Source organism: Acanthopleuribacter pedis (genome assembly GCF_017377855.1).
Lineage (GTDB): Bacteria > Acidobacteriota > Holophagae > Acanthopleuribacterales > Acanthopleuribacteraceae > Acanthopleuribacter > Acanthopleuribacter pedis.
The window spans coordinates 1-57,671 of sequence record NZ_JAFREP010000009.1 but is presented as its reverse complement, the minus strand read 5'-3'; the positions used below and the strand labels follow the sequence as shown (position 1 = coordinate 57,671).

Annotated in this window: 33 protein-coding genes (1 of these 33 running past the window's edge); 17 read left to right on the top strand and 16 right to left on the bottom strand. The window is 58.2% G+C overall.

Annotated features, from left to right (window positions below):
* A protein-coding gene (locus J3U88_RS12335; protein WP_207859068.1) for a hypothetical protein crosses the window boundary here: on the top strand, positions 1-670 show its 3' portion. The gene continues 542 nt to the left of window position 1, outside the view; 670 of the gene's 1,212 nt are visible here — the last part of the coding sequence; its start codon lies off the left edge, out of view; it ends in the stop codon at positions 668-670.
* A 194-nt stretch (positions 671-864) separates the two neighbouring features.
* Here the strand turns inward: J3U88_RS12335 and J3U88_RS12330 are convergent, their stop codons facing one another.
* From J3U88_RS12330 to J3U88_RS34625, 10 genes are all read right to left on the bottom strand, one after another.
* Positions 865-2,031: an N-acetylmuramoyl-L-alanine amidase family protein gene (locus J3U88_RS12330; RefSeq protein ID WP_207859067.1), complete on the bottom strand. Its 1,167-nt coding sequence runs from the start codon at positions 2,029-2,031 to the stop codon at positions 865-867.
* On the bottom strand, positions 2,031-3,191 hold the full coding sequence (locus J3U88_RS12325) for a TolB family protein (RefSeq protein WP_207859066.1): 1,161 nt from the start codon (positions 3,189-3,191) through the stop codon (positions 2,031-2,033). The genes J3U88_RS12330 and J3U88_RS12325 overlap by 1 nt, the downstream gene beginning before the upstream one ends.
* Positions 3,192-3,289: 98 nt before the next feature.
* Positions 3,290-7,315, bottom strand: coding sequence for a D-alanyl-D-alanine carboxypeptidase/D-alanyl-D-alanine endopeptidase (gene dacB, locus J3U88_RS12320; RefSeq protein ID WP_207859065.1), 4,026 nt, complete (start codon positions 7,313-7,315; stop codon positions 3,290-3,292).
* Positions 7,316-8,267: 952 nt separating this feature from the next.
* Complete coding sequence (locus J3U88_RS12315) at positions 8,268-8,729, bottom strand: hypothetical protein (protein ID WP_207859064.1); 462 nt, start codon at positions 8,727-8,729, stop codon at positions 8,268-8,270.
* 70 nt (positions 8,730-8,799) lie between these two features.
* Positions 8,800-9,318: a MarR family winged helix-turn-helix transcriptional regulator gene (locus tag J3U88_RS12310; RefSeq protein WP_207859063.1), complete on the bottom strand. Its 519-nt coding sequence runs from the start codon at positions 9,316-9,318 to the stop codon at positions 8,800-8,802.
* Between the two features lie 7 nt (positions 9,319-9,325).
* A complete protein-coding gene (locus J3U88_RS12305) occupies positions 9,326-10,585 on the bottom strand; it encodes a TolC family protein (RefSeq protein WP_207859062.1) in 1,260 nt (419 codons plus the stop codon).
* Positions 10,582-13,602 (bottom strand): efflux RND transporter permease subunit, encoded by a 3,021-nt coding sequence (locus tag J3U88_RS12300; RefSeq protein ID WP_207859061.1) that lies wholly within the window; start codon positions 13,600-13,602, stop codon positions 10,582-10,584. Before J3U88_RS12300 ends, J3U88_RS12305 begins: the two co-directional genes overlap by 4 nt.
* Positions 13,599-14,687 carry an efflux RND transporter periplasmic adaptor subunit gene (locus tag J3U88_RS12295; RefSeq protein WP_207859060.1) on the bottom strand — a complete coding sequence of 363 codons (1,089 nt, stop codon included), beginning with the start codon at positions 14,685-14,687 and terminating at the stop codon, positions 13,599-13,601. Before J3U88_RS12295 ends, J3U88_RS12300 begins: the two co-directional genes overlap by 4 nt.
* 506 nt (positions 14,688-15,193) lie before the next feature.
* Positions 15,194-16,846 (bottom strand): methyl-accepting chemotaxis protein, encoded by a 1,653-nt coding sequence (locus J3U88_RS12290; protein ID WP_207859059.1) that lies wholly within the window; start codon positions 16,844-16,846, stop codon positions 15,194-15,196.
* 35 nt (positions 16,847-16,881) lie between these two features.
* On the bottom strand, positions 16,882-17,016 hold the full coding sequence (locus J3U88_RS34625; RefSeq protein ID WP_279382524.1) for a hypothetical protein: 135 nt from the start codon (positions 17,014-17,016) through the stop codon (positions 16,882-16,884).
* 519 nt (positions 17,017-17,535) lie between these two features.
* On the opposite strand from J3U88_RS34625, the gene J3U88_RS12285 reads away from it, so the two are divergent.
* Positions 17,536-18,306 (top strand): hypothetical protein, encoded by a 771-nt coding sequence (locus J3U88_RS12285; protein ID WP_207859058.1) that lies wholly within the window; start codon positions 17,536-17,538, stop codon positions 18,304-18,306.
* Between the two features lie 335 nt (positions 18,307-18,641).
* On the top strand, positions 18,642-19,415 hold the full coding sequence (locus tag J3U88_RS12280; RefSeq protein WP_207859057.1) for a hypothetical protein: 774 nt from the start codon (positions 18,642-18,644) through the stop codon (positions 19,413-19,415).
* Between the two features lie 79 nt (positions 19,416-19,494).
* Here J3U88_RS12280 and J3U88_RS12275 read toward each other — a convergent pair whose 3' ends face one another.
* The gene (locus tag J3U88_RS12275) at positions 19,495-21,894 is read right to left on the bottom strand and encodes a serine/threonine-protein kinase (RefSeq protein WP_207859056.1); all 2,400 of its coding nucleotides are present in this window, start codon (positions 21,892-21,894) and stop codon (positions 19,495-19,497) included.
* A 741-nt stretch (positions 21,895-22,635) separates the two neighbouring features.
* Here J3U88_RS12275 and htpX point away from each other — a divergent pair.
* On the top strand, positions 22,636-23,490 hold the full coding sequence (gene htpX / locus J3U88_RS12270) for a protease HtpX (RefSeq protein WP_207859055.1): 855 nt from the start codon (positions 22,636-22,638) through the stop codon (positions 23,488-23,490).
* 222 nt (positions 23,491-23,712) lie between these two features.
* On the opposite strand, the gene J3U88_RS12265 is transcribed toward htpX, so the two are convergent.
* Both J3U88_RS12265 and J3U88_RS12260 read right to left on the bottom strand, forming a co-directional pair.
* Complete coding sequence (locus J3U88_RS12265) at positions 23,713-24,531, bottom strand: menaquinone biosynthetic enzyme MqnA/MqnD family protein (RefSeq protein WP_207859054.1); 819 nt, start codon at positions 24,529-24,531, stop codon at positions 23,713-23,715.
* 331 nt (positions 24,532-24,862) lie between these two features.
* Positions 24,863-26,308: a sodium-dependent transporter gene (locus J3U88_RS12260; protein ID WP_207859053.1), complete on the bottom strand. Its 1,446-nt coding sequence runs from the start codon at positions 26,306-26,308 to the stop codon at positions 24,863-24,865.
* Between the two features lie 927 nt (positions 26,309-27,235).
* Here J3U88_RS12260 and J3U88_RS12255 point away from each other — a divergent pair.
* From J3U88_RS12255 to J3U88_RS12245, 3 genes are all read left to right on the top strand, one after another.
* Positions 27,236-29,092 carry a putative Na+/H+ antiporter gene (locus J3U88_RS12255; protein ID WP_207859052.1) on the top strand — a complete coding sequence of 619 codons (1,857 nt, stop codon included), beginning with the start codon at positions 27,236-27,238 and terminating at the stop codon, positions 29,090-29,092.
* Between the two features lie 169 nt (positions 29,093-29,261).
* Positions 29,262-32,081 carry a hypothetical protein gene (locus J3U88_RS12250; protein WP_207859051.1) on the top strand — a complete coding sequence of 940 codons (2,820 nt, stop codon included), beginning with the start codon at positions 29,262-29,264 and terminating at the stop codon, positions 32,079-32,081.
* Positions 32,082-32,389: 308 nt separating this feature from the next.
* The gene (locus J3U88_RS12245) at positions 32,390-33,646 is read left to right on the top strand and encodes a reverse transcriptase family protein (RefSeq protein WP_207859050.1); all 1,257 of its coding nucleotides are present in this window, start codon (positions 32,390-32,392) and stop codon (positions 33,644-33,646) included.
* An 18-nt stretch (positions 33,647-33,664) separates the two neighbouring features.
* On the opposite strand, the gene J3U88_RS12240 is transcribed toward J3U88_RS12245, so the two are convergent.
* Positions 33,665-34,585 carry a MerR family transcriptional regulator gene (locus J3U88_RS12240; RefSeq protein WP_207859049.1) on the bottom strand — a complete coding sequence of 307 codons (921 nt, stop codon included), beginning with the start codon at positions 34,583-34,585 and terminating at the stop codon, positions 33,665-33,667.
* A 589-nt stretch (positions 34,586-35,174) separates the two neighbouring features.
* Between J3U88_RS12240 and J3U88_RS12235 the strand changes: the two genes are divergently transcribed.
* From J3U88_RS12235 to J3U88_RS12220, 4 genes are all read left to right on the top strand, one after another.
* Positions 35,175-38,072: a hypothetical protein gene (locus tag J3U88_RS12235; RefSeq protein ID WP_207859048.1), complete on the top strand. Its 2,898-nt coding sequence runs from the start codon at positions 35,175-35,177 to the stop codon at positions 38,070-38,072.
* Positions 38,073-38,205: 133 nt separating this feature from the next.
* Positions 38,206-40,590, top strand: coding sequence for a zinc-dependent metalloprotease (locus tag J3U88_RS12230; RefSeq protein ID WP_207859047.1), 2,385 nt, complete (start codon positions 38,206-38,208; stop codon positions 40,588-40,590).
* A 134-nt stretch (positions 40,591-40,724) separates the two neighbouring features.
* A complete protein-coding gene (locus J3U88_RS12225; RefSeq protein ID WP_207859046.1) occupies positions 40,725-42,239 on the top strand; it encodes a hypothetical protein in 1,515 nt (504 codons plus the stop codon).
* A gap of 168 nt (positions 42,240-42,407) precedes the next feature.
* On the top strand, positions 42,408-43,856 hold the full coding sequence (locus J3U88_RS12220; RefSeq protein WP_207859045.1) for a hypothetical protein: 1,449 nt from the start codon (positions 42,408-42,410) through the stop codon (positions 43,854-43,856).
* Positions 43,857-43,921: 65 nt separating this feature from the next.
* On the opposite strand, the gene J3U88_RS12215 is transcribed toward J3U88_RS12220, so the two are convergent.
* Positions 43,922-44,194 (bottom strand): hypothetical protein, encoded by a 273-nt coding sequence (locus J3U88_RS12215; RefSeq protein ID WP_207859044.1) that lies wholly within the window; start codon positions 44,192-44,194, stop codon positions 43,922-43,924.
* 245 nt (positions 44,195-44,439) lie between these two features.
* On the opposite strand from J3U88_RS12215, the gene J3U88_RS12210 reads away from it, so the two are divergent.
* The 3 genes from J3U88_RS12210 to J3U88_RS12200 all read left to right on the top strand — a co-directional run bounded on the left by J3U88_RS12210 (position 44,440) and on the right by J3U88_RS12200 (position 49,979).
* Positions 44,440-45,495 (top strand): glycosyltransferase family 61 protein, encoded by a 1,056-nt coding sequence (locus tag J3U88_RS12210; protein ID WP_207859043.1) that lies wholly within the window; start codon positions 44,440-44,442, stop codon positions 45,493-45,495.
* 573 nt (positions 45,496-46,068) lie between these two features.
* The gene (locus J3U88_RS12205; RefSeq protein ID WP_207859042.1) at positions 46,069-49,575 is read left to right on the top strand and encodes a tetratricopeptide repeat protein; all 3,507 of its coding nucleotides are present in this window, start codon (positions 46,069-46,071) and stop codon (positions 49,573-49,575) included.
* A gap of 149 nt (positions 49,576-49,724) precedes the next feature.
* Positions 49,725-49,979 carry a hypothetical protein gene (locus J3U88_RS12200; RefSeq protein ID WP_207859041.1) on the top strand — a complete coding sequence of 85 codons (255 nt, stop codon included), beginning with the start codon at positions 49,725-49,727 and terminating at the stop codon, positions 49,977-49,979.
* On the opposite strand, the gene J3U88_RS12195 is transcribed toward J3U88_RS12200, so the two are convergent.
* A complete protein-coding gene (locus tag J3U88_RS12195; protein WP_207859040.1) occupies positions 49,976-51,952 on the bottom strand; it encodes a TonB-dependent receptor plug domain-containing protein in 1,977 nt (658 codons plus the stop codon). The two genes, J3U88_RS12200 and J3U88_RS12195, sit on opposite strands and share 4 nt — an antisense overlap.
* Before the next feature lie 525 nt (positions 51,953-52,477).
* On the opposite strand from J3U88_RS12195, the gene J3U88_RS12190 reads away from it, so the two are divergent.
* The 3 genes from J3U88_RS12190 to J3U88_RS12180 form a co-directional block, all read left to right on the top strand.
* Positions 52,478-55,048 carry a serine/threonine protein kinase gene (locus J3U88_RS12190; RefSeq protein WP_207859039.1) on the top strand — a complete coding sequence of 857 codons (2,571 nt, stop codon included), beginning with the start codon at positions 52,478-52,480 and terminating at the stop codon, positions 55,046-55,048.
* Positions 55,049-55,059: 11 nt separating this feature from the next.
* Complete coding sequence (locus J3U88_RS12185) at positions 55,060-56,457, top strand: SET domain-containing histone-lysine N-methyltransferase (RefSeq protein WP_207859038.1); 1,398 nt, start codon at positions 55,060-55,062, stop codon at positions 56,455-56,457.
* A 283-nt stretch (positions 56,458-56,740) separates the two neighbouring features.
* A partial coding sequence (locus J3U88_RS12180) for a hypothetical protein (protein WP_207859037.1) occupies positions 56,741-57,671 on the top strand: 931 nt, incomplete at its 3' end.

Sequence of the window (57,671 nt, the reverse complement as noted above, 5' to 3'; positions counted from 1 at the left end):
CTTTGAATTTAAGCGGATTCGAATGACTTTTGGTCCCGACGGGCATTTGAGCCTGATGCAAAACTTGGATGAAAACAACCAACTCTTGAACGCGCCTTCCGGGGCCGCCCAGTACCGCTACTTCTATGGTTCGCAAGGGTTGTTCATGCGTTGGGAAGTGTACGATGCGGCGGGTAAGCCGGCATTGGGGCCGACGGGCACCGCGGGGGAGTGGTACGAACTTTCGAAAAATCGCAAAGAGATTGTGTTTTTTGGCAAAAACGGCGCCGCCAAAGAACATTATTCCGGCGCGGAACGTTGGGATATGACTTATGACGCCAACGGCAACCAACTGACGCGTACCTTGCGGGGCGCCGACAAAAAGGCAAAGGTCGGCCGTTTTGGTTATGCAACCATGCGGTTTGATTGGGATCCCTCGGGCTTGTGGCTGATGGGCCGCACCTATTTGGATGCGACCGGCAAGGTTGCCGAGAACGGCGACGGGGTGGCGCGAGAGCTGTATACCCGCGATAAGCGTGGGTTGCGGCGGGAAACCCGTTATTACGACGCCGCGGGGAACTTGACCCTAAATACCTGGAAAAAAGCGGCGGTGGAACGGTTCAGCTACGATGGCGACGGAACCCTGATCGAAACCGAGAAACTGGACGCTGCAGAGGAACCGATTGACTAACCCGCGGTTTTCACAAGGATTCGCCGCGAGAAGCTGAAAGCCTTGTGAGAATCGCGGGTTAACCCGATTTCCAGTCGGAACAAAAAAAGGTGGGTCGCGGGGACCCACCTTTCTACATTATATATATACGTGTGGCGAGAAACGATATTGCGCGAAGCGCACCAAAAGCTTTGGCAAGCGACGCTGCATAGTTTCTAGTCGTTGATTTGGATTTGGTGATCCACGCGGTTGATTTCATTGCCGTTGCTGTCGAAGGCCACGGCGGAAAGGGAACGCGTGCCGGTGAAGTTAAAGCGGTAGCTGACCGGGAAATCGCTGTTGCGGTTGCTGCTGCTTCCCAGCAGGTAGGTATCGTTGGCGTAGTAACGCACGCTTGCCACGTTCGCATCACCTTGTGCCGTCAAGGCGACGGGGTTGTCGGTGACGGACGGGGTGGTGAACACAAAGGCACTGTTCTGAACGGTCACGGTGCGGCTGTCGCGTGCCAGCTCACGGCCGCTTGCGCCGTAACCGATAACGGTGATTTTGCGTTGGCCGACGGTGTAGAAACGGGTGTCGACGGCGTAACCGCCGGCGGCGTTGGCGGATTCACCCACGGGCCAGCGGTCGTCGGCGAGGTAGGCGACGCGAACCACGTCGCCGCTGCTGCGCGCGCGCAGGCGGACCGGGTTCAGCGCGGTGTCGCCCATGTTCAGGGTGACGGTACCGCGCTCGACGCTTTGGGTCGGATCGTAGGCGGCCACGCCGTAGTGGCGTTGCAAACCGTACATGTGGGCCTTGGCCATGTCCGTGCGCCAGGCGCCTTTGGCCATTTCGGCCGCATCGCCGCTGTTGGAAACGAAACCCTGTTCGGAGAGCATCGCGGGCATGGAGGTATAGCGCAACACGTAAAAACCGGCGGTTTTAATGCCGCGGTCGCGCAAACCGCCCGCGTCGATCAGCTCTTCATGAATCGCGGTTTGCAACAAACGCGAGTTGGTGCTGCCGTTGCGGTAACGAAAGGTTTCGGTGCCGTTGGCGCTTGCGACGCTAAAGGAATTGGCGTGGATGGAGATGAACCGGTTGGCGCCGTTGCTGTTGGCGTAGGCGGTGCGGCCGGCCAGACTGACGCTGGTATCACCGGTGCGCACCATCAACACGCGCCAGCTCGAACCACCCGAGGTATCGGCGGTGTCGGCGTTCAGCAAGGAGCGCAACTTAAGGGCGATGTCGAGGTTGATGTCGGATTCACGCAGGCCGTTGCCGACCGCGCCGGGATCAGAACCGCCGTGGCCGGCGTCGATGCAGATTTTGGGCTGGGCCGCCAACGGGGCGAGCACGATGAACAAGAAGACGGTTATCATGTGCAGCAAGGTTTTCATTACTCACCCCCTTGCGGAAGCACCGCGACGAACACGGCACCGTCGGCGTCATAGGCGATGTGGCGACCGTCGTTGGCGACGGCGGGTCGTTGCTCCCGTTGGTCCGGGGTGTTGGTCAGTTGGGTGGTGGTGTTGGTGTTCAGATCGTAAACGAACAAATCGCTGTTGATGATGTGGTAGTGGCCGTCTTCTGAGATGTCGAAGAAGATTCGGGTGCTGTCGGGACCCCAGGAGGGGTGGTTGCCTTGGCCGATGTGGATGCGTTGACCGCTTTCCAAATCCAACACGTGCAAACCACTGGTCAGGCCTTCGTAAAGCACCTTGGTGCCGTCCGGCGAGCCTTGCGGACCGAAGAATTTGTCGCCGCCGTTGGTTAAGGCGATGGGCCGTTTCAGGGTTTGGCCGTCGCGCACGGTCAAGAACAGTTCGTCGTTCACCATGTTGAAACGGGTGGGTTCGGCCGCGGCTTCGCGCTCTTGTTTGTCGCGGGCGAAGCTGTTACCGCCGAGGTCGATTTCGTTGGCGGGGGTTTCGCTGTCGGTTTGGCCTTGGTCACGGAACCACAAGCCCTGTTCGTGGGGATGCCATTGGGGTTTGTAGCCGGCCATGTCCTGCTCACTCAAGGTGGTGATGCTAAATCCTTTCTTGGCGCGGGTGTTCATGTTGACCAAGTACAAGCCGCGGTATTGTTCGCCGGAAAAAACCAAGTGCTCACCGGACGGCGACCACAGCGGCGCCATGAATCCCTTTTGGGGGGTAACGGGCAGCGCGGCTTCCAGGGGTTGGTTGGCCAAACGGCGTTCGGCGATGTGGAGGGTGGCGTAGGTTTTTGCGACCTGGTTGCCGTCGGCGTCGAACCCGAGGGCGGTCACTTCAAACAAACCCTCGTGCGGGAAGGCAACCACGGCCCCGAAATCGGCTGAAGGCGCTTCACTTTCACCGAGCAGGGTGCCGTCGAACAGTTGGTAGCGCACGCTTGCGACATCGGCCCGCGCGACCTGAACGTGCAGCGAGGTGTGACGCGGGTGAATGTCCTTGCGTTTGACCGGCATGGCGAACTGGTTTTCGCGATGGTGGAGGTAGCCGATTTCGTGGGCGGAAACAGTGCAGAACAAAGCCAAGCCTAATAAAGCCAGGCATGTTTTAAAGAGATGATGCATTGGAAATACTCCTGATTTAATCGAGACAGAGCGGTGGGACGGGGGTCCCGCCGCGTTTATTGACTGCCGAGGTTTTGCGCGCCGCGGCGCTGATCGGACTATGGCTCAAGGACGGTGAAGGCCGGAACGATTTGTTCCCATTCATCGGGGGCAAGCGCTCTTTGGGTTTCCTCAAGGAAAACCACGGGTGGTTCTTCATGCATGAAGTCGCCTTTGTTGCGCGGACCCTCGAAGTTGGAAGCGATCAGGCGCACGGCGCGGTCTACCGTGGCGCGCGCGTTGGTTTTGCTGACCACGTCGTTCATCAGGAACGAGAACAAATAGGAATTGCCGTTGTGGCGGTTGGTGACCACGCCGGAAAGCGAAACAACCGGGTTCAGGGTTCCGGTTTTGGCGAAAACGCGGCCGCGAACATCGTTCTCGGTCAGGCGGTTGCGCAAGGTGCCGTCGACACCGCCGACGGCCAGCGTCTGTTCCCAACTTGCCGTGGCCGGGTTGGTTTTCAGGGTGCGGATCATTTTGATCAGCGTGCGGGCGCTGAGGCGGTTGCTGTAGCTGAGACCGGAGCCGTCGGCGACACGGTTTTCGGGGTAGTCGGCGTCGATCTCGGCCAAGAAGTCCATCATGGCTTCGCCGCCCGCGGCCGAGGAGATGCGGCCTTTAACGACGTGGCCGAGGTGGGCGCGCAGGATGTCGGCGTAGGTGTTGTTGCTGGGTTTGTTGAGGTCCTTAAAGGCCTCGGCGATGGTGCGCGAGCGGTGGGTGTAGACGCGGTTGTCCGGCGCGTTGATGCCGCCGAGGGTGCCGCTGCTCCCGTTAACGGTGACGCCGCGATTCCGCAACACATTGCGGAAATGCGAAGCCGCCGAACTCAGACGCGCGCTGTAGCTGCGACTGTAGTAGTTGGTTTCGTACCAGTTACCCATCGCGAGCACGCGACCGGTGACGCGCTGCAACCCTTGGCTTTTGAGTTGGTCGACGATGCGGTTAAAGACCGGATCGCGACCACCGTAGGCCAGGGCCATCGTGTAGTCCTCGCGGCTGTAGATAATCAGGTCGCCGTTGAGGGTGCCGCCGGAGAAGGTGCCGTTGAAGTGGATGTCGGTTTCGAAACGGTGGTCCTCGCCGAGGAAGTGGTAGGCCGCGCCGGTAACCCACATTTTCTGGTTGGAGGCCGGAATTTTGCCGACGCCCGCGTTCCAGGTGAAGTAGGTGAACCCGCCGCTGAGGCTCTCAACCCGACCACTCAAGCTATGGGAAGAGGCCGCGTTAAAGATGTTGCGAATCGAGGTTTGCAGGCTGGTGCCTTGTTGCGGATCGGGTTCACCGGTACCGCCGCCGGAACCGATGGTGATGGGTACCTCGATGCGGCGCAGCTCGTGGCCCGCGCGGTCATAAGCCACCGCGCTGATGTTGCGACGGCCTTCTTGGTTGAACGGGTAGGTGACACTGAAGTCGTTCCAGCGCGCGCGTGAACTGCCCAACGGCCAGGTACCGTCCGCGAAGTAGTCGATACGGGCCGTGTCGCCCGAGGCGCGTACTTGGAGCTTGGCCGGGTTGGTCGTGTTCGAGGGGGTGATGAAGAACAAGGGTTCGTTGCGGATCGTGATCGTGCGGGTGTCGCGGCCGACCTCGTTTCCGGCGGCGTCGAAACCAACCACGGTAATCGATCGTTCGCCGGTGGTGCCGAATTGCGGGTAAACCGAAAAGGCCGCGTTGCGGTCCGTGCTCGTGCCCAGATCCCAGCGGTTATCGGCAAGGTACTGAATACGGGTGACGTTGCTCGCCGCATCCGCGCTGAGGTGCAGCGGGTTGGTCATGGGCGAAGGCGCCGACAGCACCACCGCTTGGTTGCGGATGGTGATCGAGCGATCTTCGCGGGCGATTTCGTTGCCGTCGGCGTCGTAAGCGACCGCGCTTAGGTTGCGGGGACCCACGCCGCTAAAGCGGTAGGTAACCGCGAAACGGTTTTCGGCGTTGCTGCTTTCGCCCAGGCTGAACGAACCGTCGGCTAGGTAGACGACCCGCGCGGTGGTTGCCCCGGTTTGTACGTAAAATACGGCCGGGTTCACGATCACACCGGGATTGGCAAAGGCAATCGTGGGTGCTTCATCTTCGCCCGGTGCGGTAAAGTCCCCCGTATCGGCGGCTACTTCCAGGCCGGCGCTGTTGTAGCCCCGTGCCGTGATCGTTGCGGCGGCGCCCGCGGAGAAGGTGCGTTCGATGCGGAACGCGTCGGCGCGTTCCTCGGATTCACCCAGCAGGGTTTCGCCTTGGTAGTAACGCACGCGGGTGACCGTTTCGTCGGCGTCGACGCTGAACACAATCGGGTTGGCGGCGTCGTCAATCAACAGGCTGAGCTGGGCTTGCGGGGGACCGCCGTCGCCGATCACCAGCGCTTGGCTCGATTCGGTGAGATGGAAACGGAAGTCACCGCTGTTGAGTTGCCCGTTACCGTCGGCGTCGAGGTACAAACCGACGACCACGCGGTAAGAACCGCTCGCCAAGCCGGCGGGGATGTTGAACGGACGTTGCAACAAACCCGCGCCCGGGGCGAGGGTAATCAGGTTGTCGTTGGCGGCGTCGCTGGTGTAGGCGCCGGAGGCGTCGCGAAGCGAAGCGCCGAACAAAATGCGGTGGGTGGCGCCGGCGTGGTTGGTGACGTTCAGGCCCAAGGTAATCGCGGTGCCGGGACGCGCTTGGCCGCTGGAAACCTGCAGCGCCCCCAACGCGAAGGGATGGCTGATCGCGCTGTTGCGTTTGCCGCTGCCGTTGCCGTTGGCGTTGTAGTAGTGGTTGGTGATCCAGGCCCAATTGCGGCCCTGTTGCGACCAGTAATGGGTGCCCCATTGGGACATGCCGCGACCGTGGCCGAAACAACCGCGGTTGCGACCCACGCTGTCGGCCAAACAAGGCCAACCGGTGGACGGCGAACCCACCGAACCGTTGCCGCAGCTCAAATCGCCGTTGTTGCAGGTGAGCCCGTCGTTGGGATCGTCCCAGGCGTTGTTTTGAGCCGAATATTCGGAGCGGAACGCGGTGCTTTCGCCGGCTTGGACCAGCATCAGACCCGCGGTGTCGCGCGCGGCTTGGGCGGTGCGGCTGTTGGTGGTATCCGTATACACCTGGCAACAGGTGGTGGAACAAATGTCGTAATGGGTCGCCTTGGGGTTGTCCACGTGCCATGCACCGTAGGAGCGGAAGGCGATGGCGCCCGAGCGCAGGGAATCCATGCCCCAAGAAGCGATCCATTCGCTTTTCAGCCCGTTGGCGACGTAGGTCTCCAGGCTTCGCACCACCACCCGGCTACAGGTTGAGCAGCTACAATCCATGCCGATACGAATGCTCGCCGGTGGTTTGATGAACCGCGATACGGCCGGGGCGCGTTTGAATTGGGGTTTGACTTGGGTTTGCGGGCTGAGCTCGGTTTGGGTTGGCACCCCGCGGTCTAGCCGGTGGCGCCGATCTTCCGAGATACCGCCGCTTTCCATATCGAGGTCCTCGCGCAAGATAGTGACACCCGGAAGCAAGGAAATATTTTGCAAGGTGGTGCGGCGATCCTCGCTTTCAATGATCAGGTTGTCGACGGTCACGTAGGGTTTGTTACCCGCGTCAATCGGTTGTTCCCATGCGTAAACGATTTCGAAACGCCCGTCTTCGTCGGTAACACCTTCGTATCCTTGGTTTTCCATCAGCACGCGGTGACCGACCAAGGGCAGTCCGGTGTCTTTGTCGTACAGGTAACCCTCGAGTTGGGCCTGGTCCTCGGGTAGGTCGGTGGTTTTGCGGCGCAACCCTTCGGGCATGGGCACCGGGTCCAGGTGGAACGCGACGGTTTCCACGGGGGTTTCGTCGTTGACGGTAATCGTTGTTTCCAGGGGAAGGTAACCTTCAGCCTCAGCGCGGATGGTGTAAATCCCTGGCTCCAATATAAGTTCTGCTTTGCCGCTGACGGCGGCGCGGGCAATGGCGCTTTCGCCGTCGTGGTGACGGGTCAGGTGCAGCATGCCTTCCAGCATGGCGCCGGTGCGACCATCGCGGATTTTGTGGTAGAGCGATGATGAAGCAAACAAGGGTAGAAACAAAAGAACGGCGGTGAGTGACCGCTGAATCCATCGATTCATGGGAAAAACTCCTTAAAGATGGGTACACCGCGTCCGTGTACCGCCACATCCCAAAAAGGAGCACCCTGCCAAAACCCAAATGTTCCCGCGGCGGTCGGGATATCCCCAAACGAGGGGCGGTCGTGTCGATCCGGGCGGTGCACGTGGGCACGGGCAGGTCGACCGGCGCTGGGTCGGTTAGGCACGAGGCGTTGCCCGGCAACTCAATGCGGGTTCAGGTGATCGGACGCGTCCATCTCTCAGGCCGGCGTAGAGAAGGGCGGACGCGCCAAAGGATCCCGACGCACACAAGGTGCGGGCGATGAAGGCTGTGGCGTACACCGAAAGGGTGTGATGTCTGTATGCTTTTCAGGTGAAACGGCCGATTGCGGCAACGAATCGAGAGAAGGGAAGACCCAATAGATTAGGTGTGTCCGCGCGGGTTGCCGCGGGGCATGGCCCCGGCGTCCAAAAAAGGGCAGGAAGAGGCCGCGAAGACGGGCGATCAACCCCGGTCCAGGGAAGGGAAGGATGTCGCCGAAGGGAGCCGGTCCGCATCATTCATACGGAATGCGGACTGGAGAAACAGGACGTGCGCTGATGGGCGCGATGAAGGAAGCGTGCGGGTTAAAAAATGGATGGATGCTAAAAAAAAGCGAAACCAAGAATCCCGCTATGGACCGAACTGTAACGGCAAAATTACCGGCCGGCAAGGTAATCTCAAGCCCGAAAGGTTGTCAACCCACGAAAGGGTGATCCAGCACATCCAAGCATGGATAAACCAAAATTAGCGGTTGCGTTTTTGCGCGAAATCGTTAAAGTTGACGGCTCCGTCATGAAAAAAAAGATGAGAATCTGTCACGTAGGCTTTACGTATTGATATGGGCCATAGCTAAATTAATGAATGGTTTAGGGGATTTATGGAGTTCTTAATGATGCGCCGGGTTTACCTTTTATTTACAGATGGATCGCGTTATTCGGCCGGTGTTTCTTTTGCCAAGCGGTAGTAGTTCAAAGCTTCTTTTATCGCGTTGCGTTTGGTCTCGGCTTTCATAAAAGTCAACGAGACGTCTTTGTATTGGCCGTCGACGTCTTTGACGGTAAGTGCATCCTCGCTGACAGATGTCAGCTCATGGAGTTTGCGCCAGAGGTAGATTCTTTGTTGACCACCTATTAGCGGGATCGTAATCAGGTGATCGGCGTTCATTGTAATTGCGGGTTTCCTCAGCCGCAGGACCCCTGTAATACCGACGACAAGACCTAAAATAGGGAGGAATCCGATGCCGATGAACAGAAGGTGAAATAACGAAAAACCCGCCCAAACGTGGGTGAAGTAGCGCCAGGAGGAATCGAAGTAAAAGGCAAAGTCTTCACCAACTGGGATGGGCGGTGCGAGTTCGGTTTCCGGTGATTCAAAAGGGTTTTCGTTGCGCATCCCTGCCTCCGTTGGGTGTGATCCGATATTCTACGGTGGCCGGGGCGTGAAAAGATGAGAAAGAGGGTCGTTACCCCTGCTTTCTGTGCACGGCGTCGATCAGCGCCACGGGTTGTGAAGCGTTTTTTTGAGCAAAAGGGGTTTGCAGGCTGGAGGCTACCACGTCGACCTCATGCAGGAAACTGTCCCATTGTTGGGCGCCGACTTGGTGGCGGAGTGCTTGTTGTGCGTGCCGCCATAACGGCAGGGCTTTCGTGAATATGGCCTTGCCCTCGTTCGTTAACCGGTAATGGTTGTGCCTTGATTTTTTTTCCGTGGTGATCCAGTTCTTCTCGATCAATACGGTTGTATTGCGGGTTAGGGTTGTGCGGTCCAAACCAAGGACATGTGACAGTTCGCCGGTGCTGGGTGCGCCCAGTTGGTAAATGGCGGAGAGCAGGCTGAATTGGGTGCCTTTTAGCCCGATTTCGTTGAGGAAAGGATCGTAACAACGGCCGATTAAGCGGGACAAACGTTTGATTTTAAAATAGAAACAGGGGCCGATAGCGGCGGGGTCCAGCGGGTCGGCCGGCTTGGGGGGATGCTTCATTTCTGCCTCAAAAGGACGCCGTGGCGCGGGCGTACTGAATCCAGGCCGTGAGCAGATCCAATTCGGCCAGGTCCGCCAGGGTGCGGCGGTCGTTGAGGACCGCCTCGAAGTCGAGTACATCGTTAAGGGTGGCGCGCCCGCTCTGGTAGCGCTCGGCTTCAACTCGCAAAGTTTCGGTGGCCTGGGTGACGTCGAGCTTGCGCACGCGAATGGCGGTGATCGCCGTCCGCCAAGCCGCATAGGCCGCTTCCAACTCAAGGGTGATGCGGCGCTTTTGCTCAACCTGGCCGGATGAAACAGCCTGGGCCTGCATGCGTTTCGCGGCGGCTTGATGTTTGCGGGCGCCGCCGCGGAACAGCCGTTGCCGCACTACCAGTTGGGCTGTTGCGAAACGATCTTCACTGAAGGGTGAGGGTTCCATGGCTTCCAGCGCCAAACGTGCATCGAGCCGCGGCAGGCGGTCGGCGCGCACCGCCTGGGCTTGCAGCGTTAAAGCCCGTTGTTGCCGGGCCAACGCCTGGAGTTCGGGCCGTTGTTTTTGCGCCAACCGTACCGCATCGTCCTTGGCGGGAAGTGCCCGCGGGAATTGGCCGCGTTCGTAACGGGGTTGGGCGGGCCCGGCCAGGCCGAGCGTTCGGCCTAAATTGATTTGGCTCACCGCGTAGGCGTTTTGGAGCCGGATCAGCGTGAGTTTGGCGTCCTCGCGACGCAGGCTGATTTTGAGCAGGTCGGATTGCAACGCGCGGCCCGCATCCACTTGGGCTTGAACCTGTTGCGCGCGTTCCGTCAAACTTTGAATGAAGGTTTCGATGCTGCGCAATTGGGCCTCATAGCGAAGGCTTTGAACAAAAGCCAGCGCGGCTTCCTGGATCAGGTCGAGACGAACCCGGTTTTGGTTGTGTCCGCGGGCTTCCGCCAAGTTCCGCAAGGCCGGGACGCTGTACCCGCGGCCGGCGATGTCGATCAGGGCTTGGCGCGCCTCGATTTGGAACACGCCGCTATGGCGGTCGCCCTGTTCAAGGGTGCCGATGGGGGTGACCAAGGCCGGTACCGGGTCTTGGTATTGGTAGCGCAAAGCGGCATCGAGGTGGGGCCGGTTGAGCTGGGCGGCGACCGCGTCGGCCTCGGCACGAGCCGCCTCGGTTTGCAACGCCGCGGCGGTCAGTTGCGGCCGTTGTTGGGCCTGCTCGATCACTTGGTCTAGGGTGAAACGCGGGGGGTGCTCCGCGTCGGATTGTGCCAGAACAAAAAACAGAATCAGCATCATACAACCACCTCCTCGGATGCGTTGCGGAACAAGACCAGGTACAAAGCAGGCACCACCAGGAGCGTGAGCATGGTGGCGCTGAGCAGGCCGGAGATCATCGCCCAGGCCATCGGCGGCCACAGCGAGGAAGAAGACAGTGCCAGCGGCAGCAAGCCCGCCACGGTGGTAGCCGTGGTCAGCAGGATCGGCCGCGTCCGTTTGCGTACGGCTTTGCGGACCGCCTCCGGCAACGGCAGACCGGCGGCGCGGCCTTCTTTGACCACCTCGATCAACACAATCGCGTTGTTGACCACGATCCCGGCCAGGGCCAGCACGCCCAACAAGGACATGAACCCAAAGGGTTGGTTAAAAAGGAGCAGACCGGGAATGACCCCAATCGCCGAAAGTGGGATGGTGATCATCACAATCGCGACCTCGCGGAAGCGGTTGAACTCGGCCAGCAAAATAAAAACCAGGAGCAGCAAGGTGGTGGGCATGTTGCGCAAAATGGCCCCGCGCGCGGTGTCTGAGGCCTCGACGGCACCGCCCAATTCGTAACGGAGCAAGGTGTCCCAGGTCAATTCTCCCAGATCGCGTTTAAGCGGGCCGATGACCTGGTTGAAGCGGGTGCCGGTCGCCAGGTTGGCTGAGACCGTGACCGTCCGCGCGCGGTTGCGATGGTGGATGACGGAGGGGACCCATTCCGTTGTGAAGCGGGCAACTTGTTGCAGGGGGACGGGGCTGCCGGCGCCGTTGGCGATATCCAGGCTCGCCAGTTGGGGCAGGGGGGTGAACTCTCCTGCCCCGCCGCGCACCAGAATGGGCACGGGATCGTCGGCCTCGCGGAATTGACCCGCCAAAATGCCGCGGGTTTGGCGGCCGAGTGCCTGGGCGACATGGCCGCGGCTTAGGTGTCCGCGCCCCGCGGCCGCGTCGTTCACGCGAAAGGTGAGCGTGGGCTGACCGCGACCCAGGTTATGACGGATGCTGTGAACGCCTTGCTGCCGTTCCAGGATGGCGACGACGGCCTCGGTTCGTTGTTCGAGGACGCGCGCATCTTCACTGCTAATGCGGATCTCGATGGGGGCGTCGACCGGCGGGCCTTGTTCCATGATGCGCGTGATCGTGACCGCCTCGGGAACCAAACGCTGCATTTCCCCGCGCAGCCTGTCGGCAAACGCCGCCAAACCCTCGGTGGATTGGGTGGTGAGCAGCACCTGGGCAAGGTGCGGCGCGGCCGGGTATTTGGGCAGGTTGTAGTAAAACTGGGGCGCGCTGCGCCCGATAAAAGTCGCCGAACCAACCACAAAAGGATCGTTTTTGACCAGGCGTTCCAATTGTTCCGCGGCGGCGGTGGTTGTCTGGATGTGGCTGCCGACGGGGAGTTCCAGGCTCACCAAGAGTTGGTTGCGATCCCCGTATGGGAAAAACTGCTGGTCCATGCGGGTTGCGCCGAGGGCCGCGGTGATCAGGACCAAGCCCACGGCGAGGAGCACCTTACGTGGGTGGTTCACCGAAATCGCCGCCAGGCGGTCCCAGCGTTGTTGCTGTTCCCCGCGAATCAGTTGTTTTTGGAAGCGCGCGCTTAAGGTGGGCGTGACACAGAGGGCAAAAAAGTAGCTGACGGCGAGGGTGATCATGATGACGCGCGGGATGTCGCGGGTGAAGCTGCCCACGTCGCCCTCCGCCAGCAGCATCGGGACAAAGGCGGCGAGGGTGGTCCCGGTGGCTGCCAACAAGGGCAGGGCCAATTCGCGCAGCGCTGTTTTGGCGGCGGTGACGCCGTCCAAGCCGTGATCCAGGTGCCATTGAATGGATTCGGCCATCACGATGGCGTTGTCAACCAACAAACCCAAGGCGATGACCAGGGCCGCGATGGACAATTGGTGCAGGATGCCGCCCGAGAAGAAAAACAAGGCGACCGAGGCTAGGGCGATCATGGGCACAACCGAGGCCACCACCAAACCCAAGCGCAAACCCATGGTTGAGACCAAAACCAGTGACACGACGGCGATCCCCAGCAAAAGGGAGAGGCTCAGGTTTTGCAACCGATCTGCGACCCGTGCCGGTTGAAAGGTCACCTCGGTCAGGGTGAAGGGAGCAACGCGGGATTTCAGGTCCTCGGTGAGGGCGCGCACCTCGTTGCCAAAGGTCACCAGGTTGATGTTGTCGACCGGAACCACGCCCAGCCCGACGGCGCGGCGACCGTTGACGCGCATGATCTCGCCGATGGGTTCCCGCGGGCCGCGTTCCACCCGCGCAATACTGTGCAGCGGCACGGCGGCGCCGGAAGGCAGCACAATCGGGGTGGTACGCAGATCCTCGAGGTCACGGAACTCGGCCCGTGGTCGCAAGAAGGTTCCCAATCCCCCGGTTTTTACGCTCCCACCTGGCTGATTGAGGTTGCGCTGCTGGAGTTGTTGCGCCAACACGCCGGCGTTGAGGCCGAGCCGCCGGGCTTGGGCGTCGTCAAAAGCGACGGTGATTTGATCGCCGGGATCGCCCGCGATTTTTACCGCGGCCACACTGTCCAACTGCAGCAGCGCTTTTTTGACCTTTTCGGCGGTTTCCATGAGGGCAAGGGGATCGTCGATGCCGGTGACGGCCAGTAGCACCGCCTCGGTTTCGAGGATGTCTGTATCCAAAATCGGTGGCAAGACCCCGGCCGGGAATTCAAGGGTTGCACGATGGATGTGACGGCGTACCTCGTCCCATTCGGCGTTAATCGCTTGATCGTCGTCGAGGAATCCGCGCAGTTTCAAGGTGGTCACCACCACCTCGGCGCGGATTTCCGATTCGATACGGGTGATGCTGTCGACCTCGGCCAGTTGTTCTTCCAGCGGATCGGCCACCAAACGCGCGATTTGTTCGGGGTCGGCGCCGGGATAAACGGTGATCAATAGGGCGTTGCGCTCGGGAATACGGGGATCTTCCATGCGCGGCATCACCCGCCACGCGACCAGGCCGGTTGCGCAGAGGAGGAAGGCCGCGGCCAAGGTTAGCTTGGCCCGTTCCAATCCGATCCATAGGAACTTCATGGCGTCACCGCCTGGCCGACGATCACCGGGTCACCGTCGTGTAACAGCGCCGGTGCCCCGATCACCACCCGGTCATGGTGCTTCAAGGCGCCGCGAACGATCACGCCTTGTTCCTGGAGTTGGAGCAACTGGAGCGGCACGCGTTTGGCCCGGCCGTCAACCAACACAAAGGTCCAAGCCCGCTCGCCGGAAGGGCTGAGCACGGCTTCAACGGGAATGCTTATTTGGGGCTCGTCCTCTTGGGCAATGGCCACCTCGGCGGTTAAACCGGAGATCAGGCCGTCGAAGGGGGTGATGGCGACGTGGACCGGAAACAGGTGGCCGGGTCCGAGGCTGCTGGAGCCCAGATGGCGAACCGTTCCCGCCTCGGCGCGGCGGCCGAGTAGGGGAAAATCAACCGATACCGACATGCCGAGGCGAATGTGGGGGAGCAAGGATTCGGGCACCTCAACCGCGACCTCCACGGCGCCGGCGCCACTGAGCGCATAAATCGGGGCGCCGGGTCGCGCGTATTCACCGGCTTCGATGAAGGTTTGGGTGACGACCCCGGCAACGGGCGCGCGCAGTGTCGTTTCGTCGATGAGTCGGCGGATCTCTTTGATTTGGGCTTGAAGGGCGTCGCGTTTGGCGCGTTGTGCGGTCAAGCCGGCGCCGACCTTTTCGACTTCTTCTTTGGTCGCGGCGCCGCGCTGAAACAAATCGGAGGAGCGGTTTTGATCCCGCTCGGCCTGGGCGATGAGGGTGTTCAATTCGGTGAGGTTGCCCTGCAAACCGGCCAGTTGGTGGCGAAAGGGATCTGCATCTAATTGCGCCAGAACCTGGTCCTTGGCGACCTGTTGCCCCACCTCAAAGGGGCGTGTTTCCAAACGGCCGCCGACGGTAAAAGACAGGTTGGCGGTGTCGCGGGCACGGGTCACCCCGTAAAGGCGAAAGCTTTGCTGTTGGGCGAGGGTGACGGGGGCGGTGGCGACAACCAGCGGTTGTTGGGCGGGTTGGGGTTCGGCAAAAGCGGGTTGTTTCCACCAAAGAACAAAGAGGACGAGGGTGGTCAGGCAGAGGGAAGCGAGGAAGGTAAGAAGTCGCACGAAAGCCTCCTGTGTGTAGGTGCACATATTGGCGTCAAAAAAAGGCCCCACGACGGGGCGTTGGTAAAGAATGTATATGCACGCTCGCGGCGATGCAAGTAAAAAGTGCAAGTACACATTTGTGCAATATCCTCACACGGATGCGACCTTGCCTTGTGCTTGTGGGAACCAAAGGTTGTTATGGATCGGTGAGCATGGTGGCATTCATTTGGGGAGAAGGCACGACTTCAATCGGGTAACGCTTTGCTTTCGGGATAGGTGGCAAAGGGGGGCCGGTTCGCCCCGCCAGGTTAGCCCGCGGTTCTCACCAGAATTCGTCGCGAGGCTTTGAAATCGCTGTGAGAACACAGGTTACGACCGAGGGCAAACGCAGCGGGGCCGACCATTCGGCGTGGCAGCGCTACGTCGAGGCCGCCCCGCCGTTGCTTTGCAACGGTGCAGCCAAGTAACCTAAGTCATCGCAGCTATTTCAACGCCGGAGCAGAACTTCTGGTGAGAAATGCGGGTTAGACTTTGAAGGCGTCAACCAGGGCTTTGAGGCTGTCCGCCACGGAAACCATGCGCTTGGCGCCTTCGCCGGTTTGGGCCGCGCCGGCGCCGGTTTGTTGCAGGGCCTCGGTTAACAGGGTTACGTGGCCCATCGATTGATCGTGCTGCTGGTTGGCGTTGTTGATGCTCTGGTTGATGTCGGTGGTGTTCTCCGCCTGACGCATGACCGATGCAACCGTGTTCTGTTGTATGTCGTTGAGTTCCGTAACGATGTTGGTGATCTGTGTGACTGCTTGAATGGCTTGGTTGACGTCCTCACGCATGGTGCCGATACGGTTGCTGATGTCGCCGGTGGCGTCGCCGGTTTGTTTGGCCAGTTCTTTGACTTCCTGGGCAACCACGGCAAAACCTTTGCCGGCATCACCCGCCGCCGCGGCCTCAATGGTGGCGTTTAAGGCGAGCAAGTTGGTTTGGGAGGCGATTTTTTCGATGACGGCGACCACGTTGCCGATTTCGCGGCTACTTTTGCCGAGTCGGTCGATGATTTCACCGGTGTTGCGGGCCTCGCCCTCGGCGCGTTGGGCCACCTCCGCGGCGTGGTTGGAACCGGCGACGACCTCGTCGTTGATGCTAATCGAGGCTTCAATGCGACCGGCGGCGGCATGCATGCTCTCGGTGATTTGCTCGCCGTAGACACGAATGTCCGCGCCGGTGACGATGGCCTCCTCGGCTTTCTCAATTTGTCCGTTGCTCAGGCTTTCCAGTTGCGCCGCGGTCTCATTGATTTCCACCGTTTGCAAGGCGATTTGGTGCATGCCGGTGCGGAAGTTGGCGAGCAACTGTTCCAACCCCTTGGCAACCCGGCCCACGGCGTCGTCGCCCGCTACCTCAATGGTTCCGGTTAAATCACCGTCCGCCGCGCGGTCAACCACGGCGAGCAGGGTACGCACCCTTGCCTCGGCTGCCTCGGCCCGTTGATGTTCTTCGTTTTGTTTCTCGGCCATAAGCTGCTGTTGTTGCGCCAGCGTTTCAGCTTGAACCGAGGCTTGTGCGGAATGGCGCGCGGCTTCCTGTTTTTCTTGGGTGATCCATCGTCCTGCTAGGATCAGCACCGCCGCCATCACAATCGCCCACAGATAATGACGGATCATTTGGAACCAAGGATTGTCGGCGGCGCCAAAGATGGACTCGGGAATGAAAAGGGTACGTAGCAAATGATCGGCGCCGATCACCACAACGGCGGTTAGGGTGGTGCGCCAATCAAAATAGAGGCCGATAAAGGAAACCATCACAAAAAAGTGGAAGTGGGCCTCGTCGACGCCGCCGGCGATATGCGTAAAGATGCTGGTGTAGAGCATGCCCGCGATTGCCAACGCATAACGGGTTACCGCCATGCCCGGCGCACGGCGCCACATGAAAAATGGAACCAAGGAGATCAAACCCCCCAAGCCGACGGCAAGGTAGACGTGAGCGTAGGTATCCGCGACAGTTCCGTCCCAGGTTCGCGGCGTTGCCAGCAAGGCAAAGACGACGGCGGCGGGCCATTGCGCGATCAGTAATCCGACCAAAAGCCGGTCGATTTTGCTGAAATAATGTTGTTGCCGCTGTCGGAAAAGTTCTGTGGTTCGCTCGGCAATGAGGGCGTCGTTTGATGCGGTATCGATAGACATGTTTGTGGTTCTCCCAATCTTTTTGAATCTAAATATCAGCCATAAACGGGAACTTTGGCGAGGGTGTGACGTCCCGCCGCCAATGCTTTAATCGCCGCGGTCCCCGAGCTTTCCTCGGCATGACCGCGACCGGCGCTAAGACCGCCGTGGTAAACAAGCTTTCCAGACACATCGTCGTGTTTCCCCGGAAACCCCGCTTGCGAACAAAGGGGTCTCACGGCCGCTACCCCACACGAGGCGCATCCAATCCTGGTGTTCGGCACGCCGCACCTAGCCGGCTTTCCGCCAATCGGATGGATGACGATTGGGTTCGTAGAAAACCAGAACCATCCCGGGTGTGGGCATGCGATGGATCAAGGTCAGGCTCCTGTCCCGAGTCATTCCATCGTTTGGTTTGTTCTACCGCGATGTACCGGCTTATCGGTTGGGCGCGGGATAGTCTGAGCCTTTGTTGAAAGAAAGCGTAAAAAGCGGGTGACGGGGCCGGGTCGGCAGGTGGATTTCAGGGGGTAAAGCTATGGAATTGTTTGCGTTGGTGATTTTTTTTAAAAACGTGTCCCCATCCTGACCGAATCGACACCTCTCCTTTCTGAAGCCGGTTTTATGCCGGCGCCGCGGCGGGATCCGTTGGCCGTATTTTGGGTCTCAGGTCGTCAATCACATTGCGCGGTGCGCATTGGAGTTATCTAATGAAAAAATTATGGATTATTTTAGCAGTTGCTTTTTTCGGTTTAACCGCCCAAACCCTTTGGGCAAGTGACGGCACCAACGTATCGGATGATCCCAACCTTGATTTTTCCTACACGGTGACAAACAGCGGTTCCCCCGTGAGTTTTCCCCTCGACCCCAGCGGTGGCGACATCGTCAATTTTGCGGAAGGGAACTACACCTTGGTCTACAATCCGACCGGAAAATCGCTTGACATCCGCGTTTCCGTAACAGAAACCTACACCGACAACGGTGACGGCTCTTGGAACAAGGTCGTGGATCGCCGCGTTGAATTTTTTGTTGATCGCATGACTGATTACGACATGGATTTCCAAGTACGCGACTTCAGCAGAATGACCCGTTACGGTTATGTCTACGGCGAGGTGGCGCGCACCTTCAACTTGTCCAAACGCGAAATTCGCTTCGGTGGTTCCACCACGATTACCATCGATGGTGACCGGGACCTTCAAGATGCGCCGCTTAACTGGATCGCCGCGGATGAAACCCACAAAGTTTTTGAGTACGCCTTTCAGCCCCAAATGATTGAAAAAGGCATTGAGCAGGCCATGATCCAGGTTCTGGAAACCCGCGATACCTGTGCCGAGGAGTTGAACTACCTCTTGCTCAAGTTTTTTGAATACGAAGGTTGCACCGGTGAATTCGATTGCTTGCAAGGCATGTTGAGCATGGAACGCGCCCTGGTTCCTTACTGCGCGGCCGGTGGCGTTGTCGGAAGCTTCGAAGGCAAATAAGGTTCCGTTTGAACTCAGTGTCCCACAACCTCGCGGGTTTCGCCCACGCTGTCGTGGGGCGGTGGGTTTGTTGTTTACGTGACCGGCAAAGCCGTCCAAGATTCAGTGGTTCTTTCACGGCGCGCGGTCTGCGAAAAAAATCTCAAAAAAAACAAAATTAAATGTCCCCGCGCCAGACGCAATCACACCTTTCCTCTACGAAGCAGGCAGAAAAAACCGTTTTTGACTGACGGGATTTGCCTGTTACGGCCAGGTCTCAGCTTGTCTCGCCCGTTCGTCGCTTAGGAGCGTTGCGGGTTAATCCATAAGCGTTTCGCTTGTTTTGGAGTGTCCTCATGAAAAACTTATTTCTTATGTTTGCAATTGCCTCGTTTTCCTTAACCTTTAGCTCCCCAATGGTATTCGCCCAAAACGGCGCCAATGTTTCCGACGATCCCGATGTCGATTTCCAATTTGTAACCACCGGCTCCGGTAAGACGGGGCGGAATTTTCCCGATCCAGATGCGCTGCACAGCGAATGTTGGGCGCAGGGTGATTTCACGCTTGCCTTTCAACCCACGGGTGAAGCCTTAGGCATCCGCGTTTTCTTGGAAGAGCTTTACAGAAACAACTACGATGGAACCTACACCAAAACGGTTACGCGTCAGGTTGCCTTCACCGTGGACGACGGTGTCACCTATGAGATTGACTTTCAAATGGTGGATACCCTGCAGGTAACCGCGATGGGCGAGACCATCGGCAACGTGACCCGTACACTGAACATGCATCAAAAACGAATTCAAGGCGGGAGCACCACGAGCATTAACCTGGGCGGAACCCGTGATTTGCAACATGCCACCAATATCTGGATTGCCGCCGAGGAAATGAACAACGTTTTGGGTTTCCAGCATTCGCCCGAATTGATTGAAAAGGTGATCGTCCAGGCAACCAAACAGACGTTGCTCAACCGCGATACCTGTTCGGGTGAAGTGAATTATGTGCTGCTCAAGTACTTGGAATTCATTCAGTGCGGGAGTCAGGAGGCGTGCTTGCAGGACATGTTGAGCATTGAACGCGTGATGGTGCCCGAGAGCTGTGATTATTTTCGCGGGCAACAAATCGCTCAATAACGCTTAAAGTTGTTTGGAAAAAGGCGGCGGGTCACGACCGGCCGCCTTTCTTCATTTCTGTCTGAGCCGGTTAAATGGTTCAGATTTTCAGTCTGTAGCGTTGTTTTACGGATTCAGCCTCGGTTTTACGGCCCGCGCGGTCCAAGCTTTTTTTGAGGATTCGCGCGAAGCGTTGGGTGACGGCATGATGGTCGCCGAGTTTTTCCGCGACGACGGGCAGTTCTTTGGTGAGGACCGCACTCGCGTTACCAAATTGTCCGCCGCGGTAGAGGAACGAAATGTAGTTGCTGAGTGCGCGTAAGGTGGTGGGGTGGGTTTCGCCCAACACGCTTTTCAGCGAGGACCAGTTGGTTCCGGCCAGGATCGCGCCTTGATCGAATCGGCCTTTTTTGAAGTGGAGGCCGAGGTGGTTGGTGGTCAGTTCGAGGGTAACCTGGTTCTCGGGACCGTAATGGCGTCGCGCGAGCGGCAAGTATTCGAGGTAAATGGGTTCCGCATCGTCGAGGCGATTGAGCATCAGGTAGGCGGCGCCCAAGGCGTTGGCGCTGCGCAGGGTGCGGATGTGGGTTTTTTCAATCACCCGTTCCTGGGCGCGATGGACTTCTTCAAGGATCGGGAGCGCTTCCTCGAGCCGTTTTTCGTCCAAAAGGGTGCGGCCCAGGTTGTAGCGGGCGAGCAAGGTGCGGGCGTGATCAGGGCCGTATTTGGCCAAGCGCAGGTCAATGATGTGGTTGAGCATGGCCTTGGCTTGGTCGATTTCCCCGTTTTCGGCCAAACCCAGGGCGACGCTATTCATCGCGGAAAGGGTGGCGGGGTGATCTTTGCCCAAAACCCGTTTGCGGGTTTCAAAAACGCGATGAATGATTTCGGCCGCCTCCGCGGCGCCGTCAAGATCGCGCAGGTCCAAGGCTAAGTCGGAAAGTGCTCTGAGGGTATCGGGATCTTCCGGTCCGTGGTGGGTTTCATAGGCTGAAGCGACCTCTCGGTGAATGGCCGCTGCTTCTTTGGCCTTGCCCTGTTCGCGATAAATGGCGCCCAGCACGCGCCGGCTTTCGAGGTGGTCGCGATGGTTGGGGTGAAGGTGTTGCGCGCGCAGATCAAGCGCGGTTTGCGCGTGAAATGCCGCGCGATCATTGGCGCCGAGGTTAAAAAAGGTGTTGGCAACGGTGTGGTGGAGCATGGCGCGAATGAAGGGGTCGGGTTCGGCTTGCGGGGTCAGTTGGTCGCTGTACCGGGTCAGCAGGGTAAGTAGGGTGGCGTCGGGATCGTCGGCCTCGGCTGATTGTAAGAAGCGGCTGAGGTGGTTTTGGATGGTGCGCGCGTGGTCGGCGGCGGCGACCGCTTGGCGGTGGCCGGCCTCGGCCCGCTTCATACCTTGAACCGAAAAGAAGGTGCCGGTTACCAGGGCGGCAACCACCACGGACACCACCGCGATGGGCACCCGAAATCGGTGCACGAGGCGGAGGCCTTGCTGGAGCGGTGTGCCGTAATCAATGTGGATGGGTTCTCCGCGTTCCCGCCGCCGCACATCGTCGCGTAACAAGCCGACACTTTGGTAGCGCAGCTCACGGTCGGGCGCCATGGCTTTGCGAATCAGCGCGTCAAGATCGCCGGCCAAAGCACGGCGCATCGCCGCGGCCGTGGTGTTGCGCTGTTCGGCCGCCGCTTGTTGTTCTTTTTTTTCAAGCCGGGAGAAGTGACGCGTGATCGAGGGCGCGCATCCGGTTTGGGCATCCTGGTCGAAGGCTTCGTTGGAAAGGATCGAGGCTGTTTTGGTCGCGTCGGGCAGGTCGCCCAGCATCAGCTCGTACAAAATGATGCCCAGCGCGTAGAGATCGCCCCGTGTGTCGGTATCCCGGCCCGCGCGCTGTTCCGGGCTCATGTAGGCCGGGGTGCCGACCACGGCGCCGAGCCGGGTTTGTTGCGGGTTCGGTGTTTCCCCGGTATTGCTCACCGCCTTGGCCATCCCAAAATCGATAATTTTGGGGATAACCTCGCTGCCGGTTTCGGTCACCAAGATGTTGGCGGGTTTGAGATCGCGATGAATGATGCCGCGCTGGTGCGCGTAGGCGACGGCCTCGGCAACTTTGCCGAACAGCGCAAGCCGATCACGGATAGAGAGGCGATTGCCGTTGCAAAAATGAGTGAGGTGACTGCCGTCAATCCATTCCATCGCAAAAAAAGGCGTGTCCGTGTCGGTGACCCCGCTGTCGTAAATTCGCGCAATGTAGGGATGGTTGAGGCCCGCCAGCAACTGTTGTTCTTGGCGGAAGCGATGCAGCACGCGATGGGAATCCATGCCGCCTTTGATGACTTTTACGGCGACCCGACGCTGGACGGGTTCGTTTTGTTCGGCGGCGTAAACCACACCCACGGCGCCTTCTCCCAGTTTGGCTGTCGGCCGGTAGGGGCCGATCTGTGCGGGTAGGGGGGCGGGCTCCGGCGTCTCCTTTGGATGATCTGGCGGCACTTCGGTCATGATTGAGCTGGTGTTCCTTGTGGCTGTGGTCGTCCCACCACGCCGCCGGCAAAGGTTGCGACGCGGAGGTTGCGGGTGTCTAGAAAAATGTAGCGAATTCCGCCCGCTTAACCAAGCGGCTTCTTCTACCGGACAGGATGCTTCAATGCCAAGGGGCGCGATACGCCAGTCAGGTCATGGGTCCGTTTGGATGAAAAATCCCCGGTATTCATCGACCGGTTTTTTCAAAAAATCTTTTGGTTTGAATCCTTCGGGGTGCTCAATAACGCCGCCCCGCGCCGCCGTGTTGTGGCGGAAGGCGTTTTGTCGGAAAGCGTGTCTCGGTAGGCCCTTTGTTTGTCCAGGAATACCCAAAGAACGACGAACCCTTCGTGATCAGGGGTTTCTTTACGCGCCGATCAGACGTGCTTAAGGGATGACTGATCGGATTTAATTCAATTAAATATAAAGGGTTAGCTCAAAACTGAGCAGCATGCGGTGGTGGGCCGGCGGGGTTTCTTACTTTTAATTTTACATTCAACCGTACGGTTCTACTTGAAACCTATCAGGGTCTGAATCAGTATAGCCTCATTAAATGAATGGCCCTCTCGAAAAGGAACACGCGCCCTTCTTGGGAACGGTCGAGGGGTGATCATCCTGTTGTCGTTCGGCGTTGCATCACTTGGCGCCGACACCCCGGCCCTTTGTTTCATAACCATCTAAAACACCTGTTTGCAAAAGCTTTCGGAGGAAAAAACCATTATGTTCAAGCGCATCGGCTTGTTTCTTCTAACCAACTTGCTCGTCGTGGTCACTGTCGGGGTGATCATGAACATCGTGCTCCCCATGCTCGGTATCCAGGTGCGCGGCACCACGGGTATCGCCATTTTCTGCGGTATTTTTGGGATGAGCGGCGCCATGATCTCCTTGTTCATTAGCCGCTGGGTCGCCAAACGTACCATGGGCATTCACATTTTGCCCGAGGGAGAGCCACTCCAACGGATGGTTGCAACATTGGCGCGCGAGGCCGGCATCGCGGTACCCGAGGTCGGTATTTACGAATCCCCGGAACCCAACGCCTTTGCGACCGGCCCCTCCAAAAACAGTTCACTGGTCGCTTTTTCAACCGGTCTTTTGGACCAAATGAATGAACGGGAAGTGGAGGCGGTTGCCGCCCACGAGGTTTCCCACGTCGCCAACGGCGACATGGTCACCATGGCCTTGTTGACCGGTGTCGCCAACGCCTTCGTGATGTTTTTCGCGCGGATGGTGGCGATGGCCATCGATACCTTCCTGAGTGACGATGAGGGCGGTGGTTTGGGGTTCTTCGGCTACATCATCGTGGTGTTTGTACTGGAGAACGTTTTTATGATGCTGGCCTACATCCCCATTTCCTGGTTCAGTCGTCAGCGTGAATACCGCGCGGATGCCGGCGCGGCACGGTTGACGAGCCCGCGTTCCATGGCCCAGGCCTTGGATGCTTTGCGCAATGTGACCGCGGCCGACCGTGTCTCCGGTGCCATGGCGCTGCAGCGCATCAGCAGCCCGAAGCGCGTTTCTCTGTGGGCGACCCACCCAACCTTGGAAGACCGCATCGAACGCCTCAACGCGATGTAATCCCATGTCCCTTTCGGGGGGCGTAGAACCACCAAAAGCCGCGATGCCTATAAAAGGAGTCGCGGCTTTTTCTATGGTGCACGTCTAGGCCGTCTCTCGGTCGTCATCTTCGTAATCACACGGCGCTCAGCTTCTTGCTAAGGATCCTTGTGGGAAATGCGGGCTCGTGAAGCACCGGGTTTTCTCTGAATGCTGGGGACAAACGCCCGAGGCCGCGGCGGATTAACGGCCTTCGTCGGCCCAACGCAGGGGGCGGGGGTGTTTGATCAAACCCACTTCCTCCGCGTAGCGGTAGAAGCGTTGCAGGCTTTCGCGTTCCTCATCGCCCAGGTCATAGTGAATGTTGTGGCGGAAATAATGTTGGATTTCTTCGGCCGGGAAATCCCAACGTGCGCGAATTTCGGGCATGCGCTGCTCGATTTGCGGCAGGCCGTAGTTTTTGGCTTTGAGCAACATGGCGCTGATTTTATCCGTGGGCAGATTGGGGCGCATGGTCCAGAAGGCGAAGACAAAGGGCAAACCGGTGCGTTGGAACCATTCCGCCGCGAGATCGATTTTGGCCACATCCTCGGGCAAGGGGCGCAGGGCGGCGTCGCCGATAATGAGCGCGGCGTCGGCTTCCGCCAGCATGGCCTCCGGTCGCGGCGACATGGTCAAAAAGCGAGGTTGGCGACCGAAGCGCAGGTGGAAAATGACCTGGACCAGGGCGGCGGAGGAGCGCGAAAAACGGTCCAAGGCCAAGGTGTGTACCTCGGCCAGGGGTTTTTTGGTCAAAATCAGCACACTGCGCACCTCGCGGCGTGAGGCGATGCAAATGTGTGGTGCGACCAGTAAGTGAGGAATACGCTGGTATTCGATGCTGCTGATCAAACCGACATCGCAACGGTTCGAGGCCAAGTTGTCGGCACATTGAGAGGGGAAATCAAAATGAAGGTTGACCTCGTCCCCAAAAATACCGTCTTTAAAAGCCATGTTTAACGGCAACGCGTTTAAATAATCAATAATACTGAAACGAACCGGAATCGACGTGTCGTGTAGCAAAGAACCAACCTCTGCCGCGGCCTCGTTTGGTATGCGGGCATGCGACCTTGGGGGTGGGGAGGCGTCTGTCTCCGTCACCATGCAGCATCATACCTAAGAGGCGCGATAAGCGCGAGGGGGTTTGGCTAAAGATCTGGCGCGAAATGGCTTGGGAAAAGCGGACCGGGGTCGCGCACGACGCGCACCCGCCGTCCCTGAGCATTTTCACAGGCCGTTGTAGCCCAGAAGTTTAGTCAAAACCACCGCGTCAGCGCTTCTTAGGTCTTACCGCAAAAAGGGGTTCATCCCAAAGACGGCAACCCTTGCGGGTCACCGTCCGCGCCCTTTGTGCTTAGGTAAAGTCGGCGCCTAAGAAGATTTTCAGGATGATGTAGCCAATCGCCAGCGGTGCGATGAAACGCAAGCTGAATTGAATGGCTTTGAAGGCGTTGGTCGGGTTGCCGGACGCGTCCAGCATGCCCAACTCGGCTGCCGTTGACTTGGCGGGGAACACCCAGCCCACGAACAAGGTGATGAAGAACCCGCCGACCGGCAGCAGCCAGTTGGCCGAGAGGTGGTCGAAGGCGTTCATGAAACCGGCTTTGTCCGCGAAGAACATTTTGTTGAGGGTGTAGAAGAAACCGCTATCTGCTTGGCCGAACAACTTGAAGTTGGTCAGCCATTCGCTGCCGCCGTTGGAAAGGGCGCACAAAATGCTGAACAAGAAAATGGTGCCCGCGGCGGTACCCGTCGCCTTGAGGCGGCTCCATTTCATCTTGTCGATGAACAGGGAGACGACCACTTCCAGCAGGGAGATGGTTGAGGACAGCGCCGCGAAACCGACCAAGATGTAAAAGATCGGTGCGATGATGTTGCCAAACGGCATTTCCGTGTAGAACATGGCCGGCAGGGTGACAAACAGCATGCCCGCGGTACTTTTGCCCATGTTTTCAATCACGGAAGGGAAGCTAAACAGGATGGTGAACATGATGAAGCTGGCCATCAAAGCGATCACGGTGTCGAGCAGGACAATGGCGACGGAGGCTTTGACAATGGACTCTTTTTTGCCCATGTAGGAGCCGTAGGTGATCATCGCGCCCATGCCGAGGGAGAGGGTGAAAAAGGCGTGGCCGAGGGCTTCGAGAATGCCCTGTTCCGCGTGTTTCATGGGGCTGGGCGTGAAGATAAAGGCGATGGCTTTGCCCGCGCCGTCCAGGGTAAAGCTGTTCAGGGTCAACAACACCAGGATCGACAGCAGCACCGGCATCAACACCTTGGTGGCTTTTTCGATGCCGCCCGCGATGCCGCGGGTGACGATAAACGCGGTAATCGTACTGAAGGCCAGAGTGAGGCCCAGTTGCAGCGGCCCGTTGCCGACGAAGTCACCGAACTTCAAATCGTCCGGGCTATAGCCGCTGAAGGTCCATTTGAGGCAATAGTAAAACGAGCTGATCGACCAACCCGCGACAACGGCGTAAAAGGAGAGAATCACCAGGCCGGAGATGACGCCCAGCCAGCCGACAATCGGCCAAAATTTTTCAAGTGGCAGCGATTTGGCCGCCTTTTCAAAAGCCGGTACCGGGCTTTCTTGAGTAAAACGGCCGATGACAATTTCGGCCATCATGACCGGCATGCCGACCAGAAGAATGCAAGCTAAATAAACAAGAACGAAACCCCCGCCTTGGTTGTCCCAAGTGATGTAGGGAAATTTCCATAAATTGCCGAGTCCCACGGCGGAACCGGCGGCGGCGAGCACAAATCCTAGGGAACTGCTCCATTGATCGCGCTGATTGGACAAGCCGTCCTCCTCCAAATCCATCAAATAAAATCGCCGCCCCGTTTTGCAGCGGCCCCCCGTGAGATGCACCATCCGCGCGACGCCCTGTTTTTGAAGGATTGCGGCAGGTTGGAAGCGGCTCTCAGGAAGGACAATAGGTAAAACACGGATCCTTATGTCGGGGTGACCCGACGCCCCATGATCCGTTGCGTTTCGTTGGTCTGTGCGGGGCCGGTTTTCGGCCGAACGGAGCTTTCGCAAGCGTCCCAGTGCGCCGGCCCCCCGTGGTAGCCGCTTGAGTAATTGCGATGCACCGAGCCAGGCGGCAGACGGTTAATGACGCAAGCACTGTAATATCAAGCGGTTTACGCTTTTTGACGGTTGCAGATGCGAAATGCAGGCTAGATCGTAGCGCAGCCGCGGGGGCGTGTCAATCAATGGAAGGGAAGGGGGGGCGCGGAGGATAAGGGTTGCCGAATGCGAGGGTTTGTCCTGGATGTAAAGGGGGCTCGGAGAAAACTTGGTGAGGGTTTGGTGAGAATTTGAGGTGGGCCGCTTGGGTTGCCCGCCGCTCCCGATCTTCTTTTTATTATGTAGGCGGGTGCAGATACCGGGTAAATGCTTGGTAAAAGGTGTGTTAGATTTGAGAGGCGGCATAAGCCGGCCGTTAAACTGAGTCCTTTAGGCGCAACCGTGGTGGTCGCTTTTTGCGCACGCCGACTATTGAAAGCTCGCCCCGAACCAGTTATGGTACGGGAAAGTTTACCGATAAGACGGCCAGGGTCGTCGTCGATTCGATTCTTCTTTTGCGCCTTTTCGCTTTGGTTCTTCTTGTGGGTTCGAGTTCTTTTAGTTAAAGGCTATTGCATGTTGATCGATTCGTTTCTTCATTCCGGCATGTCCGGGTTTCGCTCGTTTAGAAATAAGGTTCGCCCGTTTTCGGGGCTCTTGCTGATACTCGTTTTTTGTCTCGCCCCGGTTTTGGCCGGGGGCGGTGGTGGTGGCCACGCGAGTGATATTGATTTCCCCCCGTCGCTTGAGCGTTATGACGACAAACACCTCGACGGCATTTTTGAAATCATCCTCTTTCGCGCTAAAGACAAACCCTTCAACCTGGTTGCCTCGCTGATTTTCTTTTTGGCGATTGTGCATACGTTTTTGTCGGCAAGGTTGTTGGAGGTTTCCCATCGTTGGGAACACGATCACGAGGATGCGATTGATCGCGGCGAGGCCAAACGCGGTTCGGTTCATATGGGCGCGCGCCTGCTGCACTTTCTCGGTGAGGTAGAGGCGATCTTCGGGATCTGGGCCTTGGCGTTGATGACCGCGATTTTTGCGTTCTACGACTGGGACACGGTGGTTCACTACCTTTCCTACAAGGTGAATTTTACCGAGGCCCTGTTTGTCATTGCCATCATGACCCTTTCCAGTACCCGGCCCATTCTCAAGCTGTCCGAGCTGATGATGTGGCGGATTGCCAACTGGTTTGGCGGCATGCTGATTGCCTGGTGGTTTACGATTCTCACCTTTGGGCCGATTTTGGGTTCGTTTATTACCGAGCCGGCCGCCATGACGATTTCCGCGCTGCTGCTGTCGCAGAAATTTTACAAACTCAACCCCAAGGAAAGTCTTAAATACGCAACCTTGGCGCTGCTCTTCGTCAACGTTTCTATTGGTGGCACCTTGACCCACTTCGCCGCGCCGCCGGTGCTGATGGTGGCGGGTCCCTGGAAATGGGATTTGTTGTTCATGCTGACCAACTTCGGCTGGAAAGCCGTGGTCTGTATTGGCGTGGTGAACTTCGTCTATTACCGGATCTTCCGAGAGGACCTGCAGAAATTGCAGGTGAAATACGCGGTTGTGCGTTTGGGTGACGAGCTTCGCGGCAAATACATGCCGAGCGCGCGCATGCTGGCGCAGTTTGAAGAGACCGAAAAGATTTTGGAAAATCAGTTGCACTTCGGTGAGCGTTTGGACGACAAGTTCGAGGACATTAAGCGCAATATCCGTTCCACCATCATCAAAGACTTGGTGGGTCGTGACGTGGACCTGAACAGCCCCGATGCGCAGACCATTTTCGACAAGGTCTTCGACGAAAAGTTTTCGGACTTCAAAGATATCAAAATGAGTGGTGTTGAGTTGTTCGAGTGGGCCTTCGAGGCGCGTTTCTCCGAGATCCGCGAGGCGGAAATGGGGCGAGCGATTCCCGGCTTGTTGCCGAAAAAACGGCGCCCCCGTTACATCGACCCGGGTTGGAATTCGCGCGAGGACCACGTGCCCGCCTGGATGATGCTGATCCACGTGCTCTTCATGGTTTGGACCGTCTTCACCGCGCACTATCCGGTGCTGTTCATGGGCGGCCTGCTGTTTTTCCTCGGCTTCACCTCGATTACCCAACATTACCAAAACCAAATTGATCTCAAGGTGCCCGTGCTGGTGGGTTTCTTTCTCGGTGGTCTGGTCATCCACGGCGGCGTGCAAGCCTGGTGGATTGAACCGGTGCTGGGCAGGCTGGGCGAGTTGCCGCTGATGTTTGGGGCGATGGTGTTAACCGCCTTCAACGACAACGCGGCCATTACCTACCTGTCGACCCTTGTACCCAACCTCAGTCCTGAACTCAAAATCGCCGTTGTGGCGGGTGCCGTGACCGGCGGTGGTTTGACCGTCATTGCCAACGCGCCCAACCCGGCCGGTTTAACCATTCTTAAGGGTTATTTCGACGGCGGGGTTTCGCCGGTGAAGTTGTTGCAATACGCGCTGCTGCCGACGATGATCACCTTCTGCATTTTTTACGTTTTGTCATAAAGCAGGGGCCCCACCGGGCCCCGCGGTATCCGCCGGGAACATGGGGGAAGGGTGATTCCGCCCAAGCGCCGAGGTGGCGGTCCGTGGTATCATACAGACTCGGCTGTCCCCGCTCATTTACTCGGTAACCAATGTAACTACATTAAACGGAAAGGTTTAACTACGAATCGTGGCTCAATCCGGCTCTTCTCACGACCGTGCGCTGTTCCTGCGGCAACTGAATGGTGCGGCGCTTTATCCCGGTACCTCGCGACGCAAACTCTCGCGTCTGCTGTGGCGCGCGGGTGAATTGCGCATTCTTGAAGCGGAGGAAGCGGTTCACCGTGCCCTGAAATCGCCACAGCCCGATGTGGTTTACGCCGCTTCGTGGGCCGCCGGCCGCTGTCGTTTTCACGGGTTGTTGCCGCTGTTGGACGAGGTACAACGCGACCCCACCCTCAAGGAACACGTGCGCTTAATGGCCGGTGAGGCGTGGCGTATGCTGCTTTCGGCGCGGGACTTAGAGCGCCTACAAGAGGTGTTGGTCAGCGGCTTGGATCCTTTTTACCGCGACCTCCTGCGCGAACCCAAACGTTTTCCGCGCAACTTTGTGGCCTTGGTCCAGCGGGAGCCTCGCGCCAAACACGCTTTTATTTTGTGGCGCCTTTACCAAATTAACGATCACGCCATGCGCGCCGCCCTGCTTGAAACCCTGCGCATCTGCCCTTTGCGCCCGCCCTTTTTCCGCTTTTTCAAGCGCATTTTTAAGATTGCCTATTTTCGCGGGGATAGCGCCGTATTCGGCCTAACCGCCTACCGGATTGAGGTCGAGGAAGCCCAAAAAGTCTCCGATTGGGGCTGGGTTCAAGACGGCGAGGACGTGTTCCGGGTGAATGTCCAGAAGGAGCTGGAGGAACCCGATTGCCGCATTGGTTTTACGCGCAAAACCAAAGCCTTTTTGCGGCGTGCGATCTGGCGTTACATGAACCGTTTGGCCGCTTACGACGCCGAGGGCTACACCGCTTTTGCCACCGAGTACCTGCGCCATTTTCGTGAAGAAGACGCCAAGCCGGTGCGTCGCTACCGCTGGAAAGACGGCGTGGCGGATGAGGAACGCGAGGTGGTCCTCGACCAGTACGCACCCTACTATGCGCTCAACCACATCATTCACGGTCGCGGTGAACGTTACCGGGTTGAGTCGGCGCGGTTGTCGTGGCGCTGTCGCGATCCCTACCGACCCGGCGATCCCAAACCCGAGGGCAGGGAAGACGCGTTCCCGACCCATTGGGATCAGCATCCCGAACGCTGCCTGGCGCTGCTGACCGGTGCCCGTGCGTTGCCGATCCACCAATTTGCCATTGCCGTGCTGCGCGCATATCCCGAGGTTTTGGCGGAATTGGATGAGGCAACCATGGTCCATTTGCTGGAATCGCCCTTCGCGGAAACCCGCTCCTTCGCGTTTTCCCTCATCTGTGACGACAGCGACACCTGGCTAAGCCGCTCGCGCATCGTTCAGGTGTTAATGCGGGCGCCGGACCCCGAAAAACGCGCCTTTGCCTTGGCTTCTCTACAACGCAATCCCGAGCTTTTTACCGACGCCGTCAACAGTTGGGCCGGTTGGCTCAGTCACGAAAACGAAACCATCCGCCGCGAGGGTTTGGCCAATTTCAAAGAATGGCACTTGCCGATGACCCAGTCGGCCGAGCTGGGCCGGCGTCTGTCCGTGCGCTTGGCTTCTTCCTTCGATCCCGCGCGTTCCCGCGATATTTTGGAAGCCTTTGATTATTTGCTCGCCGAGGGGTTCCCTTGTTTGGAAGGATGGGAGGCCCACGTGCTCTTGATGTTGGCGGAGGACGAGCAAGACGCCGTTCGCGCCTTGGTAGCGCGGGTCCTGCGGGAAGGGGAGCTGGAGCCGCTGCGTTTTGAAATGGATTTTTGGCCCACCCTGCTGGATATGGAGGATGACGAAATCGTCTTGGCTGGTTTGTTGCTCGTGCAAAAGTTGCCGTCCACCATGGCCGGGGTGATTGCCGGTCGGGTACTCAACTTGCTCGGCCGCGATCCCGAACGCTTTGCGCCCGTCTTGTTGCCGCTCATGGCCGTCATCACCGAACGGGACCCCCGTTTTGCCGACCGCTGGGCCTGCATGATTGCCCGAGAATTCTTGCCGCCGGCCAAATACACCGAGGTCCAATTTGGTTTTTTGGTTCAACTGATGATGGGACCGCTTACCTTCGGTCTGCGTGCCGTCGAACCGCTCACCGTCTGGCGTCTTCTGCAATCCAAGCAGCGCGATGAGGCCCAGCGTTTGGGCGAGTTCCTCCTGCGCGAGTTCAGCCCGTCGAAGGTTTGGCGCGACAAAGATTTGGTCAAGCTTTGCAACCATCCGCTTGCCGGCGTGCGCGCGCACGCCATGGGTTGGGTTCGTCAACGGTTTGGTTTGGGTGACGGTGATCAGGTCGTGTGGTTCGGGTTGCTTGCCTCGAAACACGAGGATACCCGCGCCGCCTTTGAACACGTGTTGGATGAGCGTCGCCGTGCCGGAAAACTCGGCCCGGATGTGCTGGCCGCTTTGTTAGAGCGTAAACGCAGCGAGGTTTCCCGTTACGGCATGCGTGTTTTGCGGGAAATGGTTCATGATTCGGCGCGTTGGCACCAATTGGCCGACTTAGTTCGTCTGCCCTTTGCCAAGGCCCGCGCCCATGCCTTACAGGCCTTGGCCAACCAAATCGACCATCATCCCGAACTGTTGCCCAACCTCAAACCCGTGCTGGAGGCCCTGTTGCAATCGACCGGTTCCCAGTTGGCGCGGCGCGAATTTTTCAACCGGCTCGGCGCTTTGTGCGAAGGACACGCCGAACGGGGGCCCACCTTATTTCGCCTGCTCACCCGCTTGGAAGTGCCCGTTTCTGCCATGGCCGGCAACGACGTGGTGCGTTTGTTGTGGACCCTGCAAAACGCCGATCCGGCGCTGGACGCCCATCCCGACCGGGTTGCCTCGGCGCCCTGAATCCCAATTCATGCTCGCCCTTCCCCGGCGACCTTCATTCCGCTATCATAGGCGAGCCGTCGCCCCCACGGGTCGTGCTCACCTTGCAACCCGAATGGTGTTTCGCCATTCATGCGCTCAGACCCACCATGCATGCCCGGTCGGCGCGTGGCGCGACGTCGCCTGTACCGCCCGCGACATTACGGTTCGAATTCCGAGAACCTAATGCGCGCGGACGGCGGGTCGACGTCGGCGCCGTACCGCCCGGCAGGATCTAGTTCACGAAGGGACGACCCATGGGGCGCGACGGCACCCGAGAGGAGGGGTGATTGGGCGAGCGAGAGAAACCCGGGGCACGACAGGGCGCGGGAACACCGTCCCTGGAGGACCGGGAACAGGAATGTCGCGCCATTGAGCAAGCGGCCTTGGCGGCGTTGGATCGTGATCTGGCTGAGAAACGCCTGGATGAAGGCCTTAAACGCGAGCATTGGTACGAACACCTCATCGCGGCCAGACCGCGCCGAGGAAAACGCCGCTTCCCGTGGAAACGCAATCGCAAACCTCGTCCCGTTTTTTCCGCCGAGGAACACCGCGTTAAGTTTGATTGTCCCCCCTTGCCGCGTTTGGAAGATGTCGCCCATTTGTTGGACATCCCACTCGCGGAGTTGCAGTTTCTCGCCTTTGGCGACCGCCGCCTGGAGATCAGCCATTACCGTCGTTTCGCCATTAGTAAAAAAAGCGGCGGTCAACGACAGATCGCCGCCCCGATGCCGCGGCTCAAACGCGTGCAACGGATGTTGTACGAACAGCTTTTCCAGCAAATTCCCCTCCATCCCGTGTGTATGGGGTTCCGGCCCGGTCGTTCCATCGTGGACAACGCCCGACCCCACGTGGGTGCGGATGTGGTCGTGAATCTCGATTTACAAAACTTCTTCCCCGGCATTCCCTACGCTCGGGTGCGCGGTTTTCTGCGCGCCATGGGTTACAATGCCGCCGTTGCGACCTGTTTGGCGCGTTTGGTGACCGAACCCAGTGTTTCCCGTTTGCAGTGGCGCGGGCGATCCTTTACCGTGGAAACCGGGCCGCGGCGGTTACCGCAGGGGGCGCCCACCAGCCCGGCCGTCGCCAATGCGATTGCCTACCGCTTGGACTGTCGTCTGATGGGTTTGGCCAAGGCCATGGGCTGGCGGTATTCCCGTTACGCCGACGACCTCTCCTTCTCCGCCGTCGGCGAACCCGCCTTTGTTGTCGGTGATCTGTTGGCGAGGGTTCGGTCGATTATTGGGGAAGAGGGCTTCACCGTGCACCCCGACAAAACCCGCATCCAGCGCAAAGGGCGGCGCCAGGAGGTGACCGGGTTGGTGGTGAATCGGGTCGTTTCGGTGCCACGTGACGAGTTACGCCGTTTTCGCGCGTTGCTGCACCAAATTGAACGGTCCGGTTTTGAAGGAAAGCAATGGGGACGCGGCGGTGACCTTCACGCGGCGATTGAGGGTTACCTGAATTACCTGGCCATGGTTGACGAAATTCGCGCCGAACCCTACAAAAAACAATGGCGGCGCATTAAAGGCGCCGCCACGGATTAAGGAATTGGAAAAAAAGGGTTACTTGGATAAACGCGCCTTTTGGGAGAGGTAGTCATCGAACGCTTCATAACCGGGCGTTACCGCGATGCCGTAGGCTTCCATGCTCTCGGCAATTTGTTTCTCGACCGGTCCGCCGACAATGAGTTTGCAGTTTTTGGGGAGTTGATCGCGGATCGCTTTCATTTGTTCGGCCATGCGCGGTTCGCGACCGCTTCCTTCTGAGAGCCAGAGGCAAACCCCGGCGACCCCGGTCCGTTTGGCGGCCATGAGGATTTCGCTGTCGGGTAGGTTGGGGCCGAGGTAGAGGCCGTAGTAGCCTTCCTCGCCGGCGATCGCGGCGGTGATTAGGGCGCCGAATTCATAGGTGCCTTGCATGGGGGTACTGAACAGCATCACCGAGCCGGGTTCGGCGCGGTTGCCGCGCAGCCGGATTAAGGTTCCGAGTAGGTTGCGAATCAGCACGAACAGCATGTGTTTTTGGCCCATGGTCACCGTGCCCATCGACCATTCTTCCTCGACGCGTTCACACAAGGGCACCACGATTTCACTGAGGAAACGACGGGTGCTGGTCAGGGAAGCCTGCTTTTCCAGCTCCAGATCGACCTCAAGGTATTGGTAGTCCTTGCAGGCTTTGACGATTTGGTCGACCTTGGCATTCACCGTGCGCACCGAACCGGGATCGCGGAACTGGCGGAATTCTTTAAGGATGTCTTGAAGTTGGGGATTGGTGAGGTTGGCGACGCTGCCGATGCGATGGCCCGCATCAACCACGCGTTTCAAGAGTTTGAGTCGGGTAATGTCGTGTTGCGAGTAAAGGCGACCGCCTTTGACGCGGCCGGGTGTGATGGCGCCGTAGCGACGTTCCCAGGCACGAACCGTGTCGGCCGTCAAATTGGTCAGCTTACAGACCGCGCGCATGGGGTATAAGGATTGGTTCATGGGATCTCCCGCGGGTCGCAACCCTGCCGAAACGGGGTGCGGAAACCTGTTTTCATCCTAAGGTGGAAACGCGAACATATCAAGGTTTTGTCCTGCAAAAATCCACCTTATGGTTCGCATCCAATTTTCTGAAGGTCCTGGCTTCAAATCCGGCTATGAAAAACTTTCCTATAAATTATGCGGTCCTTAGCGCGAGCGTGCAAGCAATCGGGACACTTCTTTTACTGAACAGGGAATAGACATCTGTATAACCAAAGTTTGACAGATGGGAATCTTTGTCGACCATTCAGTGCAGATTTGCAACTTTGTCACGGGTTTTTCCATTTAGTTATCCGTGGCTATTTGGTACAAGGCTCGGATTTTGATGGAATTCACGCGCGATCAGCTTTTTTCGGGTCGGCAGAACCTTGTCATTCGCGGTATGATTTCCGCACCCCTTTTTCGTGAATTAGCCACATTGTTTCTTTTTCTTTAGACCCACCGGTTCATTTCATCTTCGCCGTTTTTGCCAGGCGATTCGGCACTCGCCCGCAATGTCGCGGGATTTCCTCGTGCGGTGGGCGGGGTCTGTTTGACCATGGAGGTACCCGTGTTTCAGGAAGAGCTCGACTTTTTTCAAAATCAGTCCCTACAACTCAGTCTCGATCCCAACCTCGCCAAACTCAACGCGCCACCGCCGGAAAACGGTGTGTTTATCAGCCAGCAACTCAAACTCCCTTCTGCCACATCTTTTAATGTATTGGGCCAAAGCCTCTCCGCCGAGTTTGATCAACAACTCCAGGTTGCCGTCATCCAGAACAGCAGCCTTAACCAGGTGTTTGACGACAGCACCGGCGGGGCGCCCGAGGCCCTGCCGTCCCTTTGGCAACTTTCGTTTCAAATCGGTGCCGGCTTGGGCGGTGATGCGGAAATTCCCGTCGGTACCCTGGTCACCGCCGCGGTCAATGCCAAAGCCGACGGCTCCTTTAAATACCGCTTGGTGCGCACCCCCGCGGGCGAAACCCGGCTCGACGCACTCAAATTTTTGGCGGCACAGACCCGCTTCCCACTACGTCTCGAATTAAAGGACCTTGCCGCCGCCGGCGCGGTGCAGCAGTTCCAGTTCCAGTACGAACTGGATTTCGGGATCAAGCTCAGCTTGGGTGTGAATTACAGCAAGCAGTTCGATGCTTTGGGCAAATTGTTCGAGGGGACCGCGCTAAAATTTGACGCGCAGGCCGCTTTAAAAGCCTCGCTTGGTTGCTCGCTTTACGAAAAAATGGATTGCACCATCGGATGTTTGGCTGGGAGTAAGGTCGCGCCGCCCTGGGTTCGCGTCCGCCTTGATCGCACCCGCAAACGCACCTTCACCGCCGGTTTGTCCTTCTCCCTGCAGGTTCAGTACAATCTCGGCAGCGTGCTGATTCAGCTATTAGAAGATGTTCTCGAGTTGGCCCCGGTTAAAAAGTTCCGCAACGCGTTGACCCGCTTGGCCGACGACATGCAACCCGTGGCCGCCGGTGATTGGCAGGCCGTGGTTGACAAGTTGGGCCAAGAGGTTGCCGACGAACTCGACGCGCGACTGGACCTGAAAAGTTACCTTTCCCAGGGCAAGTTTGACGAAATTTGGAAAACCGCCCAATCGATTACCACCGCCTACAACAACCTTGACACCCGCCTCCAAGACTTTTGGCAACGCCTTCTGTTTAAAGCAGATCTATCTCCTGGCTCCAAAATTCGGGACACCTTGCAAAAAATTGCCGACCTCAAGGGAAAAACCTTTGCGGAAACGGTACGCACCCTTGTCGACCCCGACTTTTCCGAGCAGATCGAAATGGTTGAGGCCCTGGCCGGGGAATCACTGGAACAGTTGCTCACCGGTTTGGGCAGCCGGCCCCAGGACGCGATTCAAAAAGCCGCCACCCTTGCCGCCCAGAGCCAGACCTTCTTGAACACCTTCCCGAATCAGGTCATTAGCCGTTGGAACCAAATGGCTCAGGAAAGCGGACTGGCCAAAGCAATGAACTTTATCCAAACCAACCTAACCTCACCCCAACAGCTCAGCGCCAAGCTCGACGACGAGATGGAAAAACTGATCACCCGTTTGCTTGGAAAAGCGCTGGACAAGGTCAGCCAGGAGGATTTGGCGCGAATTCAAACCTTCGCCAAAAAGGTGACCGACCTTATTGAGAAGGTCACCGATTTCGACCAAGACTGGAAATCCTCGCTGGCCAAACTCAACGGCGACCTGGGCTTCAATCTCGGTGCCGAAATCGGTTACGAGGCCATGCGGCAAACCTTGTTTGACCTTGAATTGGACAGCACCAACAGCGCTTTACAAGACAACTGGTCGCTGTTCCAGAAGCTGGACATTCCCGGCTTTTTGGCCAAACTTCCCCAGACCGACGACAACGAGGAACCCCCCTTCCGCATCAACGAATGTCTGTTTACCAGCAGCCGTTTGCGCACTTCTACCTTTAGCCTGCTGCTCAATCGCCTCGGCGAAATTTTTGACGCCACCAAGGAAACCACCAAAAGGTTCCAGCAAAGCCGCGTTGAGGTCAAAGACGCGCCCGCGCTCTACCGCACCGCCTCTTTTACCGGTTCCTTGTACAAGGAAGTCACGCGCAACAAATTCAAGTGGACGAGCACCATCGCCCTTGAGGTCAACGGGAAAGGGGATGGGTCCGACCTTAGCGATTCCTACACCTTGGAGGGTTTCAATTGGGTGGTGACCACCCACATCAGCAACCCCAACGTCAATCAGGAACAACTCGAGGCCCTGCGCACGCTCCTGACCGAATTCCTGTTTCCCACCAACCCCGCCGACTTTGTGGTGCCCACCGGTGAGAACACCGCGTTTGCGTTTAACCTGCGCTTGACCCTCGACAACAGCGCCGTGGACGCGTTTTTGAAGTTGGCCGCCAAACAAAGTGTCGCCGCTTGGCAACCCTACTTGCTTTCGGCCGCCCGTGCCTTTTACGGCTCCGCCTTGGTACCCAGCAAAAAAATTCGCCACAAACCTGCTTATGAGGTGTTGCCCGCCGCCGTTCTCTCGCCGAGTTACCTGCAATACCTGCCGATGGAGGAGGATCCCCCGCTGCGAACCTTTATCGAGGTCGCCCTGTCGGATGGTAAGAACCTTCGCTTTGATATGCGGGTTCCCGACGGAACCTTGGTCGATCTCGGCTTAAAGGCCGGGAACGCGGGTAAGGTGTTCGGCCGGTTGGCCGCGGGAACCGAGGCCGTCGAAACCCAAATGGACACCGCGTCTTGCCGCAAGCTCACCTTGCGGTATCCCCGTCTTGCCAACCGTTGTTCACCCGACGGTTGGAGCAACCCGATGTTTGCCGCGCTGCTGGTCTGGTCGGTGATCAAGGACAACCCTGAATTCACGCCAGGAGTGAACAGCCGCGGTTTGGGTTCGTTGCGGTTCCAACAGGGGGCGACCTGGACCAACCCGGTTTGGTTTGCCCTGGGCGACGTCCAGCCGGGTTCATCCAACTAATATCAGCCGGGCGGCGCCCCATGCGACGCGCGGTATGTGCGGTGAGCCTTGGTTGGGCGCGAGGATCATCTCGCGAAAAAACGGCGCGCCGGTTACAATCAGCGGAGAATCGTCTAGATGATATGAGGCTGATATGACACTGGTACTTTTGAGCATGCTTTTGCTTTTCGAGGCGCCCGACCAAGCGCCGGACTTTCTAGAAGATAAACAGGTTATCCCCGGTTACATGGATTTAGCTTGGGATGAGCAAGAAGGCGAGCTGTATCTCGCCGTTGATAACTTGGAACAACATTTTATTCTTGCCGCCGGGATCGCCGGTGGTTTGGGATCCAACGACGTGGGTTTGGACCGCGGATTGGTCGACAATACCCGCTTGGTGTACTTCAAGCGCGTCGGCCCACGCCTCTTCTTAATGCAACCCAATACCTACCACACCGCCTTTTCCGAAAACCCCGCCGAGCAGCGGGCCGTCGCCGAAAGTTTTGCCGCCTCCGTCCTTTGGAGCGTGGAAATCGAGGAGGAACTGGACGGCACCTTGTGGATTCCGCTCAACGAATACATTTTCGCGGATCGCGCCGGGATTGCCGATCGCTTGGCCGAGGCTGAGCAGGGTGATTTCGGTGTGGAAGAAGATGCGAGTTTTGTTTACCTGCCGCGTACCAAGGCCTTTCCCCGCAACACGGAAATTGAGGTGATGCTGACTTTGGAAGGGGACGAGCCCGGTGATTTCGTTCGCGACGTGACCCCCGACGCCACGCGGGTGTCGGTTCGCCAGCATTTTTCCATCGTGCAATTGCCTGAGCCAGGCTACAAACCGCGTGTGTTCCACCCCCGTTCCGGCGGCTTCCCGTTCACCTTGCGTGACTACGCCGCCCCGCTGGATGCGCCCTTGGAGAAACACTGGGTTTATCGCCACCGGTTGGTGCGCAAGGATCCCGGCGCCAAACGTTCCGAGCTGGTCGAGCCCTTGGTTTATTATCTCGACCCCGGCACGCCGCCCCAAATCCGCGATGCGTTGATCGAAGGGGCGTCCTGGTGGAACGAGGCCTTTGAAGCCGCCGGCATCATCGACGGTTTTCAGGTCAAAATGCTGCCCGCGGACGCCGATCCCATGGATGTGCGTTACAACGTGATTCAATGGGTTCACCGCGCCACCCGCGGCTGGTCTTACGGTTGGGTGATTCCCGACCCGCGCACCGGTGAAATCATCAAAGGCTTCGTTATCCTCGGTTCCCAGCGGGTGCGTCAGGATCGCTTGCTGTTTGAAGGCATGTTGCCGCTGCAGAAAAACGGAAGTCGCGGCAAGTGGGATCCCGTCGAATTGGCCTTGGCCCGCATTCGTCAGTTGTCGGCCCACGAGGTCGGTCACACACTGGGGATTGCGCATAACTTCGCGGCCAGCGCCCACGACCGTGCCTCGGTGATGGATTACCCGGCGCCCTTGGTCACGCTGAAACGCGGCAAGCTCGATTTTAGTGAGGTCTACGACGTCGGCATCGGCGTCTGGGATAAGCAGGCCGTCAAGTACCTTTACGGCGAATGGCGCGACGAGGCCAAGGGTTTGGCCGCGGTGCTGAAGGAGACCGAAAAGAAGGGCTTGCCGTTTATCACCGATGAACATTCCCGCGAGGTGAGCGACGCCCACCCCACGGCCAACCTGTGGGACAACGGTGCCGATCCCATCGACGAATTCGAACGCATGGTGGCACTGCGCAACCATGTGTTGCAAAATTTTTCGACCGCGAACCTGTCCGCCGGGCGGACCTACAGTGAGTTGGAAGAAGTGCTGGTCCCCGTGTACCTGATGCACCGCTACCAGCTCGAAGCGCTGGCGAAAAGCATCGGCGGCATTCACTTCGATTACCGCGTGAAGGACCGCATGGATGAGGGGACCCTAACCGGAAACAAACCCGTGAGCGCGGATCGCCAGCGGCGCGCCGTGACCTTGTTGCTGCAAACCATGGAGCCCCAATTCTTGAGCTTGCCGGGTGAATTGGCCGGCGCGATTCCGCCGCGGGCTTATGGCTATCCCATGCATCGTGAGTTGTTTGCCCGGCGTACCGGCGCCGCTCCCGATCATGTGGCCATGGCCGAAACCAGCTTGGCCATGAGCCTGACCGCCTTGCTGGAACCCAGCCGTTTGCACCGCATCGCCAACCAGCACGCCTTGGACGGCGAACAGTTGGGGGTTGCCGAGGTGTTGGATGAACTGGTCAAAAAGCTGGTCGTCAGCCAAAGCGAGCGCGGCGCCAAAACCCTGATGCTCCAGGCGCGTGAGCAAGCCGTGCGCGCCATGCTTGAGCGCTACGGGGACGGTGAAATCCGCGGCGATATCCGTACCTTGTTGGCCGGTGCCGTCCAAAACACCGTCGCCAAGCTGACCGCCCTAACCGACGCGGAGGAACGCAACCACGGCCTGTACCTACAGCAGGTTGCCGAGAAACTGTTGTCGGAAGAGGATTATCACGAGGCCGGTGAGCCCGTTGAAATTCCGCCCGGCAGTCCGATTGGTAACTAATCAATGCCGGGGAAACGCGGGGCTTCTTCGCGTTTCCCCTTTATCGAACTGTTTGAGCATTTTGTTGCGACCCTTTTAGCCGCGTCTGCGATCTAGTTAGTGGACTCGATTCTTGGGCGCAGCGGGGCGAAACGGTGAATGGGTTTTTCTTCCACGGGGTGGTCGCGGTTTCTGGTTTGGGATGGGGACTCGCCTGGTGTGGCAGCCACGGCCCGGAAACCCTTGACCTAACCACCTTGCTCGTCATTTTCGGTTTACTTGTCGCCCTGCTCATCCCACTGCTGCTGCTTTTCCTGATCACGGTTCGTTGTATGGAGGTGATCCTGGCGTGCTGTGGTTTTTTTTGGCCCTATCAGTGGGTCCACCGGCGGGGTCGCTTCGTTCCCAATCTGGTGGCGCAACAGCGTTTTGCGCGTGGTATTACGGCGGACCACCCGTTCCTTTTGGATGCGGACGGCATCGAGCTGACCTTCCAAACGCCGCTTCCCCATGGTTTTGTACTGAGACCCGCGGAGCCCGGCCAACGCGCCTACCTTTTTCCGTTTCAAACCGAAGACGGCGCCTTTGACGCCCAATTTTGTCTTTTGTTGCACGACCCGACCGCGCTGGTATATTTCGATGCCCCGAGTCGTCGTCTTTTATTGGAAGCCCAACAGATCCTTGCCGCCCATTCTCATTTGCGGTTTAAGGCCTGCACCACCTTTTGGCAATGGCTGCGCCAAAGGCGTCTTGCTTGGCGTTGGCATCGGCAAAACCCGCGGGCGGTTACCGGTTGGGCGCGTGTTTCGACCTTACCCTGGATCACCGCCACCTTGTTCGAATTAACCGCGCGATGGAACGATGAGCGCACCCTGAACCAGCGTTTGCGCGACGCGCTTAACGGTGAGACGGTTCCTGCCATGCGCGACCATTTCGCCGCGCTCTGGTGTGAGCTTTCTGATCGTGGGACGCCGGGTGACTGGTCTTGGCCGGCACCGGCGTCTGGGGCCTCTTTTGCCTTTCGGTTCCTCCATTTGCGCGCTTCGCCGGACCGCGAGAACGCGGCGATCTACACCGACCTGCTCCCGTTTTGCCCCGAAATTCTGCGACCCGTCTTTCTTGCCGATGTGGCCCGTTTCGACCGCGCGCGGCAGATCACCCTGTTGCGCAAAGGGACCGAGACCCTGATGGGTTGTCAGACCGCCGTCGCCGGGTTGGTTGCTGTTGGTGGGGAACCCGCGCGTGCCGTGCTCTTGGATCTCGCCGAACAGGCGCTTTTTACGCCCCGTTCCGCCTATCGCTTCATCGCGTGCGACCTTCTCAACGGTTTGCGCGATTTGGGTCCGGACCCAGGCGCCGAGGCCTTTTTTCTCAAAGCCCTCAAGGCCTACCACCTGATGGATTTGTGTCTGGACAGTTTGGAACACATCGGCTCGCCCCATGTGATTGCCGCCTTGGTGCCGCTTCGCGGTCGCATCACCACCGCCACCCTCGGCAAACTGGAGGCGGTTGTGAGGGCCCTGCAAATCCGTCACGGCTTGGTAATCAACGATGTGGCCGGGTGCCTAACCGTTGTCTCAGCCGAGGGAACCCAAGGCGCCTTGAGCAAGGCGGCTGATGATCTGTCGGGTTCCGTATCCCAAGTTGACGTCGACCGTTCAAACCATTGATCCGACAGGCATTTTGACCCAACGTTGGGTTTTGCCCGGCCGCCGGCCCATTTTTGCCGGTCAAGATGACGTTTTTTGAAACAGGACACGCTTTAATAGAGAAAAAGGGGTTTTTTGGGTTCGTTTCGCTAAAACGCTGAGACGGGGTCGCGGTTTCGAGGAGGTGACATGGGCGGTATTGATTTTGAACCTATTTTTATCGCGGTATTCGTGCTGGTTATCCTTGCAGCCGTTTATAGTCCGCTCTGGCTCCCGTTTGTTTTTTTATTTCAAGCCTTTGAGCGCTTGCTGGCGAAATGGGGTCTCTTTTCTCCCTTTCGTTCGATCCTAAAGTTGGCGCGGGTTTTTCCCGGTTTGACCCATACGGAAGACGGGCTTGTGGGCCCGTTTCGGGGACATCAACTCCACATGGACAGCCGATCTTTGGAAGTCATCTTCAACCCGCCGCTCCCTTATGGGTTTGAGTTGAAACCCTTCGACAAACACGAACAACGTTATTTTGAGTGTGCTAAGACCGGTGACCGCGCGTTTGACGCCACCTTTTTACTGCGTTTGGGCGATCCCAACGCCCTAGCCTGGTTTGATGCCGACACCCGCCGTCGCCTTGTGAGCCTGCGGCACCTATCCGCAACCGAGGGCAGGCTTTGTTACCTGACCCCGCATAATTTTTGGACCTGGGGGCGAGCGCGTCTGCGGGCGCGTGGGTGGGCTTGGCGCCAAGCCCAACTGCCGATTCAGGCGTCCTGTTCTTCGGTGATCCAGTGGGTGGTCGCCCTATTGAGTGAAACCGCCGTGGGTTGGCAGGACGATCCGGGTATGGATGGTCGCCTTCGTGCGGCGATCATAGGGGAGCATGTCTCGCTGGTGCAGGAGCGCCTCGCGGCGCTGTGGTGCGACTTGGCCGACGCCGGTACGCCGGGCGATTGGTCTTGGCCGGAACCCGCTGACAGCGCACCCTTTGCGCTTCGCTTTCTCCATATTCGCGGCTTAGCGGATGCGGATCGGCCGGCCCATTATCGCGCGGTGATTGGGGCATGTCCGGCCTCTCTTCGAACCGCGTTTCTCCGCGATGTGGCCCGCTTCGAAGCCGCCACCCAGATCGAGATTTTGCACGAGGGCTTGGGGTTGCGGCCCGGCACCGAAACCGCCTTGGCCGGCCTGACCGCGCTGGGGAACGACGCGGTTCGCGCGCTCCTGGTCGAACTGGCTGATGAGGTGCTTTCCGAGAAAGGCGCCGCAATGCGTGATTTCGCCTTTGATTTGTTGGTTGCCCTGCGCGACTTGGGACCCCATCCCGATACCGAGGCGCTGTTTCTCAAGGCCGTGCGCCGTTACAAAATGATGGATTTCTGCCTGGATAGTTTGGACATGATCGGTTCCCCGGCGGTGATTGCCGAACTGGTGCCGCTGCGAAGCGTTTTTAACCTTGACGCGCAAGAAAAGTTAGACCGGGTGATTCTCTCGCTGCAATTGCGCCACGGATTATTGGTTGGCGGTGGCGGTGGTGGATTGAGCTTGGTTGTGCCCGAGCAGGGCGTGGGTGATCTGACCCTGAGCGAGGATCAGCAAGGAGCCTTGACCCGGATCCACCGCGACAGGAAGGTGGATGAATCGTGATTTTTTCCGCGCCGCTTCTCGTTGTCATTGGGTTCCCCGTCCCATGGTCGGGCGGCGGCGCCGACCTAGCACGCTTCGCGTGAAAACTGCTGATACCGAAGTAAAATCCTGATCGCCGTGGGGCCGTGTTCTGGGTTTTCCACGTTGTGGAAACGAATCACCCGGATGTTTATCGCGGGAAGGTAGCTGATACCGGAGGTGAAACCGTTGATGCCCCCGCTGTGCCAGACCCGTTTTTTGCCTGCGATCTCGCCCGGTAACCAACCCATCGCGTGGTTGCTCCGGTCTTCGCGCAAGGGTTGCGGTTGCACCATGTACGTCGAACGTTTCGGTTTCATGAGACGGCCGGCCTGATAGTGCCGTTCGGGTGGGTGGTGTCCCGTCTCGCGGCAACCTTCCGTGTCTCGTTGTCGCGTGCTTTGTCTCATATGACACGTGGCGCTGTCTCAGGTGAGACAGGGCGCGAAGATCACAAAGGCTGGTAAGTGGCAGCAAAAGAACGGTTTAAAAAGTTGGTATAGGACCTGTATTAGCAGCACGGCAGAACAGGGCGGTCTTACGACACACTGCCCAGGGGGTTGCGATGTTGGCGTCGGCTTTTTATCGGATGAAACGGGTGTACCAAAAAAAGCAGCGGTTGTTCACCAACCCGGTGCGCGTCTTACACGGCCGAGAACGGGCCTGGCGGGCACCCGCTGTTTTTCTGCCGGAGCAACTGGGCAAGGTCCAAGCCGTGCAGGAAGAGACCACCCTCACTTTCGAGCAGGCGCGCATCTTTGGTGGCGAGGTCGAGCACGGCGCCACCGAGGTGTATCACCTCCACAACGCCAAGGTCGTAAATGGTTATATTTACAGCGACGAGGGACGCGTGGTGGTTACCCCGCAACGAGAGCGGGGGTTGGCGTTGCGAACCGGCCTACGTGTCGAAAAAGCGCTGTTGGCTTCGAGCTACAACGGCAACCGTTACTTCGGGCACTGGCTTTCCGACGACTGCACGCGGGCGCTCATCGGCGATGTGTACGGGCCGCCGTTGTTTACCGGAACCCGCTGGACCGCGCACCAACACGATTACCGGCGCATGCTGGGCATCGAGGCACCGCCCACCGAAGTGGTACTTGTGGAAACCCTGTCGGTCATTCCCGACGTCGGCCAAAACGCGTTCAAGCGGCAACGGTTGAAAATGATTCGCGAAAAGATGCGCCTCTACCCGGGGCAACGTTGCGGCCACGGGGTATTCATCACCCGTGGGACAAGCGGCCGCCGCCGCTTGTTGCGCAACGAACAGCAGGTCGCGGATCATCTCGCCCGTTACGGCTTCGACATCGTGGATCCTACCAAGGAGAGCCTGACCCAAATGATGCACAAAATCAAAGACGCGGCCCTGGTTGTCGGGGTCGAGGGTAGCCACCTCGTTCATGGTGTCTTCGCTATGGCCCAAGGCGGTGCTTTGCTGACCTTGCAACCCCCAAACCGTTTTAACAATGTCCTCAAAGACTTAACCGATGCGCTGGGTAACCGCTACGGATTCGTGGTGGGTGATGCACGCGGTGATGATTTTGAGATCGACATCAACGCGATGATGATGACCTTGGACTTGATGTCACAACAGATGTCGCCCGCAACCGTCGAAATCGCCTAACCCGCGGTTCTCACATGGGTTGCCCCATAGCAGAATTCCTTGTGAGAAATGCGAGCTAATCCTTTTTTTTGCGTGCGCCCACCGCGAGGGGCGGTATTTCCTCGGCGCACGCCCACCGCACCCGACCCAAAACCCCGTGTCTCCACATCATCGGTCTTGGGTTTTGCGTGCGGTTCGCGAGATCGGGAGGGGCTACTCGATCTCGCCGCGGTTCGCCCGAGTCATGCCTTGAGGGGGGCGTGGCTCGGGCTCCCCGCACCCTTGGATGTTGGCCGTGTTGGGGTAGACCCACACCGAGCCCCTGTCCATCGCCGCTGAGACCTGGCGGGCGCTTGGATTCATCCGTGCTCAGGCGTCTTGGCTACCCGGCTTGCCGGGGATTAAACTTTTTGGCGCTCTTTGGCGAAGGGAATTTGAGATACCGATAACCTCTCCTCGGTACACCACTTTTTGCGGGAACAGCCCTTTTTTCCTTTTCGGGGCGGCGCCGCAACCAAGAGGCATGCCTTGTCCGATTCGGCGCATTCAGATTTGCCGGCGTCTCAAAATGGAAAACCTCCTACGGACGCCGCCATGCAACTGTTGGCGACCCTGCTCAGCAATGACGATGCCGAGGGTGTCTGTGAGTGGCTTCAGGATCATGCCGGTCCCGACGGCGATCTCGGGCGGGCCGTCGCCCGACTGAAAAATAGGACGACCCAAAAACGCCCGGGCACTGAAAACGGAAGGGGCGCCGCCACCTTGCCGCGTCCGGGAACCCTGTGCGGGCCCTTTCTGTTGCAGACCCAACTGGGGAGCGGTGGCACCGGGGTGGTGTTTCAAGCGGTTCGCGACGACGCCTTCCAACAGAAAGTCGCCGTCAAGGTGCTACACACCCTCAATCCCAAGGTTCGCACCCTCTTTCAAAGGGAATGCCGTATCTTGGCCCAGCTTAACCATCCCTACATCGCCCATTTAATCGAAACCGGTGAACTGGCCAACGGGCAACCCTGGATCGCCATCGAACATATCGAGGGGCAAAACCTGGATGTTTACCTGCAAAAGCAACAGCCTGATCTTTCCCAGCGTATTGAATTGGCGCTTAAGATGTGCCAGGCGGTTAGCCACGCCCACAACCACATGGTGATCCACCGCGACCTCAAACCCGAAAATGTCATGATCAACGCCGACGGCAACCCCAAGCTATTGGACTTCGGCATCGCCGTTACGTTCAAACCCGACACCAACGCGCCCGCGCGCGAAACGGAATTGGGCAACATGATGACGGTTCGCTACGCTTCGCCGGAACAGATTGGCGGCCAAAACCTTCAAGCCGCCTCGGATGTGTACAGCTTGGGTGTGGTTATTTATGAAATGCTCACCGGGAAGTTGCCCTATCAGGTTGATTGCGACAACGTGGCGGAACTCATGCAAGCGGTGCGTCACGGTCACGTGGTTCCGCCCAGCCGCAACACGACCCAAGAACGCGCCGTGGATTCGGGCACGCACCGACACCGGGTGCGCCAACTACGCGGCGATCTCGATACCATCCTGCTCAAAGCCCTTGCCCAAGAACCGAAACATCGTTATGCCAGTGTCGAAGCCTTTGCCGGCGATTTAAGCGCCTATCAGGCCGGATTACCGATTCAGGCGAGGCGGGCCACGCGAACCTATCTTTTTCGAAAATTCATCGCCCGGCACCCCATCCCGAGTGCCTTGGCCGCGACCTTTCTCGCTTCGGTTCTCACCTTTATCCTACTCCTCTCGGCCCAACAGAAAAAAATCCTCGAGGAACGCGACCTGGCCCAACGGGAGAAACAAACGGCGGAAACCGTGGTTACCTTCATTGAGTCGATGTTCGATCAGATCGATCCCTTTTCTAGTTACGGTCGCGAGGTAACAGCCTATGAGGTGATGCGTCTAGGGCGCGAGCGGATCGAACTTGATCTGGCGGACGAACCCGAAATCCAGAACCGGCTGTTCTCTACCATTGGTCGGGTCTACCATTCGGTCGGGCACTTTGAAGAGGCGCGCGCCTTGTTAGATCGTGCGGTTCACAATTCAGAGCCGGGCAGCCCCGTGTTTCTCGAAGCTTCGCTGCGGCGCTTGTTACTTTTGAAAACCTTGGGTCTTGGGTTCGAGCTGGAAGCGCGGTTGAAGGAAATCGTGCCTTATTGGGAAGCGGGTGCTGAACCGAGTGAGGTTCTTTTCTACCGATATTGGCTGCTGGTTTGGCGGGGGCGCTATCAGGAAGCCCGTCGCTACTGGTCGGAAATTGAACCGAGGATTGCCGTCTTGCCCTTCCAACAACGGATGCATTTCGATCAGTTGACGGCCTCGTTGTTGCTGTCATTGGATGAGCAAGAGGCGTCGGCGTCCCTGCTTAAGGAACTGGCCGACCGACAAGTTCAGCGTTTAGGAAGCAACCATTTCGAGCTTGCGGTGACCTTCAGACTACGGGCTGATATCGAAATTAACCGAGAAAACCTGGATGAAGCCCTCAGGTTATTGGATGCATCCGACCAAATCATTCGTGACTTGTTTGGGGACGACCATCCCACCATGCTGCGCAACCTCCACCGACGTCTCTCTATTTCCCAATTGTTGTCCCAGGATGAACAAGGGGAAACGTTGGTGAAACAGGCGGAGGCGATGGGGGCGCGGCTTTACCAGGGGGATCATCCCCTCCTTGCCTTTACCGCCTACCATCGCGGCCAGATAGAAATTGATCGCGGTCGGTATGAGGACGCGGAAGCATCCTTGCGCAAAGCATTGGCCGGCTTTCTGTTATTTAACGGGAACGAGGGGCTGATGACCAACAAAACACGCGGAAACCTCGGGGTTCTGCTCAGCCGCATGGGCCGTGTGGATCAGGCCGAGATGGTTTACCGTGAATCCATGGCGCACAGTAAAGCTGTTTTCGGAGAAGACCATCCCCAGACCGCAACGAACCTGAACAACCTCGGACTACTGTTGCTCGATACGGGCAAGAATGAGGAGGCGGAGCATTGCCTGTTGCGCGCTTATGAGGTGATTCGGCGCAGTTACGGCCAAAACCACGTGCGCACGTCGCTCTACGCCAATAACTTGGGTCTCTTCTACAAAAATCTAGGCATGTTTGAAAAGGCGGAAACTTTTTACCGCGAGGCCCTTGCATTGCGGCGTGAACTCTTTGGCGACGATCACCCGCGCACCGCCGTGACCGCCTACAACTTGGCCGTCCTTTTACAAACCCGCGGTGATTGGGCGCAATCGCTTGACCTGTACGACCTTGCCTATGCGTCGATGGAGAAAGCCTACGGAGAAACCCATGAATACACCGCCGTCACCCTCAACGGCCGGGCGGATCTCGCCGCTTGGAACGGGCGCTTTGAGGCCGCGGTGGCCGACAACACGCGGGCGCTGGCGATGATTCGCGAGCTGCGCGGCGATAAAAGCCCGCGTACCATGGGGATTTGGCGCTCACGTGGCGATATTTTTTACCGGTCCGGTTTGTTGGAGGAAGCCGAGGCCGCATACCGCGAGGGCGATGCCATTGCTCAAGAGATTGAATTGAAAACCTTTCGCGAACAGGCGGCGATCTATGCCGGTCTTGCTCGAACCTTAATTGAGCGAGCACGATACCAGGAAGCTGAACCCTTTGTGGTTAAAGGATTGGCGGTTGTGGGTGAAAATGAAACCACGAACTACTTCTTTTCACTTCAGGTTCTCAAGGTTCGCATCCACATGGGTCTGCAACAATGGGACGAGGCCGATGCGCTGCAGCGGTCACTGCTGACCAAGGCGCGGGGGATTTTGCCCGATCACCACTTTACCCTGAACCAAATTCGTATGGAGCGTGTCGCGCTGCTCGCGGCGCGAAACCAATGGGATGAAGCCGAAGCCGTTTTTGAGACGGTGAACCGGCACTTCGTGGCAGCATTACCCGAGGATCACCATCATCGGGATTTTTCAGCGGCGGTTGAAGGGCGGTTACGCGCGGAGCGAGGGGACGAAGCGGGGCCGGAGCAACACCGCGCCGCCTGTGATCGTTTGGCGGATAAAATTGGCGAGAACCATTTCCTCACCCGCCGCGCACGGAATTGGCCCGAACCGCCTTGAGCCGTAGCGGTGTTATGGGTCAAGTTGCTTTTTCTTACAGGTCGGCAAGGTCGCCGTCATCCGTGCGCGAAACCGGGTTAGAATGAGTCGGTTTTTGCTTGAAACCTGTTGTTCAGGTTTTCCCCGATTCGTCACCAAAGGAGTGGTTCATGTGGTACGTCATGACAATTTTGGTAGGGCTTAGCTTGGTCGTTATCACCATGAACCTCGAAACCTGGCCGATGCGGGTTGTGTGGGTGGTGCTCGCCTTTGCGCCTTGGTACTTCGTACCCGACGGCTATGGGTGGATTTCCTTTTTCGCCACCATTGTCTTGTTGTCCAGTTATCAGACCGTGGTCAACTGGCGCGACGAACGGCGCGAACGCGCGGAGAAACGGCTCAAAGAGCAGGGCGAACAGGGTTAACGGCGCTTTCCGCCTAACTTGAGGCGCCCTTCCACCAGGAGCGCGGCGTCTGGATCACCGCTGGGCGTGATGCGGTGGCGCTGAAGATTCACGATGTCCGCAAAATAAACCGCTTGGCCCATAACATTTTCCAGGATGATCTTCACCTCCCAGAATCGACCGCCCCGCGTGTAAGCAATGTTGAGGCGATGGTGTGAAGGCGCGGCTTCTTGTTCGGCGACATAACGCCACGACAAACCTAGCCGGGTGCTGGGTTTCAAGGACAACACCGCGCCCAGCGCGCCTGTCCAGCGCGGTGTGAACAGCGAACCGGGATCGTCGCTTAGGTCGCGATTACCCGCGTTGTTGTAGGCGAGGTTGGCGGTGAACAACAGCGGTTCGCTGGAATGGTGCATGTCGATCTCGCAGCCCCAACGGGAGAAGGCCGGGCGGTTGACGTAAACGCTGCCCAGGGTCGTGGGATTCGGTGTTCGCAGGATAAAATCCTCGCCGGAGAAACGGTAAAGGTTGGCGACGAACATTCGGCGGGGCGTCGCGTAGTTTAGCGAGATGTCAATCGTTTTTACCTGTTCGGGTTGTAAATCGGCGTTTCCGACAATGACGTTTTCGATATTCACCCGTGTTTGTATGAAATTTGGACTGTTGAAGCCTTCGGAATAAAGTCCCTTAAGCGATAGATTTTTTGAGAAATGGTGAATGACCGCAAGTCTCGGTTGTGTTTGTGATTGGGCGTGCCCCAAGTCGGTATGGCGGAATCCCGCCAGCACGCGCCACGGCCCTTGGTGCCAGTCCAGTTGGCTGAAAAACGACTGTTCATCCTGGTGACTGGGTTCCATGGTGACGACCGCCGCTCGCCCCGGATCGGTGGGTACGTTGCGGTACAAACCCGCCTCGCGGTGTTCGTATTCAAGGCCGTTGTTCAGCGCGAGACCTTGGTGAAAGAACCAGGAAAAGCGGGCGCCGAGGCGCAGACGATGGTTGTCACGGCCGCTGTTATCAAAGGTTTGGACGCCGTCATAGCGGCCCTCGAATAGGTTGGCGGTAGGGATGCTCAGGTAGAACTGGTTGTAGTCCGCATAGCCTTCTAAGGTCCATTTGTTGCCGTAAAAAACTTTGTCCGCGTGGAGAAGCCGCCCTTCGTATTGGAGTTCGGAACGGTTGGTGACCCGTGCCGGTCCGGCCAAACCCGTACTCTCTGAGCTGAAGGCGTGGGCGAGAAGGGTCAGATCCTCGTCGTAGGTGAACTTGGCCAGGATCGAGCGGGCACCTTGTTTGCGGGTAATTCGCCCCTGGGACGGGGTGTTTTCTGGGAAAAAGGGTGGTGGCTCCCTTTGTTCGAACATGGCCTCGTAACCGGCGCTGTCATGCCACTCGGCCGCGATTTGGTAGCGCCACATGCCGGGGCCCAAGTCGCCGTTTTGGTGGAACCCGAGACGGCGGCGGCGGTGGTTTCCGAGACCGGCCTGGAAGGTGGTGCTCCGTTCCTTGGCGAGCACCACGTTGATCACCGCGGCGGTGGCGTTGGTTCCGTAAAGGACCGATCCCGGGCCGCGAATGATTTCCAGGTGGCTGATCGCTTCGAGGGGGATCCCTAGCAACGGGTGGTCCCCATGGGCTGATTGCCAATAGGGAACGCCGTCCAGAAGGAAAAGCACTTTTTGGTTAAAAAATTCCGATAGGCCGCGCACCATCAAGGTGTTGGTCCCAATTTCGGTGTGAATCGGAACCAAACCGGGCACCATGCCCAGCAGTTCGACCAGATGGGTGAAGCCCATGTGGCGGTAATCGGCCACATTGATGCGCGAAACCACCGCGGGCGTACTGATCAGGTGTTCGGCGCGCACGGCGGCCACGGAAACATCAAGTTCCAATAAATCTTGCAGGTTAAGGGCGCCCGCCGCTTGGGGCGGGTCGGGAATGACGGGCGGCGAAAACAGGGCGACCATCAGAGTGAGCAGTGAAAAATGCCACATAAAGCCGATCCTTGAAAAAATGGTTGGTTTGGGGAATATGCCGAACGCGGGTGGCGACATGTCGCTCGGCAGGGCGGAGAAGTTAAGGTGAGCCTGAAAACCGCCGTGGAGACACACATGCGTTGACGGGTGATTGCCGCGAAACGCGGTTCAAGAGAATTCCAAGAAACGTGTAAACATTTACCCTTTGGGAACATCAAATGAATTCATCGATAATTATCCGTTCTCAGTTTTCTGAATTTGAACATTTCTTGTTCGGTGACGGTTTTCAAGTCCAGCATCGGCAACACCGCCAAATTAGTTAAAAATTGGCTTTGACGGGGTCGCTCTCGCGCAATGGCGCCAACTCCGCTAGACTGTGTTCTTGGCCCGTCCGACCCACCTTATTGGTTTTGCTCGGCAGGACCGCCCTTTTTTCTTTATTTCCTCGCTTTGTTCCTACCCCTTTGTCGCCATCCTTTTTGGTCTCGTCCCGGACGTTTGCCGCGTCTTGCGCCCTTAATTTGTTGATTCCTCGGAGTGATCATGTCCGACTTGTGGAAACGCCTCGAAGCAGCGTTTGAGGCTTGCCACTCAATGGAAAAAAACGAACGCACCGCCTACCTGGCCGGTCTTGAGAACGACGATCCCGAGTTGTTCCTCGAACTGTCAAAAATGCTGGAGAGTGACGAACAAGCCGCCCAGGATTCCTTTTTTGAAGGGGCCGCGGTGAATCGCATCGACCCCATCGATAACCCGGAATCCTTAATTGGTACCGAACTGGGACCCTATCGGGTATTGCGCGTGGTCGGTGAAGGCGGCATGGGTTTTGTCTTCGAAGCCGAGCAAGAGAGCCCGATTCGCCGTCGGGTCGCGCTGAAAGTCATGCGCACCAGCATCGTGAGTGAGCGGGCCAAACGTCGTTTTGATTTGGAAATTCAGACCTTGGCACGCTTGGATCACGATCACATCGCCAAGGTATTCCTGATGGGCACCACCGATCAGGGGTTGGCCTATTTCGCAATGGAATTCGTGGACGGTTTGCCCTTGGGCGACTATTGCCGCACCCATGCCTTGTCGGTTGCGGAACGCCTGCGTTTGTTTGCGCGTATTTGTCGGGCCGTCCATTACGCCCACCAGCGCGGCATTATTCACCGTGACTTGAAGCCCGCCAACATCCTCATCAAACACGAGGGCAAGTTGGTGATCCCCAAAATTATTGATTTCGGCATTGCCAAGGCGGTGGAACCGGATGAGGGGAGTGACCATAGCTTTTTGGTGGTTTCCCAGCAGTTGACCCTGCCCGGTATGGCCGTGGGTACCTTGAGTTACATGAGCCCGGAACAAACCCATGTGGATCAAAATTTGGTTGACCTGCGTTGCGATGTCTATTCGCTGGGGGTGCTGCTCTACGAGATGCTGGTGGGGGTGTTGCCCCTTGGTGAGGCGCAGTTGTCCGGCGACGCCTGGGACCAGGCCTTTAAGAACATTCGCGAGATGAAACCGCGCCGTCCGAGTCGTGCCGTGCTGCGATCCGGGAAACAGGTAGCGGAGGAGATGGGCGTCTCGCGCGAGGTTTTGGCCAAAACCTACCGTCGCGACTTGGACTGGATTGTGATGAAGGCGCTGGAGAAGGAACCGGATCGCCGCTACGGTTCCGCCAAGGCGCTGGCGGACGATTGTGATCGCTATCTGGAAAAAAGGCCCGTGGCCGCGGGGCCGCCAAGCAAACTCTACCAACTCAAACGCTTCATTCAGCGCAACAGTTTGCTGACAGCCGGGGTGGCTGTTTTGCTGCTCGGGGTGGTGGCCGGCATGTTCGGCTTGGTTTCGGGGTTGGTGCGGGCGCAACGGGCCGAGGTCCGTATTCGCGAGGAAGCGGAAACGGCACAAAAAACCATTGAACTGCTCGAGGAATTTGTCGTTTCCGCCTCGCCCGTCAATTACGGTCGTGATGTCAAAGTGCGTGACCAACTGCACGAATTCGGGCCGCGCATTGAGTCGGCGGAATGGCGCCCCGAGGTGCGTGCCTCGCTCAACTTCATCATCGGCAAGGCCTATCGCGCTGTCGGCGATCATGATCGGGCCGTCTTCCACATGGAACGGTCGGCGGCATTGCGCCGGCGTTTACTGGGACTTGACCACGTGGATACCCTGCAGGCCCAATGTGAATTGGCCTATCTCAAAAGTGAATGGGAAACGCCGGCTGCACAAATCCGGCGCTTTCGGTTGTTGCGCGACGACCTGACGCGTTACCTCGCACCGGAGCATCCCTTGGCGGTGGAAACGCGGCTGTACCTGCTGCGCGCTTATACCGCCGACGGTGCCTGGGATAAGGCCGATGCCTTATCCGTTTTACCGGCCGGCTTTGCGGCGGCCTCCTATGAGGAAGGTTTGTATTTCCAGTTGAGCGAGGTGCATGAACGTGCCTTGGTTGCTTTTGGCCGCGGGCGTTTTGAGGCATGCCGGGCTATGGCCGCCGGAGTGCCCGTCGCTGATCCCGCCGCCCTTGCCGGTCGCGCCCGCTTTCAATGGCTGTTGAACCAGGCGTTGGTGTTGCGGGCCGGGTTTTATTTGGGCGCCGTGGAGGAAGCGCGGGTTGGATTGCATGAGCTGGTTCGCCGTGCTGAACGTTGGTATGGCGTCGAGCATACCTACGCCGCGATGTTACGCATTAAACGACTTGAATTAGAAACGCTGTCCCCGGAGGAAGAACTGGATGTGGTGAGCCAGGTGATGCCACCGCTGCTGGAGTACTATCCCGCGCCCGTTCCCGTGTTTGACGCCGCCCTTGCGGTGCTGTGTCGCGGTCGCCAGGATGCCGACACCCAGGCCGCGGCCGTGGTTTGGATGGACGCTTTCTTCAAACGTTATCATCGGCAAATTCGCAATCCCGGTCTGTTCATCGATTGGTTGGCCTGCTACGCTAGGGTCCAGCACCAACGTCATCCCAGCGCGAGCGAAGCGTTAGCGGTGCTCGCCATCGATCATTTAGCGGCTGCCGATGAGGGCCAACGGGCCCGCATCACGGCAATGGGCCCGTTTTTGCCCGAGGGTGATCCTTGGCAATGTTTGGTATTGGAAGCGGGGACGGCTACGGATCCGACCCACCCGTGAGGAGCGTGAAATTGGACTGCAAGGCGAAAGGCGTCCCGGACGATGCCTGGTCCACTTATTTTGTTTGGCTGACGGAGCACGGTTGTCGTTTTCCCCACATTCAAATTGCCACCATGAAGGACGGAGAGCGCGCGCTGGTGGCCATGAAATCCTTCGACGGTAAGGATGAAATTCTGACCGTGCCGCGATCCTTGATGATCACCCCGAAAACCGTCCATGACTCGGAACTGGGCGCATTAATCGCCGAGCGCGAGGTTGAACTTCATTCCGCGCAAACCCTGCTCGCGCTGTTTGTTCTGAACGAATCGGGGCGGGAAGACAGTTTTTGGCAACCCTTCCTAAAGCGGTTACCCACCAACTACGAACATGTTCCCGCGTATTTTGACCAAAACCTGTTGGACGAATTGGTTGGGTCCTTTACCCACAAACCCATTTTGCACCGGCAAAAGATCCTGCGCCGTGAGTACGCCACGATTCGGGAAAAGCTGGGCGATGTGTACGACTGGAGCTTTGAGCAAGTGCGTTGGGCGATGACGGTGGTGAACACCCGTTGTTTTTCGCTGCCGAACGCGGAGGGCAAGGACGAGCCGGTGGTGGTCCCGCTGGCGGACATGATCAATCATGGCGAGCCGGCCAACGCCAAGTGGCGCGCTAAGGAACCGGGCGGCGATTTAGAGATTCGCGCGCGTGGCCCCTTGGCCGCGGGTCGCCAAATCAAGATTAGCTACGGCCACAAAACCAAGGGCCGCTTCTTTGCCAGCTACGGCTTTTTCGATCTCAACAACGATCGTTGGCAGGCCGCCATTTCAATTGCCGCGACCAAAGACGACCCCTGTGAAGCCAAGAAAAATGCATTCCTCAAGCGGCAGCAAGGCCCCTTTTTTTCGCTGCATTTCCGCCGTTATGAAAAGCTGGGCCGTGCCCTGAAGGCGCAGCGGTGTCTGTTGATTGATTGGAACAACACCTTGGAGCAGCGGCTGGTGAAGGCCGGCAAAATCGTTTCCCAAGAAAACGAGCGCCAGGTCATGTTGATGACCGCCAAACGATGTCGTGACGCCTTGGCGGAATTCCCCCATGACCTGGAGTCGGACCGCCGCTTGTTGTTGGATGAAACACGGATGGCCGCGTTGGAACCCCACGTGCATTCGATTGTGCAGTTGCGATGTTCCGAGAAGCAGGTGCTCCACCGTGTCGCGGCCTTCGCGGAAAGCATCGCCGATTTGTTGGAGGGCAGCGCGGAGGAAGTACTGGAAGTGCTGGTCAAACCCGACTCGGTCGAGGCCTGGCCGCCGGCCTTGCGTCGTTGGTTCCAAAGTTGGTCGGAAGATATGGTGCCGGTCCTGTTTACGGAAAGCGGCGCCCGCCGCATGGAAGCGATGGACACCCGCCCGATGTTGGGTGAGGATTGACGGCACCGGCCGCCGGTGGACCAGATTCGGATTTTTAAAAGCGTTGTATCTACGACACGATCCCTGGTGCTTTTTGCACCTGCTGGGTAAGAGGACACACTTTTTTGACCTGTCTTTAACAGTATGACAGGGGCTGTCCTGTGGGCCTTGTTACACTCAAGGTGATCGATTGAACGATCCTCTTTTCTATATCGGCCGGTTTTTTATCGGCGCCATTCGGCGTACCTTTGTTTGCCGGCTTCTCCGTTTTGACGTTTTCACCCTTCACAGGAGAGGTAATCCGATGCAACGAACCCTATTTCTTCAGACCTGCATCCTTGCCCTTAACGTCCTTTCTCTTTTTCCCTTACACGCATACCAAGAAACCGTGGTGACCCGCGTCGCCGCGCGCGAGTTACCCACCCAGCGGGAGGAGATCGAACCGCTTTCATCCGATGCCGACCAAATCGGGTTGCGTACCGGGATTCCCTACACCCACATCAACGAGTTCACCGGCAAACTCAACATCACCCTGGAAGCCGTCGGCGTTCCCGGCCTGAGCCTGACCCCAATCTACAAAACACCGGAGGAGCCTTACTGTCGCAACAGCTCCGACTTTCAGCTTTGCCAACTCTCCGGTACGCCCGACAGCCATAACCTCGGCCTCGGTTGGAGTTTTAACCTGGGTTACATCGTCGCCCGTAACCGCGTGATCAGCAGCGCTTTTGCCGATTGGGAACGGGTGCGTTTTGTCGATTCGGCCGGCAATGCCGCGGTTTTCGGTCGCGACGCTTTGTTCCAAAAGGGGCCTTTCGACGGCGGCGCACGGGACGCCTGCGATACCTTCGGCTGTCTACCTGAGCAGGCCGATGTGCATTTCATTGACCGGAGCTTGCGCCGCATCACGCGGCGATGGCGCGACGACGGCACCTTGCTCCAGGGTTTTTCCCAAAATAATTACTTCCTCAAAGAACCCAACGGTCAGGTCACCGAGTTTTTGGCGCAACGGCGCGTTACCGATGAAGCCAATCGTTCGGCCGTGCGCTTTTACCCGATTCGCATTACCCAACCCAACGGCCGTTTCCTGACCGTGACTTATGTCGGTGGCTTGGATGCCGACGGGACGGTTCCCGAGCCGGCGCGCATCGCCTCGCTGGTCGACCAAGACGGGCGTCGCCTCGTCATTGATTACCACGGACCCGAAAGCGCCTACCAAGGCCTGCCGGAAAAAGTCG

What these genes read in the sequence shown, in the direction of transcription:
- J3U88_RS12195 (WP_207859040.1), bottom strand. Translation starts at nt 51,952, where the DNA reads ATGTGGCATTTTTCACTGCTCACTCTGATGGTCGCCCTGTTTTCGCCG.
- J3U88_RS12310 (WP_207859063.1), bottom strand. Translation starts at nt 9,318, where the DNA reads ATGAAGCATCCCCCCAAGCCGGCCGACCCGCTGGACCCCGCCGCTATC.
- J3U88_RS12285 (WP_207859058.1), top strand. Translation starts at nt 17,536, where the DNA reads ATGAAAAAATTATGGATTATTTTAGCAGTTGCTTTTTTCGGTTTAACC.
- J3U88_RS12205 (WP_207859042.1), top strand. Translation starts at nt 46,069, where the DNA reads ATGCAACTGTTGGCGACCCTGCTCAGCAATGACGATGCCGAGGGTGTC.
- J3U88_RS12290 (WP_207859059.1), bottom strand. Translation starts at nt 16,846, where the DNA reads ATGTCTATCGATACCGCATCAAACGACGCCCTCATTGCCGAGCGAACC.
- dacB (WP_207859065.1), bottom strand. Translation starts at nt 7,315, where the DNA reads ATGAATCGATGGATTCAGCGGTCACTCACCGCCGTTCTTTTGTTTCTA.
- J3U88_RS12190 (WP_207859039.1), top strand. Translation starts at nt 52,478, where the DNA reads ATGTCCGACTTGTGGAAACGCCTCGAAGCAGCGTTTGAGGCTTGCCAC.
- J3U88_RS12275 (WP_207859056.1), bottom strand. Translation starts at nt 21,894, where the DNA reads ATGACCGAAGTGCCGCCAGATCATCCAAAGGAGACGCCGGAGCCCGCC.
- J3U88_RS12325 (WP_207859066.1), bottom strand. Translation starts at nt 3,191, where the DNA reads ATGCATCATCTCTTTAAAACATGCCTGGCTTTATTAGGCTTGGCTTTG.
- J3U88_RS12280 (WP_207859057.1), top strand. Translation starts at nt 18,642, where the DNA reads ATGAAAAACTTATTTCTTATGTTTGCAATTGCCTCGTTTTCCTTAACC.
- htpX (WP_207859055.1), top strand. Translation starts at nt 22,636, where the DNA reads ATGTTCAAGCGCATCGGCTTGTTTCTTCTAACCAACTTGCTCGTCGTG.
- J3U88_RS12300 (WP_207859061.1), bottom strand. Translation starts at nt 13,602, where the DNA reads ATGAAGTTCCTATGGATCGGATTGGAACGGGCCAAGCTAACCTTGGCC.
- J3U88_RS12230 (WP_207859047.1), top strand. Translation starts at nt 38,206, where the DNA reads ATGACACTGGTACTTTTGAGCATGCTTTTGCTTTTCGAGGCGCCCGAC.
- J3U88_RS12330 (WP_207859067.1), bottom strand. Translation starts at nt 2,031, where the DNA reads ATGAAAACCTTGCTGCACATGATAACCGTCTTCTTGTTCATCGTGCTC.
- J3U88_RS12215 (WP_207859044.1), bottom strand. Translation starts at nt 44,194, where the DNA reads ATGAAACCGAAACGTTCGACGTACATGGTGCAACCGCAACCCTTGCGC.
- J3U88_RS12200 (WP_207859041.1), top strand. Translation starts at nt 49,725, where the DNA reads ATGTGGTACGTCATGACAATTTTGGTAGGGCTTAGCTTGGTCGTTATC.
- J3U88_RS12210 (WP_207859043.1), top strand. Translation starts at nt 44,440, where the DNA reads ATGTTGGCGTCGGCTTTTTATCGGATGAAACGGGTGTACCAAAAAAAG.
- J3U88_RS12240 (WP_207859049.1), bottom strand. Translation starts at nt 34,585, where the DNA reads ATGAACCAATCCTTATACCCCATGCGCGCGGTCTGTAAGCTGACCAAT.
- J3U88_RS12315 (WP_207859064.1), bottom strand. Translation starts at nt 8,729, where the DNA reads ATGCGCAACGAAAACCCTTTTGAATCACCGGAAACCGAACTCGCACCG.
- J3U88_RS12305 (WP_207859062.1), bottom strand. Translation starts at nt 10,585, where the DNA reads ATGATGCTGATTCTGTTTTTTGTTCTGGCACAATCCGACGCGGAGCAC.
- J3U88_RS12220 (WP_207859045.1), top strand. Translation starts at nt 42,408, where the DNA reads ATGGGCGGTATTGATTTTGAACCTATTTTTATCGCGGTATTCGTGCTG.